The 57,671-nt window shown below is 58.2% G+C and carries 49 protein-coding genes and 5 pseudogenes (1 of these 54 running past the window's edge); 21 read left to right on the top strand and 33 right to left on the bottom strand.

The genetic code is table 11. From position 1 onward, the window contains the following. A protein-coding gene (locus C6558_RS11845) for a LysR family transcriptional regulator (RefSeq protein WP_107027281.1) crosses the window boundary here: on the top strand, positions 1-403 show its 3' end. It extends 494 nt beyond the left edge of the window; 403 of the gene's 897 nt are visible here — the last part of the coding sequence; its start codon lies beyond the left edge, outside the window; the stop codon is at positions 401-403. 94 nt (positions 404-497) lie between these two features. On the opposite strand, the gene C6558_RS11840 is transcribed toward C6558_RS11845, so the two are convergent. The 3 genes from C6558_RS11840 to C6558_RS11830 form a co-directional block, all read right to left on the bottom strand. Further along, entirely contained in the window at positions 498-1,259 is a 762-nt protein-coding gene (locus C6558_RS11840) for an SDR family oxidoreductase (protein ID WP_057209115.1), read from the bottom strand. A gap of 67 nt (positions 1,260-1,326) precedes the next feature. After that, entirely contained in the window at positions 1,327-1,806 is a 480-nt protein-coding gene (locus C6558_RS11835; protein ID WP_057209118.1) for a carboxymuconolactone decarboxylase family protein, read from the bottom strand. A 126-nt stretch (positions 1,807-1,932) separates the two neighbouring features. Continuing rightward, a complete protein-coding gene (locus C6558_RS11830; protein ID WP_057209121.1) occupies positions 1,933-2,571 on the bottom strand; it encodes a response regulator transcription factor in 639 nt (212 codons plus the stop codon). Positions 2,572-2,932: 361 nt separating this feature from the next. Here C6558_RS11830 and C6558_RS11825 point away from each other — a divergent pair, with 361 nt between their 5' ends. Then, the gene (locus tag C6558_RS11825) at positions 2,933-3,685 is read left to right on the top strand and encodes an SDR family oxidoreductase (RefSeq protein ID WP_057209195.1); all 753 of its coding nucleotides are present in this window, start codon (positions 2,933-2,935) and stop codon (positions 3,683-3,685) included. Between the two features lie 84 nt (positions 3,686-3,769). On the opposite strand, the gene C6558_RS11820 is transcribed toward C6558_RS11825, so the two are convergent. The 5 genes from C6558_RS11820 to C6558_RS11800 form a co-directional block, all read right to left on the bottom strand. After that, the gene (locus tag C6558_RS11820; RefSeq protein ID WP_057209124.1) at positions 3,770-4,210 is read right to left on the bottom strand and encodes a hypothetical protein; all 441 of its coding nucleotides are present in this window, start codon (positions 4,208-4,210) and stop codon (positions 3,770-3,772) included. A 225-nt stretch (positions 4,211-4,435) separates the two neighbouring features. Then, positions 4,436-5,164 carry an alpha/beta fold hydrolase gene (locus C6558_RS11815; protein ID WP_244494742.1) on the bottom strand — a complete coding sequence of 243 codons (729 nt, stop codon included), beginning with the start codon at positions 5,162-5,164 and terminating at the stop codon, positions 4,436-4,438. A gap of 523 nt (positions 5,165-5,687) precedes the next feature. Then, positions 5,688-6,434 carry an SDR family oxidoreductase gene (locus tag C6558_RS11810; RefSeq protein ID WP_057209130.1) on the bottom strand — a complete coding sequence of 249 codons (747 nt, stop codon included), beginning with the start codon at positions 6,432-6,434 and terminating at the stop codon, positions 5,688-5,690. A gap of 676 nt (positions 6,435-7,110) precedes the next feature. Continuing rightward, positions 7,111-8,028, bottom strand: coding sequence for an MBL fold metallo-hydrolase (locus C6558_RS11805; RefSeq protein WP_057209133.1), 918 nt, complete (start codon positions 8,026-8,028; stop codon positions 7,111-7,113). A 353-nt stretch (positions 8,029-8,381) separates the two neighbouring features. Further along, entirely contained in the window at positions 8,382-8,831 is a 450-nt protein-coding gene (locus C6558_RS11800) for an Rrf2 family transcriptional regulator (protein WP_057209136.1), read from the bottom strand. 71 nt (positions 8,832-8,902) lie between these two features. Here C6558_RS11800 and C6558_RS11795 point away from each other — a divergent pair, with 71 nt between their 5' ends. Beyond that, complete coding sequence (locus C6558_RS11795; RefSeq protein WP_057218634.1) at positions 8,903-9,601, top strand: DUF1971 domain-containing protein; 699 nt, start codon at positions 8,903-8,905, stop codon at positions 9,599-9,601. Between the two features lie 24 nt (positions 9,602-9,625). Then, positions 9,626-10,840 carry an NO-inducible flavohemoprotein gene (hmpA, locus tag C6558_RS11790; RefSeq protein ID WP_057209141.1) on the top strand — a complete coding sequence of 405 codons (1,215 nt, stop codon included), beginning with the start codon at positions 9,626-9,628 and terminating at the stop codon, positions 10,838-10,840. 31 nt (positions 10,841-10,871) lie between these two features. On the opposite strand, the gene C6558_RS11785 is transcribed toward hmpA, so the two are convergent. Beyond that, on the bottom strand, positions 10,872-13,769 hold the full coding sequence (locus C6558_RS11785) for an MASE1 domain-containing protein (RefSeq protein WP_107027280.1): 2,898 nt from the start codon (positions 13,767-13,769) through the stop codon (positions 10,872-10,874). A 327-nt stretch (positions 13,770-14,096) separates the two neighbouring features. On the opposite strand from C6558_RS11785, the gene C6558_RS11780 reads away from it, so the two are divergent. Further along, the gene (locus C6558_RS11780) at positions 14,097-14,324 is read left to right on the top strand and encodes a hypothetical protein (RefSeq protein ID WP_057209144.1); all 228 of its coding nucleotides are present in this window, start codon (positions 14,097-14,099) and stop codon (positions 14,322-14,324) included. A gap of 603 nt (positions 14,325-14,927) precedes the next feature. Here C6558_RS11780 and C6558_RS11775 read toward each other — a convergent pair. From C6558_RS11775 to C6558_RS11765, 4 genes and pseudogenes are all read right to left on the bottom strand, one after another. After that, a complete protein-coding gene (locus C6558_RS11775; protein WP_057209147.1) occupies positions 14,928-15,632 on the bottom strand; it encodes a response regulator transcription factor in 705 nt (234 codons plus the stop codon). Beyond that, a complete protein-coding gene (locus tag C6558_RS40655) occupies positions 15,622-16,044 on the bottom strand; it encodes a response regulator (RefSeq protein ID WP_371412266.1) in 423 nt (140 codons plus the stop codon). The genes C6558_RS11775 and C6558_RS40655 overlap by 11 nt, the downstream gene beginning before the upstream one ends. Then, positions 16,021-16,653: pseudogene (locus C6558_RS40650) on the bottom strand (response regulator transcription factor); the annotation flags it as partial. The gene C6558_RS40655 and the pseudogene C6558_RS40650, both read right to left, overlap by 24 nt. Beyond that, the gene (locus C6558_RS11765) at positions 16,650-19,676 is read right to left on the bottom strand and encodes a PAS domain-containing protein (protein WP_057209151.1); all 3,027 of its coding nucleotides are present in this window, start codon (positions 19,674-19,676) and stop codon (positions 16,650-16,652) included. The gene C6558_RS11765 and the pseudogene C6558_RS40650, both read right to left, overlap by 4 nt. Before the next feature lie 619 nt (positions 19,677-20,295). Here C6558_RS11765 and C6558_RS11760 point away from each other — a divergent pair. Continuing rightward, entirely contained in the window at positions 20,296-23,895 is a 3,600-nt protein-coding gene (locus C6558_RS11760) for a PAS domain-containing protein (RefSeq protein WP_057209154.1), read from the top strand. A 68-nt stretch (positions 23,896-23,963) separates the two neighbouring features. Here the strand turns inward: C6558_RS11760 and C6558_RS11755 are convergent, their stop codons facing one another. Further along, positions 23,964-24,371, bottom strand: a complete 408-nt coding sequence (locus C6558_RS11755) for a cupin domain-containing protein (RefSeq protein ID WP_057209199.1) — start codon at positions 24,369-24,371, stop codon at positions 23,964-23,966. Positions 24,372-24,777: 406 nt separating this feature from the next. Here C6558_RS11755 and C6558_RS11750 point away from each other — a divergent pair, with 406 nt between their 5' ends. Together C6558_RS11750 and C6558_RS11745 are read left to right on the top strand one after the other, a co-directional pair. Then, the gene (locus C6558_RS11750; RefSeq protein ID WP_107027279.1) at positions 24,778-27,078 is read left to right on the top strand and encodes a mechanosensitive ion channel family protein; all 2,301 of its coding nucleotides are present in this window, start codon (positions 24,778-24,780) and stop codon (positions 27,076-27,078) included. A gap of 111 nt (positions 27,079-27,189) precedes the next feature. Further along, the gene (locus C6558_RS11745) at positions 27,190-28,554 is read left to right on the top strand and encodes an alpha/beta hydrolase (RefSeq protein WP_057209160.1); all 1,365 of its coding nucleotides are present in this window, start codon (positions 27,190-27,192) and stop codon (positions 28,552-28,554) included. A gap of 304 nt (positions 28,555-28,858) precedes the next feature. On the opposite strand, the pseudogene C6558_RS11740 reads toward C6558_RS11745, so the two are convergent. The 4 genes and pseudogenes from C6558_RS11740 to C6558_RS11725 all read right to left on the bottom strand — a co-directional run. Beyond that, positions 28,859-29,069 (bottom strand): annotated as a pseudogene (locus tag C6558_RS11740) (LysR family transcriptional regulator); the annotation flags it as partial. 146 nt (positions 29,070-29,215) lie between these two features. Next, positions 29,216-29,674 carry a hypothetical protein gene (locus C6558_RS40295; protein ID WP_063963334.1) on the bottom strand — a complete coding sequence of 153 codons (459 nt, stop codon included), beginning with the start codon at positions 29,672-29,674 and terminating at the stop codon, positions 29,216-29,218. A 144-nt stretch (positions 29,675-29,818) separates the two neighbouring features. After that, positions 29,819-30,106 carry a hypothetical protein gene (locus C6558_RS11730; protein ID WP_057223509.1) on the bottom strand — a complete coding sequence of 96 codons (288 nt, stop codon included), beginning with the start codon at positions 30,104-30,106 and terminating at the stop codon, positions 29,819-29,821. A gap of 2 nt (positions 30,107-30,108) precedes the next feature. After that, a complete protein-coding gene (locus C6558_RS11725) occupies positions 30,109-31,902 on the bottom strand; it encodes a chloride channel protein (RefSeq protein WP_107027277.1) in 1,794 nt (597 codons plus the stop codon). A gap of 155 nt (positions 31,903-32,057) precedes the next feature. Here C6558_RS11725 and C6558_RS11720 point away from each other — a divergent pair, with 155 nt between their 5' ends. After that, positions 32,058-32,477 carry a MarR family winged helix-turn-helix transcriptional regulator gene (locus tag C6558_RS11720; RefSeq protein ID WP_244494682.1) on the top strand — a complete coding sequence of 140 codons (420 nt, stop codon included), beginning with the start codon at positions 32,058-32,060 and terminating at the stop codon, positions 32,475-32,477. 233 nt (positions 32,478-32,710) lie between these two features. On the opposite strand, the gene C6558_RS11715 is transcribed toward C6558_RS11720, so the two are convergent. Both C6558_RS11715 and C6558_RS11710 read right to left on the bottom strand, forming a co-directional pair. Further along, positions 32,711-33,832: an HPP family protein gene (locus C6558_RS11715; protein WP_107027276.1), complete on the bottom strand. Its 1,122-nt coding sequence runs from the start codon at positions 33,830-33,832 to the stop codon at positions 32,711-32,713. A gap of 62 nt (positions 33,833-33,894) precedes the next feature. Then, positions 33,895-34,776 carry a LysR family transcriptional regulator gene (locus tag C6558_RS11710; RefSeq protein WP_057209172.1) on the bottom strand — a complete coding sequence of 294 codons (882 nt, stop codon included), beginning with the start codon at positions 34,774-34,776 and terminating at the stop codon, positions 33,895-33,897. Between the two features lie 48 nt (positions 34,777-34,824). On the opposite strand from C6558_RS11710, the gene C6558_RS11705 reads away from it, so the two are divergent. After that, positions 34,825-35,565, top strand: coding sequence for a 5-formyltetrahydrofolate cyclo-ligase (locus C6558_RS11705; protein WP_347369215.1), 741 nt, complete (start codon positions 34,825-34,827; stop codon positions 35,563-35,565). Between the two features lie 39 nt (positions 35,566-35,604). Here C6558_RS11705 and C6558_RS11700 read toward each other — a convergent pair whose 3' ends face one another. Next, positions 35,605-35,856 carry a hypothetical protein gene (locus tag C6558_RS11700; protein WP_146160879.1) on the bottom strand — a complete coding sequence of 84 codons (252 nt, stop codon included), beginning with the start codon at positions 35,854-35,856 and terminating at the stop codon, positions 35,605-35,607. A gap of 763 nt (positions 35,857-36,619) precedes the next feature. Continuing rightward, positions 36,620-37,594, bottom strand: a complete 975-nt coding sequence (locus C6558_RS11695; RefSeq protein WP_057209177.1) for an MBL fold metallo-hydrolase — start codon at positions 37,592-37,594, stop codon at positions 36,620-36,622. A gap of 101 nt (positions 37,595-37,695) precedes the next feature. Between C6558_RS11695 and C6558_RS11690 the strand changes: the two genes are divergently transcribed. Continuing rightward, complete coding sequence (locus C6558_RS11690; RefSeq protein WP_057209208.1) at positions 37,696-38,667, top strand: LysR family transcriptional regulator; 972 nt, start codon at positions 37,696-37,698, stop codon at positions 38,665-38,667. 125 nt (positions 38,668-38,792) lie between these two features. Here C6558_RS11690 and C6558_RS11685 read toward each other — a convergent pair whose 3' ends face one another. After that, positions 38,793-39,230, bottom strand: coding sequence for a VOC family protein (locus C6558_RS11685; RefSeq protein WP_057209180.1), 438 nt, complete (start codon positions 39,228-39,230; stop codon positions 38,793-38,795). Between the two features lie 451 nt (positions 39,231-39,681). Continuing rightward, positions 39,682-40,551, bottom strand: a complete 870-nt coding sequence (locus C6558_RS11680; RefSeq protein ID WP_057209210.1) for a LysR family transcriptional regulator — start codon at positions 40,549-40,551, stop codon at positions 39,682-39,684. Positions 40,552-40,660: 109 nt separating this feature from the next. Here C6558_RS11680 and C6558_RS11675 point away from each other — a divergent pair, with 109 nt between their 5' ends. Further along, positions 40,661-41,650 carry a zinc-dependent alcohol dehydrogenase family protein gene (locus C6558_RS11675; protein WP_199196999.1) on the top strand — a complete coding sequence of 330 codons (990 nt, stop codon included), beginning with the start codon at positions 40,661-40,663 and terminating at the stop codon, positions 41,648-41,650. Between the two features lie 239 nt (positions 41,651-41,889). Here the strand turns inward: C6558_RS11675 and C6558_RS11670 are convergent. From C6558_RS11670 to C6558_RS11660, 3 genes and pseudogenes are all read right to left on the bottom strand, one after another. Next, a pseudogene (locus C6558_RS11670) lies at positions 41,890-42,272 on the bottom strand (DUF983 domain-containing protein). Positions 42,273-42,320: 48 nt separating this feature from the next. Beyond that, entirely contained in the window at positions 42,321-42,629 is a 309-nt protein-coding gene (locus tag C6558_RS11665) for a 4-oxalocrotonate tautomerase family protein (RefSeq protein ID WP_025431004.1), read from the bottom strand. Positions 42,630-42,683: 54 nt separating this feature from the next. Next, a complete protein-coding gene (locus tag C6558_RS11660) occupies positions 42,684-43,673 on the bottom strand; it encodes a zinc-dependent alcohol dehydrogenase family protein (RefSeq protein WP_057209184.1) in 990 nt (329 codons plus the stop codon). Positions 43,674-43,922: 249 nt separating this feature from the next. Between C6558_RS11660 and C6558_RS11655 the strand changes: the two genes are divergently transcribed. Together C6558_RS11655 and C6558_RS11650 are read left to right on the top strand one after the other, a co-directional pair. Next, positions 43,923-44,639 carry a hypothetical protein gene (locus tag C6558_RS11655; RefSeq protein ID WP_057209216.1) on the top strand — a complete coding sequence of 239 codons (717 nt, stop codon included), beginning with the start codon at positions 43,923-43,925 and terminating at the stop codon, positions 44,637-44,639. 82 nt (positions 44,640-44,721) lie between these two features. Further along, positions 44,722-45,884, top strand: a pseudogene (locus C6558_RS11650) (PLP-dependent aspartate aminotransferase family protein). 242 nt (positions 45,885-46,126) lie between these two features. Here C6558_RS11650 and C6558_RS11645 read toward each other — a convergent pair. The 3 genes from C6558_RS11645 to C6558_RS11635 all read right to left on the bottom strand — a co-directional run bounded on the left by C6558_RS11645 (position 46,127) and on the right by C6558_RS11635 (position 48,365). Beyond that, a complete protein-coding gene (locus tag C6558_RS11645; RefSeq protein WP_025431008.1) occupies positions 46,127-46,471 on the bottom strand; it encodes a carboxymuconolactone decarboxylase family protein in 345 nt (114 codons plus the stop codon). Positions 46,472-46,495: 24 nt separating this feature from the next. After that, the gene (locus tag C6558_RS11640) at positions 46,496-47,461 is read right to left on the bottom strand and encodes an MBL fold metallo-hydrolase (protein ID WP_371412257.1); all 966 of its coding nucleotides are present in this window, start codon (positions 47,459-47,461) and stop codon (positions 46,496-46,498) included. Between the two features lie 79 nt (positions 47,462-47,540). Continuing rightward, positions 47,541-48,365, bottom strand: a complete 825-nt coding sequence (locus C6558_RS11635; protein WP_057210962.1) for an alpha/beta fold hydrolase — start codon at positions 48,363-48,365, stop codon at positions 47,541-47,543. A gap of 510 nt (positions 48,366-48,875) precedes the next feature. Here C6558_RS11635 and C6558_RS11630 point away from each other — a divergent pair. The 3 genes from C6558_RS11630 to C6558_RS11620 are packed head-to-tail and all read left to right on the top strand — an operon-like array spanning position 48,876 to position 51,947. Further along, positions 48,876-50,924 carry a PAS domain-containing protein gene (locus C6558_RS11630; protein ID WP_057210981.1) on the top strand — a complete coding sequence of 683 codons (2,049 nt, stop codon included), beginning with the start codon at positions 48,876-48,878 and terminating at the stop codon, positions 50,922-50,924. Between the two features lie 3 nt (positions 50,925-50,927). Beyond that, positions 50,928-51,563 (top strand): response regulator transcription factor, encoded by a 636-nt coding sequence (locus tag C6558_RS11625; protein ID WP_057210964.1) that lies wholly within the window; start codon positions 50,928-50,930, stop codon positions 51,561-51,563. A 3-nt stretch (positions 51,564-51,566) separates the two neighbouring features. Beyond that, positions 51,567-51,947 (top strand): response regulator transcription factor, encoded by a 381-nt coding sequence (locus C6558_RS11620; RefSeq protein ID WP_057210966.1) that lies wholly within the window; start codon positions 51,567-51,569, stop codon positions 51,945-51,947. Here C6558_RS11620 and C6558_RS11615 read toward each other — a convergent pair. Next, complete coding sequence (locus C6558_RS11615) at positions 51,919-52,884, bottom strand: AraC family transcriptional regulator (RefSeq protein ID WP_082523787.1); 966 nt, start codon at positions 52,882-52,884, stop codon at positions 51,919-51,921. The two genes, C6558_RS11620 and C6558_RS11615, sit on opposite strands and share 29 nt — an antisense overlap. A 103-nt stretch (positions 52,885-52,987) precedes the next feature. Here C6558_RS11615 and C6558_RS11610 point away from each other — a divergent pair, with 103 nt between their 5' ends. The 4 genes from C6558_RS11610 (at position 52,988) to C6558_RS11595 (ending at position 56,236) form a co-directional block, all read left to right on the top strand. Then, positions 52,988-53,440 carry a nuclear transport factor 2 family protein gene (locus tag C6558_RS11610; RefSeq protein ID WP_082523788.1) on the top strand — a complete coding sequence of 151 codons (453 nt, stop codon included), beginning with the start codon at positions 52,988-52,990 and terminating at the stop codon, positions 53,438-53,440. Continuing rightward, positions 53,437-54,528 carry a Gfo/Idh/MocA family protein gene (locus tag C6558_RS11605; RefSeq protein ID WP_057210967.1) on the top strand — a complete coding sequence of 364 codons (1,092 nt, stop codon included), beginning with the start codon at positions 53,437-53,439 and terminating at the stop codon, positions 54,526-54,528. The genes C6558_RS11610 and C6558_RS11605 overlap by 4 nt, the downstream gene beginning before the upstream one ends. Beyond that, positions 54,521-55,555, top strand: a complete 1,035-nt coding sequence (locus tag C6558_RS11600) for a zinc-binding dehydrogenase (protein WP_057223497.1) — start codon at positions 54,521-54,523, stop codon at positions 55,553-55,555. Before C6558_RS11605 ends, C6558_RS11600 begins: the two co-directional genes overlap by 8 nt. Positions 55,556-55,795: 240 nt before the next feature. Beyond that, entirely contained in the window at positions 55,796-56,236 is a 441-nt protein-coding gene (locus C6558_RS11595; protein ID WP_057210971.1) for a DsrE family protein, read from the top strand. A gap of 106 nt (positions 56,237-56,342) precedes the next feature. On the opposite strand, the pseudogene C6558_RS11590 reads toward C6558_RS11595, so the two are convergent. Together C6558_RS11590 and C6558_RS11585 are read right to left on the bottom strand one after the other, a co-directional pair. Next, positions 56,343-57,051 (bottom strand): annotated as a pseudogene (locus C6558_RS11590) (ABC transporter ATP-binding protein); the annotation flags it as partial. A gap of 75 nt (positions 57,052-57,126) precedes the next feature. Then, positions 57,127-57,671 (bottom strand): LysR substrate-binding domain-containing protein (locus tag C6558_RS11585; RefSeq protein WP_245449154.1); only part of this gene is annotated, 545 nt, incomplete at its 5' end.

The following is a 57,671-nucleotide window of genomic DNA, read 5'->3' as shown; positions in this document are numbered from 1 at the left end:
CATGACGCTCGTCGCATCGCCTTCCTTTCTCCGCAAGCATGGAGATATCGAGAGCCTTGGCCAACTGAAGAACATACCATTCGCCCGATATGTCGCAGATGGCAAACCCTATCCCATCGGCTTCGTTGACGGCGGCAGCATCTTGCCGTCAGGCCGGATCGACCTGGATTCAGCCACGGCCATCCGCGATGCGGCGCTGAGCGGCGTCGGTGCAGCACATCTGATAAAGCGGACGGTCCAGGACGATATTGATCCGGGTCTTCTTATCGAGCTCCTTCCGCACGTGAAATTGCAAACCGTTCCGTTCCAGGCTGTGCATGCATCAGGCAGATTGCCGAGCTTCCGACTGCAGCTGTTTACCGACTTCGTCGCAACGTTGATGCGATCCTCGGCAAGGGAATAGCCTGACCGTGATAGCTGCCAATAGCGAGCAGAACTGTACGAGCGCTCGCGCATGAGAGGGAAAACCGGAGCCTTTATCGGCTCCGACAAAGGCGTTAGCGCGCCGGCGGCGGAGTGGCCGTCTTTACCCACTCCGAAAAGCCAACTGCGCCGAGCCGCACACCGGCGGCAGGCATCAGGGTCGTGTCGTCTAGAAGAGCGCCGAAGTATCGCGTCTTGTTGTCAACGACGATCTCCCGGTTGTCTCCGATCTGCCGGAGGTATTTCGTGACGGCATCTGCGATCTTGATGGGCTCCGGGCCTGCAATTTCAACGATGGCATTGCGAGGTTGGCCAAGCACCAGATCGGCGAGAGCGTCAGCCACGTCATCCGACAAGATCGGCTGCATCATGGCGGGCGAGAGATGAACTTTTTCACCCTCGGTCCCAGATTGGGCGATGCCGAACATGAACTCGAAAAATTGCGTCGAGTGAACCAGCGTGTAAGGAATTTTCGCTTCCTTGATAATCTTTTCCTGGGCCAGTTTCGCCCGAAAATAGCCGCTCGCCTGAAGACGTTCGGTTCCAACGACCGAAAGCGCGACGTGATGCTTCACGCCGGCGACTTCTTCAGCGGCCATCAGGTTGCGGCCGGATGTCTGGAAGAATTCCATGACCGCGTTGTCTTCAAAGGACGGTGAGTTTGCAACGTCCACCACGACTTGCGCTCCGGCCAATGTCTTCTCCAGCCCCTCGCCGGTGATTGTATTCACTCCGGATGCTGGCGATGCGGCAATGACTTCATGCCCCTTCCCCTGAAGGCGCTTGACCAATTTCGAGCCGATGAGGCCGGTTCCACCGATAACGACGATCTTCATAGTTCGCTCCTTGAGTATGAGAATTCCAGCTGGAAAGCGCACCAGTCGATCCGGTGCGCCGCGTTAATTACTTCAGGTCTGCTTTGTCGAGGCCGAGCATGGCATCGGACGAGCCCGGTACTGACTTGAACGCGGCATTTACGCGGGTCCACGCGTTCGCCGACATGACAGCAAAAGTGAGATCGGAGATTTCCTTCTCGCTGAGATGCGAACGAACGCGTTCATAGATTTCGTCGGGAACGCCGAGATCCGGCAGTTTCGTCACGATTTCCGCCCATGCGAGGGCTGCGCGCTCCCGTGGTGCAAAAAGCGTGGATTCACGCCAAGATGCCACGTGGTAGAGGCGCAGTTCACGCTCGCCCTGGATCTTCGCCTGCTTGATGTGCATGTCGAGGCAATAGGTGCAGTTGTTGAGCTGCGCGATGCGAACGTTGACCAGGTTGCGAATGGATTCCTCGACGGAGTTTTCCTTGGTCGCCGTCACGAATTCCATGAACTTCTTCATGAGATTGGGCGATTCCTTCGCGAAATTAATGCGCCGTGTCATTGTGTAGTTCCTATATTTGATCCGTCGGTCCACTGGTGTGACTGTCGGCAGATGCAAATCTAGGGAATTACGATTGGGCTCATAGCTAACCATAGGTTTGGGGGGCGTGTGCGGCTTGTCGGCTTCTCAGTTCCGTCGAACTTGCTCGACCTTCCGAACGAGATCCGCGAGCGAGCGAGCCTGCATCTTGCGCATGAGGCTCATGCGATGGAGCTTCACGGTCATTTCGCTGATACCGAGCTGATACGCGACCTGTTTGTTCATCAGCCCGCTGACGACCGCAAACATCACCTCCAATTCGCGGGGCGTGAGGGTGTCGACCAATGCTTGGATTCGATTCCGTTCCGCGTCCACCTTGCGTCGTTCGGAATCGAGCTTGATGGCTCGATCCACCGCATCAAGGAGATCCTGATCGGCGAAAGGTTTGATGATGAAATCCATCGCCCCCGCCTTCATTGCCTTTACACTCGTCAGGATGTCCGCATGACCTGTCAGAAAGATCACGGGAAGACGACTACCGGCCTTCGACAGACGTTCTTGAAGATCCAGGCCAGTTCCTCCCGGCATTCGGAAATCGAGTACGAGGCAACCTGGCGCACAGATATCAGCCGTTTCCAAAAACTCGGGACCGTTGGAAAATGCCGTCGCCCGCTTGTTGGTCACCATGAACAGATCAAGCAACGCTTCTCGCATCGCCTCGTCGTCGTCAACGACGTACACAATCGGCTCGGCAGCGTCTTCCATCTTGGGTTGAGTGTGTTGCATCAGATTGCCCTCAACTTTTATCGCGCAACGGCCCGTATACACTTGAGATATGCGTTGTCCGACCGACGGTTCAAACCCGCACGCACAGCGAAGGTTATGACGGCTTGTCTTGCCGTTGAAGCAATATTTAACACGGATGAGGGAGCTCGTGACCGTACACCTTGGTCTATGCGGTCCTATACCCTGCGGCATGTTCTTCACTGTCACGTGGGTCGTGGAAACCGGACCTTGAGCTAATGGATAAAGTACAGGGATTGGAGGCTAGATTGCAACAATCGGGGGTCAACCCATAACTTCGTTTAGTCGAACGCCCGGGCCAAAGGCCTATCATCCACTCGTCATGCATCGGATGGAGTTCGAGATGAAAGTAGCGGTAATCGGCGCGAGCGGCGCCATGGGTTCCAGGATCGTCGGCAGACTGCAAGAGGACGGACACGATGTCGTGGCTGCATCGAAGAAAACAGGGGTCGATGCCTTGACCGGTGAGGGTCTGGAAAAGGCACTGGAAGGTGCCGATGTGGTGATCGACGTTACAAATTCCGGCTCGTTCGGAGATGGCGATGCCCTGACGTTCTTCAGGCAATCGGGGAAGAACCTGCTCGCTGCAGCCAAGACGTCCGGGGTCCGGCATTATCTGGCGCTCTCCGTCGTTGGAACGGACCGTATGGTTGAGAATGATTACTTCCGCGCCAAACTCGTCCAGGAAAACCTGATCCGGTCCTCCGGATTGCCTTACACGATCGTCCGTTCCACCCAATTCTTCGAGTTCTTCAGCGGTATCGTGAACGCTGCGGCGGTCAACGGAGATTTACGCCTGCCGGCGATCGCCGTACGTCCGGTCTCAGCAGACGAAGCGGCAAACTGGATCACCAAGCTGGCGGTGGCCGTGCCGCAAAACACCGTCGTCGAACTTGGTGGACCGCAATCCATCGAACTCGCCGATCTGGCCCGCGAATTGCTCACTGCCACCGCGGACAATCGCCCGGTCAGTCTCGACAAGGACGCACTATACTTCGGTGTAGCATTATCTCCTGACGGGCTTTTGCCCATGAAGCAAACCATCTCTGGCAAGTTGTCTTTCCACGAGTGGCTTACCAAGAGCATTGCCGGTTAGAGAGTAACCGCAGCTTCCGTTCGGTTAGATGATGTAAAGGGCGGTGCAAATTGCATCGTCCTTTCCATCATCGATTTCGTGATTTCAGGAGACGATCCCTTTTGCCTTTGGTAGAGGAGCCAATCGTTGACCGCGAGCGCAGGCCCAGCCAGTTGCGGCAATGCCGAAAAGTGCCGGCAAGCTCACGGCAGGAAAATCGCGCAGGATGACAGAGGCCGAACATATCCCGACCGCAACTTCCCAGAGATGAAAGATGGCGTGTGCGATCAGCCAGAGAGTTGCAGCTCCCCAAAGCTCGATTCGACGGCCCGGCTTGAACCAGCCGATTGCGAAGGCCAGAGCGATGAAACCCTGAATGATGCCGATATCTCGAATGAAATGCTGATTGTAGAGGCCCGTATTGGTTACGCCAGGGACGAAATAATACCATCCTTCCGGATCATAGAGCATGTATACCGAGAGCCAGGCGGCGAGCAGTATGTTAAACCATATCATGGCAAGGACGGGGTATCTGAGGGGTTCCATTCTTCTCTCCTGCTTTCGACAGTCATCAGGGTAACACCGAGAGTTAGGCGAGGCTTCCCAAACCAAGGTTTAGGAGATCCGACCCGGATTGGCCGGAGCGTCGCCCGGCCACCTTTAACCAGGGAGAGGCGGCGCGCGCGCCGAAGTCACGCCACGCGATATGGAAGATCGTTTGGGAAACCGCCGGCGTCGGGTGTCCGACACCGGCCCCCCTGCTACAAAGAATTACTTCTCCGAAGCGGCTTGCTCGATGAGCTTTGCGACTTCGCCGGGATGAGAGATCATGACGACATGTGACCCACCTTTAACGACAACTGTTTTCCTGGAGTTTGCGCGATCGGCCATCCACTGCAGCGCATGTGGCGGAATATTCCTATCGGCATCTCCGTGGATGAACCAGGATGGTATTACCTTCCATGCCGCTTTCGGAGCGGGCTCAGCCAATGCCGCATCGGTGATAGGCCGCTGGGTCGCAGCCATGAGCTTCGCCTCCGCCAACGGAACGTCGGCTGCAAATTGCGCCGGGAATTTCCGTTGATCAATATAAAGGTCCTTGCCCTCCCCGTCGGCGAGCGTGACCGCCTCACCCAGAGCCGAGGCGAGTGTGCTGCCCGGGAATTTACCCGAGAGGTCCGCCGCCGATTCCCCGATTTCCGGAGCGAATGCGGCCACGAAAACCAGTGCTTGAACGTTTTCCATGCCGGCGGCGGCATCACTGATTACAGAGCCGCCGTAGGAATGCCCGACAAGGACAATTGGCGCCTTGATGTCCTTCACGGCTCGCCGGACATAATCCCCGTCGCGCTTGACGCCACGGAGCGGGTTGGCCACCGCTAGGACCGGATATCCATGCTTTTCCAAATGCGAAATGACCTGGTTCCAGCTCGACGAATCGGCGAACGCCCCGTGAACCAGGACGATCGTCGGTTTGTTCGATTGTGTGAAGCCCGGCATTGCCGACGTGGTGTAGAGCGCCACCGCCAAAGCCAGTTTTGCGATCTTGTGCATTCCCTTGTCCTTCTAATTTTGCCGGAGGATGTGTTTTCGCCGCTCGAGTTGCCCACATTCTAATGCGGCGGTGGCCATCAGGCGCATTCCCTGAGGCTAGGCGTGATTTGGGTTGGTTTTTCCGGATGCTTCAACCCAAACCTAGGTATGGGCGCCCCCCGCTGACGGCAGGTGTGGACAGAGCAACAGCGCGCGCGGGAGGGGCGAACGCTGTCCAGGGACCGCACATTCATCCGGAAATGACCCGTCCAGTCACCAGCGTTGCTCGACCGGGCTGCTTAGGAAGACGCGCCTTCCACAACCCCTGATTGGCAAGAGGCGCCGACCCGCATTCGATGGAATTCGGCACCACGGCTTCAAACCTGAAGCCTTTGAAGTGAAGCCGAGCGGCACCGATCAATGACTGCTTACCACTTTGTGCGGAGGCGGTCGGTTGCCGAGAAGGGTTCAGCAACCGACCTCGGTGTCATCAGGTGAGCGACATTCCACCATCCACGTGCAGTTCGATGCCGTTCACAAACGTTCCAGTGGCCGCCAGGAATAGGGCTGCACGCGCCAGTTCCTCAGGACGCCCCAGCCTGCCCGCTGGGATAAGCTCCGACATCTGTTGCTCGAACGCGGGACGTTCAGCCTCACCTATGCCAAGTTTGCCAAGAATCTCCGTCTCGACTGGGCCAGGGCTCAGGATGTTCACCCGGATCTTGCGATCCTTGAATTCAAGCGCCCAATTGCGTGCGAAGGCCGCAAGCGCGGCCTTCGATCCCGCGTATACTGTGTGCTGCGGCAGGATTTTCGTCGCTGCGAGCGAGCTCGTGACGATGATGTTTCCGCCTTCGCGGATGAGAGGAGCCAACGTCTGGACTCCAAAGAAGACGCCACGCGTATTGGTGGCGAAATGGCGGTCATATTCTTCTTCCGTCACCATGGAAGAAGGCAGGAGGTTTATCACGCCGGCATTTGCCATATAAATGTCGATTGCGCCGAACTGGTCGCGAACTCTTGCGGCGAGGCGCCGGTGATCGGCGATGTCGGCAGCATCGCCACAAAAACCGGTGGCACCGTTGCCGATCTCATCGACAGCCGCGTCCACAACGTTTTGCCGCCTGCCGGTAATCACGACTTTGGCCCCTTCACTGGCGAACAGCCGAGCGGTTTCCTTGCCGATACCACTGTTACCGCCGGTGATGATGGCTACCTTGTCTTGAAGCATTTTCATTTTTTGATCTCCGTGTTTGCGTGCCAGAGATAGATCTTGTCTGGGCCCGCGATTAGCGGCCCCCTGGGAACAAGATGTGTTCCCGGCAACGGGTAATGCGCATTGTCTGGCAGGTGCGCGCATCCCCGGCGCCTGTCGGCTCGTGGCAACAGCGCCGGTCAAAGCACTGAGCCTCGCCATCTCGGTGTCGACGTTGTCGCCCACAAGCGAGCCGGCGGTCGTCGTTGGTTGCTCTCATCCGCCGCGGCACCGCATTCAGGTCGCGCGGCTGCTGACCCGGAAGAGACGATGCCATGGGCGTTCTGGAGCGCATATTCGTTTGTTCGGGCATTCAGGTTCGCGGAATGGACGCTCTGCTCGCAAAGCTGACCTGGAGTAGCGCTTGCCGCGAACCGATACGAAAGCCCAATGGCTGTCATGAGCGTTGCACGGACGCACTGAAGGGCAATTGCCGCCGAAAAGGAAAGCTTCCTCTAAGCATCGCGTATGACGCTTCCGTTGCAAGGCCGGATTGGGTTGGGTTAGGGCCAACCGTCATATATAGCGCGATTGCGAGCCGATTAGTCTGCTCGCAATCGCAAGGCGCACGCCGGCACATAGGCTGGCGTCGCACCTGGCAGCGTTCGATTGGGTTCAAACGCGGTGGTCATTTCTGTAAGCGTCAGCTCAGCAACTGTCAGTAATCCCAGAAAATCGGCACCCAACGGAAGGCGTCCCCGTCAACCGCCACGCGGCCAACGGACGGGAACGGCAGGTGCGTGGCCACCAGCTGTTCGCCGGTCTCCGCCAACTCCGTCAACAGACGGACCCGGACGCGGGCCGCCTCCTCGGGGTCGTGTTCGAAACCGTTGTGCCAGTCCGGATGGTCGAACCCGACCGCGAACACAGCATCGCCGGCGAACGTCAGTCGGTCGCCGCCAGACGCCAGGCGGACTACGCTGTGCCCGGGGGTGTGGCCACCGGTGCGAATGGCAACCACCCCCGGCGCCACCTCATGTTGCTCGTCGAACAGCCGCAGCTGTTTACGGTACTCATTCGCGAACTTTTTCGCAGCCGCTCGAAGCGCGTCCGGGAACCCCGGCGGCATGGAGACCTGGGTGAAGTCGGGCGATTCCCAGAATTTGACCTCGGCAGCGGCCACGTGGATGCGCAGGTCCGGACGTAGCCGGTCTTTCACCCCGTCGACGAGCAACCCGCCAACGTGGTCCATGTGCATGTGGGTGAGTACCACGTCGGTAACGGATGCAAGATCGATGCCGGCCGCCTCCAACCGTTTGACCAGTTGGCCGGCCCGTGGGAGGTTCAAGTCGGGGTCCAAGCCCAACCCAGCGTCGATGAGTATGGTTTGACTGCCGCTGCGTACTACGACCACATTCAGTGACCAGTCGAAAGCGTCCTGCGGAAGAAACATGTCGTCCAGCCAGGCCGCCCGCACCGCCGGGTCAGCGTTGTGTCCCAACATCTTGGTTGGAAGCGGCAGCACCCCATCGCTGACCACCAGCACTTCAATCTCGCCGATCCGCAGCGCATAGCGCGATGGAACCAGCTCTTCGGGAACCGGCCTGCCGGTATTAACGGTGTTGTCCAAGCTCATTTTTGTCTCCTTTGACCAATCGTACGGAGTGCGGCTTCTGCCTGCGACATGGTGCACTCCTGTTTTGAGTGACCGAGACGGGTCGATCACGAGCCACGACATCGACGCTATGTTGAAGCGTGTTGGCGGTCGAGCCAAACCAATGGATAGGGTAGCCGTGCTCTCAATGGGCGTCGGCGAGGCATGGCTATATCCCCCGCACTCTCAAACATACATGTCAAAACAGCGGGTTAGCACTTGAGTGGCGGCGGTTTGCAGCTGCAGGCGACAAGCCGCAGAAACGACAGTTGCAACGCCATTTCCTGCTTCCATCCCGCGGCAACACATGGCGCGCCAGCGGCACCAGCTCGCTCTTAAGAAACGGAAGCGTTCTGGAGGTCTGCGGGCTTGAAGCCTAGAAGCGTGCCGAGCGCCGAGCGTCTCTCGACGAGATCCGCCAGCGTATACTTGTCGAAAACCGCCACAAAGGCCGCAGTGGCTTCCGAAAGAACGATCGGCAAGGTGCAGGCCGGTGCGATACGACAGCCTTCGCAATCGATTAGGTCCGTCAAGCCCTCGGTGTGGCGAAGCAGAGCTCCCAGATTGATTTCGTTTGCAGGGCGGGCAAGCCTTATGCCCCCGTTGCGGCCGCGCACGGACACCAGGAAGTGTGCGTTTGCAAGGTCCTGAACCACCTTCATCATGTGGTTTTGTGAGACCGAGAATGTATCCGATATTTCGCGGATCGAGCTAAGCCCCGATGACCGTGAGCCCAGATAGATCATCAATCGCATGGCGTAGTCGGTGTATTTCGTGAGCTTCATCGGGGGTCTGCGTCAAAAAGTCCAATCCAAAAACATGCATTTCGTTAGCATCTTTTCTCTCGAGCGAATAGATGCATTTCAGATACATCTTTAAGGCAAAAGCGATGAGTACCGACGCGATAACCGAAGCAGACATCCGGATGGTCGTGGAACGCTTTTACGGAGAAGTTCGGGTTGATCAGCTCCTCAACGAAGCATTCACCGCCATAACCGAATGGGACGATCATCTCGAACGCATGACGGCGTTCTGGAGTTCGATGATGCTGTCGACAGGGCGTTACAAGGGAAGCCCAGTTGCAATGCATCTGATCCACCTGAAACACATTCGGCCGGAAATGTTCGAGCGCTGGTTGGCACTTTGGGAGAAGGTCACGTCAGACGCACTCAAGCCCGAAGTAGCGACAGAGATCCAGCGAAGGGCCGCTAGAATAGCCGCGCGTTTGTCGGCTGCCTTGTTTGGAGCAGAGCGCCCAGATTGTAAGACCTTGGCCCCCCAGATCTCCTGCCGACCGTATAGAAGCACGCCGGTCTTCAACGAGGCCACAATCCCCGGACCACTGCTGAAATGCCATCAGCTTCGATCCGGGACCTGGGTCAAGCTCAGCGTGATCGAGGGCAGTCTGATCTATCACCGTGATACGCAGCCGGCGATCAACGCAGGCGCTGACGCCACAATCATTATCCCGCCGGACGTTGCTCATCATCTGCAGATCGTGGGCCCGGTAAAATGCCAGCTGCACTTCTACGATCACCAGCCCAGCCCCCTGTGACACATCGTACCGAAAGGAAAGACCATGCCGAAACCCCTCTCATCCCAGACAGTCCAAATTGTAAAGGCGAGCGTCCCGGCGCTCGCCGCGCACGGCACGAACATTACAAAAAGCATGTATGCCCGCATGTTCCGAGACGATCATATTCGGGAGCTGTTCAATCACGCCAACCAGGGTGAAGGTGGCTCGCAAGTCAACGCGCTCGCCGCGGCCATTCTGGCCTATGCGCAGAACATCGATAACCTTGGCGTGCTCGGCCCTGTGGTTGAGCGCATTGCTCACAAGCATATTGGCTATCATATCCTGCCGGACCACTACCCCTATGTCGCAAAGGCACTGCTTGCCGCCATCGAGGACGTGCTCGGAAGCGCGGCAACACCTGAACTCCTGGATGCCTGGGGCGAGGCCTACTGGTTCCTGGCGGATGTTCTTCAGGAACGCGAGGCTGAAATACGCGATGAGCTTGTGAAGAAATCCGGCGGCTGGAACGGCTGGAGAGATTTCGTCATCACCTCAAAAGTTCGCGAAAGTGAGGTTGTCACATCATTCGTCTTGGAGCCCAAGGACGGCGGTCGCATCTTGAGGCACAAACCCGGCCAATACCTCACATTGCGCTTCAAGCTTCAGAGTGGCCTGGAGATCAAGCGGAACTATTCAATCTCCAGCGGCCCGAGCGACAGTTCCTACCGGATTTCTGTCAAGCGGGAAGCGGATGGACAAGGTGGATCGCGCCATCTTCACGATACGGCGACGGTCGGTACGGTCTTGAGCGTCACGCCTCCGGCGGGTGACTTCTATCTTCCGGAAATCCCTCGGGCACCGGTCGTCTTGTTGTCGGGCGGCGTCGGGCTGACACCCATGGTCAGCATTCTGGAGACAATCGTCGAAGAGCATCCGAACCTCGAAGCTCACTTCGTCCACGGCGCGTTGAACAGCACTACTCACGCCATGGATCAGCATGTCCGCAAGCTCGCCAACGCTCACGGCAACATCAAAATCAGCAGTTTCTATAGTGATCCCCGCAGCGAAGATGCGGCCGGCTTGTCTCACGACTTTGATGGCTTCATCACGGCGGAATGGCTTCGGGAGAACACACCTGTTCACGAGGCCGAATACTACCTCTGTGGACCCAAACCGTTCCTTCGTGCCCTCGTCCCGGCTCTTGTCAGGGAAGGCGTTTCAAGCGAGCGGGTGCACTACGAGTTCTTCGGGCCATCGGACGAACTTCTTGCCGCCTGAGCGGCCGAAGGTAATCTCTCAGAAAAGTGCCTCATGGTACTCCTTCTGATAGCTTTTCCACGATGGAGTGGCTCTCGTTAGAGCCGGCGCCAGAGCCTGCTGCGGCCATTGCCGCGGCTGGCAGCGTGAAAATGAACCTCGCGCCGCGGGGTTCATTTTGCTCCGCCCATAGCTTTCCGCCATGGGCTTCCACGATGGAGCGACAGATAGCCAAACCCATGCCCATCCCTCTTTCCTTTGTCGTGAAAAACGGGTCGAATATCCGCTCCGGAAACTCAATACCTCCACCTCGATCAATAACCTCGGTGAAGACCTCATCGTCCTTGCGATAGACCCGAATTTCAAGCAGCCTGTCATCCGGCGCCGACACCATTGCATCCAAGCCGTTTTGAACAAGGTTCATCAGGACCTGCTGGATCTGCACGCGATCGAATGCCACCAGTTGCTGGCTGCTCTCGATCTCAACCTGAACGCGGATACGCTGCCTGGAGGCTTCAGCCGCCACAAGATCGGCCACCTCGTCAATGATGCCCTCCAGCGAGGTAGCGTCGCGAACATCCATGGAATGCTGGAAAAGGGCGCGGATCCGTCGCACGACCTCCGCGGCTGAATTCGCGCTGCGAATGATGCGCTCGGCCGATTTTCTTGCTCGCTCCACGTTTGGTGGGTCCGCGTCAAGCCAGCGCACGCAAGCATCCGTCGAGTTGACGATGGCCGAGAGCGGCTGGCTGACTTCGTGTGCGATGGACGCTGACAACTCGGCCAGACTGGCCGCCTGGGCCGCGCGTGCCAGTCCCTCTTGTGCCATGCGCAGATTCTCTTGGGCCTTAACCTCCCCGTCTATATCCAGGTAGATGACATTCCATTGGATGATCGCGCCCGAGGCATCGCGCATTGGAGCTGCTCGGGTCTCTACCCAACGGTATTCACCGTCGAACCGGCGAAGACGATGTCGGCGCGCGTAAGGTTCGCCCGATGCGAGGCAACGCGCATATTGCTGCTTGACGCCCTCGACGTCATCGGGATGAACCCCGGCATCCAGTGTCCCCTCAAGCCGGGATTTTCCGGAACCATCAAGCGCCTGCAATTCGTAGCCGAGGAACTCTCTCAGGCCTTGCCCGCGGAATATTGGCTCCCCATCGGGGGCGGCGCAGTCGATCATGAGCGGCAGGGTTTCTACCAATTGCCAGAGAAAGCGCTCCCTCTCCCTCAAGGCTGCCTCGGCCTGCACCTGGTCGTCGATATCCAGAAGCACACCGTACCATTGCAGAATGGAGCCGTCCTCATCGCGGAAAGGCTCCGAACGGCCCTCCACCCATCGGTACGTCCCGTCAGCGCGTCGCATTCGGTACCGCATAACGAACGCCTGACCGGTGCGCCGACACTTGGCCAAATGATCACGGACAGCCACCAGATCGTCGGGATGGACCTGTTGCCGACGCGCGACCTCCCCTCTTGGCTCATCCGGGGAATCGAAGTCCTCGAGATCAAAGCCAATGAAATCCCTTAGCCTCTTGTTGACGTAGGTTGGATCTCCCTCGGTGTTCGAACACCAGATCTGCGCAGGTACCGCATCGACCAGGCGCCGAAGCTGCCGCTCACTGTCGCGCATTGCCTCCTGTGCGCGCACCTCGTCGTCGATATCGAGCGAGATGACGAGCCATTGCACGATCTTTCCGTCGTCATCGCGCAACGCCTCCGCACGCCCATCAACCCAACGATAAGCTCCATCCGCCCGCCGCATGCGATACTTCATGGAATATGGCTCGCCGGTCACCAGCGAGTTTCTGACGGCATCAAACAGGCGCGTTGCGTCCTCGGGATGCACGAGAGAGTGAATCGCCGCGCTCAGACGACTTATGCCCGGCCGGTCCAGTTGATTTACGTCACTCAAACCAAAGAAATCGAGTAGTCGGCGGTTAAAGAAAATCGGCTGACCCTCTGGGGTCAGTCGCCTGATCTGCACGGGCACAAGGTCGACCAACTGCGAAAGTTCACGTTCGCGTTCCCGCAAAGTCTCAACACTCCGACGCAATGTGACAAGTGCCAGTTGGTGCTGCCTAGAGATCGCTGCCACGACCAACGCAGAAAACGCAGAGATGCCCAGAAACAGCTGCAGCATGATTTGTTTGTGTTGTTGAGATTCGGCGTCGCCCGCAAACTGGCTTGTGCCGGAAATCGTGAAGGCCGCAGTGATGAGCGCGAGGAAAGACAGGGCGAGAACTGTACCCTTGAATTCGAAACGGACCGCGACCCAGAGAAGCGGCGGCATGATGATGTATGCGTAGGGCAGAAAGCCGCTCAAGGAAAGAGCGGCGATTCCAAGAAACACCAGCGCCAGAGCGCAGACCTCGGTCCAGCGCGCCGCGAGAAATTCACTCTTTCCACGCCAATTCTGGAACACCACAAGAGCCAGGGGTGCGATGATGGCAACCCCGGTGGCATCGCCGATCCACCATAGCGGCCAAGCTGTGGCAAAGGCTTGGATGTCAAACCAAGCAAGCGTCGCGCTACCTACCGTTGCACTCAAGATTGGTGCGACACTGGCACCCAGTACAAGCAGCGCCAGTACCTCGCGCAAAGTCTCTAGCCGAACCGGTTCGCCGCAAAATCGCTTTAAAAGCCATGCGCCGAACGCAGCTTCGCAAGCGTTTCCAACGTAGATCAGGGTCGCGACGGTAATGGAATTGTGAAACCAGGCGAGATTTCCAAGAAGTTCGCCTGCGAGCCCCACCAGTATCCACCAGGGCCAACTGCGTTGCGAGGCAAGGACAAGGGTCGCAAGGAACAAGCCGCTCGGCGGCCAGATTGATATTCCTGTCCCAGGAATGATTGCAAGAAGGTGGGCAAACCCGCTGCCCGCAACGTAGGCCGCGACAAACAGCCCCGCGTGGAGCGCTTGGGGGCGATGTGATCGGACGCTCATCAAGACCTGTTCCTGTCGAAGTCGAACCGGATTATGCATTCAACGGCATCAACGCTGCGGTGCGAGCGCGTTTTGGCATACCCCGGCGATCCCCTGCTTGGCCGCGGCATCGGTCTTCTTTCCCGAGCCGGTCCGCTCAACACCTATCGGGCATATCTACACGGAAGCCAATGATAAAAAGCCGGCTGCAGGCACGACAGGTCTTCTTCGCCTGGGCCCAGGCGCGTTTCTTCCGGAAGACTTGCTCCGCATCGGCGCAGACTGGACGACACCGCAAAGCCTCCGGCGGGCTATGAGAAAGCGGCGATCGCTGCGGATATCGAGAAGCTCGTGAAAGTGCTCAAACTCGGCCCGCCCATCAATCTGGCCGGCCACGGCATGGGCGCATACGCCTACGCGGCTCAGTATCGCGAGGAAGTGACGACGCTGACGATCCTCGACGTACCTCTGCCCGGCATAGAGCGATGGAGCGCGCTGTTAGAGAGGACTCGCTGCCCTCTAGCTTTCGAACGCGTTGATCTCGCGATGACGAGCAAATTCGCAATCGACGCGTTTTGACAGGTCGCCCTTTGTAATCGGAGCGACGCCGCCGGCACGCAGAATGGGGGAGAAGGCCGTCCGCAAGGGGCGGCTGGGACGGCCTTCTGGCGGACAACGTCCGCTTTGCGGCGCGGAGGGGAACGCCGCCGCAGGCCTCGTCCGGCAACACGCTTGAGATGTTGCCGAAGCCGAGTGCACCTTGATTATGCTGGCGGTCGTCCAGGAATGAAACCTATACCGACGTTTCACGCTTGACGATGCTGACTACTTCTCCTTGATCGTGGCTCCGGGGAAGTGTCCCTGTAGACGCAGGTATAGTTACCTTATTTCCAAAGATTGGATACGCAGAGTGACCGGACAGCCGACTGCCAAGCGGCCCGATCATTTCCAGATCACTGATCGGTCACGCCTTGTTGTGGCATGACGCAAAGCCAATTTGAGACATGCATGCACTGCCAAGACACCATCGCCTCGAACGGGAGGCCCGTTGAATGCGCGAAGAGGACAAAGCGCTTTCACCGGAGCAGCATTGCTATGAGGACGGTGACCGCCACTCTCGTATTCAACCAGACGGAACGTTCGCAGGCTTGGCTCCGGCTGCCGGCGTCGGACGAGAACGTTTCAAAATGCTTCAGTCGCTCTCTTGGATAGCCCTGCATCGCGCATCGATCCAGGAAGGCTATCCCAGGCGCGGATAAGTTCACTCAGGGACGCGACTTCCATCTTGCGCATGACGTTGCCCCGATGAAGCTTCACCGTCACTTCGCTGATGCCGAGGTCAAAAGCGATCTGCTTGTTAAGCCGTCCATGCGCCACCTCCTGCAAGACTTCGCGCTCTCGTGGCGTCAGTGTCTCGTGCCGCTCCATGTTGCGTTTGACGAGCATCGTCTCCATCCGCCGCGCCGAATCCAAGTCGATCGCGGTCGTGATTGCATCCAGCAGTGTCTGGTCTCGTACCGGCTTTATCAGGAAATCGACGGCGCCAGCCTTCATCGCCTGCACGGTCATCGGAATATCCCCGTGTCCCGTGAGGAAAATCACCGGTTTCGGGTTTCCAGTTTGCGTCAGGTGACGCTGCAAATCGAGACCGCTCGCTCCCGGCATGCGAACATCCAGGATCAGGCAGCCGGGGCTATGCAGCGTGTCGGAAGCGAGCAATTCTCGGGTCGAGGCGAAGCAGGCTGATTGGAACCCCGCTGATGCAATCAACTCGGACAGTGCCTCACGGACAGAGGCGTCATCATCGACAATGATGACGAGCGGCTGTTCGCCGTCACTCCGGTGCCACGAACCTGCCTTTCGCTGTAGTGACTGGTCAGATTTCATCATTACCCTCCATTTCTGGATCACGCAGGGCGTTGGCGAGCGTAGCAAGCAGAACCTGCGCGTCGAACGGTTTTCGGAAGCAACCACCAATGTCCTGGCCGCTATGCTGTTCGGCAAGCTCGTGACGTCCGGTTATCAGGAAGACGGGCAGATCGGGACGCACTTTCCTCACGAAATCTCGTAGTTCAAACCCGTCCATACCGGGCATGCCAATATCCGTGATAACTGCATCCACGCCAGACAGACCGCTGGCAAGAAACGAGCCTGCCGATGAGAAGCTGCGAGCCAGATAGCCAGCGGACTCCAAAAGATCCTCCAGCGACTCCAGTAGTCTCAGATCATCATCGACAATTGCCACCACCCGCCGATGCTTGGTCATTCTAGGCTTCCCCACCCTGCGAGAGTGCGTGATCGGTATTTCCAGGCGTTCTGCGATACGCACGAGGTCGGCAAGCGAGGCCGCCTCCATCTTCTGCATCACATTGCGTCGGTGAATCTGCAGCGTCACTTCACTGATGCCGAGCGCGGCGGCCGCCTGCTTGTTGAGAAGACCGCTCACCACCAGAGGCAGAACCTCGCGTTCGCGCGGCGTCAGGTCAAGATAGCGACGCTTCAATTTCCCTGACTCGGCACGCTCTGCCCTCTTTTCCTTATCCAGTGCAATTGCCGCGTTTATGGCGTTCATCAGATCCGCGTCGGTAAACGGCTTGGTCAGGAAGTCTACCGCGCCGTCCTTTATCGCGCGCACGGAGGATCGGATATCACCGTGGCCGGTTATGAACACAATCGGTGGATGCTCCCCTTCAGCAATCTCACTTTGGAGGTCGAGACCGTTGATGTCGGGCAGTTCGATATCGAGGATCAGACAAGCGGGTGCATCCGGCTTTTCAAAGTTGACATAGTCCCCGGCGGATCCGAACGCCATCGCGCGAATGCCGTGCGAGGCCAGGAGCTCGCAGAGCGCCTCACGAATTCGGCTGTCGTCATCGACAATGAACACAATATGCTCGTCTCTCATCATACCGAAGCATCCACTTTGATCGGCAGCGTAAACGCAAACGTGGCACCCTCAGACTCGTTGTTCTGCGCCCACAACCGCCCTCCGTGCGACTCGATGATCGAACGACAAATTGCCAGGCCCATGCCCATTCCGTTCACTTTCGTGGTAAAGAAGGCTTCAAAGATCCGTTCCGGATACTCGACGCCCGTGCCGTGGTCGCTGACTTCGGTTTGAATCATCCCCGCGACGCGACGTGTGCGCACCTTCACCACCCGATCGGTCGCAACTTCGTCCATCGCGTCCATTCCGTTGCGGATAAGGTTCACCAGAACCTGCTGAATATGCACCCGATCCAGAGCGATCTGTGGAAGGTCGAGCGCGATATCAACGTCGACGCGAACACGACGTCGTAATGCCTCCTCTGCAATGAGATTGATTGCTTCACCAATTACGCTTGCCAGGTTGGTATTGCTCCTCGCTTCGACGGGATGTTTGAACAGTGCGCGGATCCGACTGACGACGTCCGCGGCGGAGTTTGCGTCACGGATGATGCGCTCGGCGGTGATCTTGGCCCGCTCCAGATTCGCAGGCTTGGCCGATAACCAGCGATGGCAAGCGTTGGAATTGGCAACGATTGCGGCCAGCGGCTGATTGACCTCATGCGCGATCGACGCCGACAGTTCGGCAAGGCTTGCCGCCTGGGCAGCGCGAGAGAGCCGTTCTTGCGCTAGCCGCAACTCTTCCTGCACCTGAACCTCGCCATGAATGTCCAGGCAAATGACGTTCCACTGAATGATCCTGTCCTCCGAGTCCCGCATCGCGGCGGCTCTTGTTTCAACCCATCGGTATTCACCATCATAGCGCCGCAGGCGATGCTTGCGCGCGTAGGGCTCGCCGGTTGCAAGAGAATGCGCATATTTCTCCTTCACGCCGGCAACGTCATCGGGGTGCACTCCGGCATCAAGCGTACCGTTCAATCGGGACTTTCCAACGCCGTCCAATTCCTCCAGGTTGTATCCGAGAAACTCTCGGAGCTGCTGGCTGCGATAGACTGGTTCACCATTCGGCATGGCGCAGTCGATCATCGCCGGAAGGGTTTCCACCAGCTGCCACAGCGACCGCTCCCGTTCACGTAGCGCCTCCTCGATCCGCAACTGATCGTCGATGTCATGCGACAGGCCGTACCATTGCAGGATATCTCCATTCTCATCGCGCAGCGGTTCAGCGTTGCTCTCGACCCAACGGTAGACGCCGTCCGCCCGGCGCAGGCGAAACCTCTTGGTGAAGTTCCCGCCGGTTGCGACAGATAATTTAAGCGCTTCCTCGAGGCCGGTCGCATCGTCGGGGTGGACCGCTGCCTTCAGAGTTGTTGCCAGCCGGTCAATGTCTGGCTGCCGTGTATCCGCGGCATTCAAACCAAGAAAAGCCATCATGCGTTTGTTGAAAAAGGTCGGTTCGCCTTGTCGGTTCAATCGCCAAAGCAGGCTTGGGACCATATCGACCAGTTGCGAAAGTTCTCGCTCCCGATCGCGAAGGGCCTCCTGCGCTCGCATCTCGTCATCGATGTCGATCGAGATCGCGTACCAATGCGCGATCGCTCCATTTGGATCGACCAGGGGCTCTGCGCGGCCGTCGACCCAACGATAGGCGCCATCGGCTCGGCGCAAGCGATACTTCATGGAATAAGGCTCACCTGTTACCACTGAATGGCGGACGGCTTTCAGAAGGCGCACGGCATCGTCAGGGTGAACGAGCTTTTCCATCGCGCGGGCCAATCGGCTCTCGCCTTGCCTTTCCAGCTGCGCAAGATCGGTCCAGCCAAAGAAATCGAGCAGGCGCTTGTTGAAGAAGGTCGGTTCGCCCTCGGGTGTAAGACGCCTGATCTGCACCGGTACCATGTCAACAAGCTGCGAAAGCTCGCGCTCCCGGCCGCGCAACGCCTCAACGGTTTTCTTGTAGACATCGATGTCGAGCGCTATGCCGAACCACCCGACGACACGGCCCTGTTTGTCGCGCGCGGGCCGTGCGGCGGTTCTGGCCCAGACATAGCTTCCACTGACACGACGAAAGCGAAACTCGACATTGAAGTCGTCGCCAGTTTCCAGACAACGACGCCATCTCGCCGCGACGTGATCATAGTCATCGGGATGTAACAGTTGCTTCCAGGCGGTATCGCCCTGATCCAGCGAGGTGTTCAGCTGCTCCGGCGTCACACCCAGCGAGCTTTGGGCGAAAGGATGCAGGTAGATCCAACGTCCGGCGGCATCGAATGCCCACCCGTTGCCGAATATGCTCTCGACGGCCCTGGCCGACCGCATCGGCTCGATATCATCCACCGCCGACAGGTCGGAAACCGCCGCTATATGCGGCTCTCTTTCCGTTACCAGATCGTCGATGTCGATGCTGACACTGTATCCTGGCTCTGCGCGGGTCTCCGTCCATCGATACTTGCCGTTTGTCTGGAGTTGGCGGTGCCTGGTGACCTGGGGAACGCCCGTCCAGAAGGCGCGGGCGGCCGCATGAGCGGCCGTCGTCCGGTCGGCTGGATGAATACGGCTCAACGAATGCGGCTGTTCTTGCGTGACCTTCCTCTCCAAAGCCGCGGTTGCGACATCGCCAAACCGCTCGCTGGCAACGGAGGTATCTCCATCAATGAACGTGCCGTACCAACCGAGCACACGGCCTTGACCATCGCGCAAGGGCTGGGCCGAACTCCTGCTCCATCCGTAAGCACCACTTTCACGCAACAAGCGATGCTCGACGTTGAAATGCTCACCCGTTTCAAGGCACCTGCTCCATTGAGAAGTAACGAGCCCGTAATCGTCCGGGTGAATCATGCGCCTCCAACCAAGCAAGCCACCATCTGCCGGCGAACTGAACTCTTCGAGCGTAATCGCCAGGTGCGACAGAACCGCAGCGCTCACGTAAATGATCTTGCCGGACGCATCGGCGGCCCAAGCGTTGCCGACCACGCTCTCGATGAACCGCACAGCTTGCAATACATCGGGCGCGATTTTGCCAGGTTGGTTGAACGCCTTCGTCATTGCCTTCTCCTGCCGGACGAGGAAAGCCTTTGTCAGCGCTCTGCATAGCACTTGTCTTGAGATCAGGACCGGGTGAACTCGTCACTTATCCTATTCCCGCTGCGCCTCGTGTGCACCCTATGGAAATCTATGACAACCGGGTGGTGCAATCTAACCTGTACTTCAGGATAGCTTGGTCTGGATCGTTGCGACGGGGTGGGAGCCGCCGGACAACGAGTTGACCTCCGTTACGTGTCGGCGTCCAGGGTGGCTTCGCGCTCTACCTCACGTTGATCATCGTTCTGGACTCACAAGCGATACCGAGCCAAGGCGCCGTTTATCGCCCACAAATATCGACGGCCGACCAAGCTAGGCTAGTGGTTTTTGCTGCCTCTGAGCGTAGATTTCGATAGATTGAAACTTTGGCATGAGGGGTAGAGCGGTGGCTAATAAAGCCCAGGCTTTCTCTGTCCGGTTGGAGAAGCCAATGAAATCAACGTTTCGCCCAGTTAGCAAAACCAATTCAGAAGCAGCGCGTACACAAACGCAACACCGAGATGGATCCGAACCAGGATCAAGTGGGGAAGCAGTCGTTGTGCCGCCAGTTGAAAGAGAATCGGCCCGGCGCGATTTTCCAGCAATGCGCCGATGGCGTGGGGTCGGGCTGCACCGCCCGCGGTTCGCGTATCTCGCGCTATTTTTCGCAGCCTATGTGTTGGGATGCGGATTCGCAAATGTGCTGGCGATCGTGCCTGGCATAACTGTTTCGATTTGGCCTCCTGGCGGGGTCTTCGTCGCTACCCTGATCCTAACATCTCCATACAGTTGGCCCTGGTGGATATTGGGGGGCTGCCTGGCTGAGATGTTCGCGCAGATCGTGTGGTTTCACAGTCCGCTGCCTGCCGGCTTTTTGATCTACGTGGGCAATGCCCTGTGTGCTATTGCCGGCGCTGCTCTCGTCAGCCGGGCGACCGGCAAGCCGGTCAAGTTGGAGACCTTGCAGCAGGTCCTTGCATTCGTCGTTTTTGGAGCGGGAATTGCGCCGCTCATAAGTGCGACGGTGGGAAGTGCGACGCTTGCTTGGTTCGGTGTAAAAGCGCAGACTTTCACAGGCGTGTGGCCGCTATTTTGGATTGGAGATGCTACCGGCATCCTGCTCGTTGCGCCACTTGTATTGGTTTTGGTCCAATACTGGCGCAGCAAGTCCAAACTATCTGCCGCGCAGTTGGCAGAAGCCGGAGTGCTCGGTCTGATTTTTTTGGGAGTCGCCGCTCTCTCCCTGAGTGATAACTATCTTCCGTCTCCCTACATCATCCTGCCATTGCTTCTTTGGGCCTCAGCGCGTTTCGAGTTCCGGGGAGCCGCAGTCGCGCTGACACTCCTCGGCTTAATGACGTTGGCACTTACAATATCTGGTGACAGTCAGTTTGTCGGCGAGTCCCAAAGGCAAAGGCAGGTAATGCTGCAGCTTTTCCTGGCGATATCAGCGTTTTCAGCGCTGATTGTCGCCGCCATCTCGCGACAATATCAACTGGCGTTGCTGACTGTGCGCGAAAGCGAGCGCCGCCTTCAGCAATTGATCGATGCAGTCCCAGCGCTCATATGGTGCACAACTCCAGAAGGTATACCCAGCTACCTCAACAAACAGGCCACGGACATCACAGGCATGACTCTCAAGCAGGTGATCGCGCCCGACGGGTCAAGGTCTCTGACAGACATTCATCCAGACGACCGGCAATCAACAGATGAGGCACTTAAGCGCTCGTTCGAGACGGGCGCGTCATTTGTGGGTAGGTATCGCCAATGCCGAGCGGACGGACCCCACAGATGGGTTGAGGCGCGCGCCGAACCATTGCGCGACGAATCCGGCACGATCATTCAGTGGTATGGCGTGTCTGTTGACATTGAAGACATGGTGAGGGCGCAGGAGGCCCTGAGTGAACGAGAGGAGGAGCTCTCCCAGCTTGTCAATATGGTTCCAAGCCACGTTTGGCGTCTGACCCCTTCGGGCGAACCAGCATTCTTCAACAAACGCATGATCGACTTCCTTGGCTTGAATGTTTCAGATACGCTCAAACCGGGTATGACGCGGTTAGCCGCCTTGGTGGAGGCATCCGTTCATCCGGAAGACGCGGTTCCGTTCAACGATTTGCTTTCCCGCGCGCTCGCCACCGGGGAAGTCTTTGCCATGCGATACCGTCTGCGCCGGGCGGACGGCGTTTACCGCTGGATGTCCAGCCGCGCCGAACCGCGTCGGGATCAGTCCGGGCTTATCGTCCAATGGTACGGCATTTGTCATGACATTGACGATCAAATGCGTGCCCAAGACGCGTTGCGCGAACGGGAACGCGAGCTATCGCTGCTTGTGGACATGGTGCCGGCTTTCATCGCACGTCAGGCTTCAGACGGAGCGTTGACGTTCTTTAACAAGCGGTTGGTAGACTTCCTCGGGCTAGACGTTGCGCATGCGGACAAGTTGGGGATGAGGCGCGTGACCGCCATGATCCAAGCTGTCGTCCATCCCGACGATGTTTCCCTGGTGAGGGAGAACGCCACACGCGGCTTCTCGACAGGCGAACCCTTCTCGAATCGATATCGTATGCTTCGCGCCGACGGTGAGTATCGCTGGATGGACGGGCGCGCCGAGCCGTTGCGTGATGAGCGCGGGACGATAATGCAGTGGTATGCGGTCGCCATCGACGTCGATGATGAAGTGCGCGCGCAGCAAAGGTTGTACGATCGGGAGCGAGAGCTTTCGCAACTGGTGGATATGGTACCCAGCCCGCTCTGGCGGTTGACCCCAGAAGGGGAGCCGGTCTTCTTCAACAAAAGCTTGATTGAATTCCTGGGCCATGATGTTGGAGATGGGCGGCGCAAAGCATTGGCCGCTGCTCTTGTGTCTGCGATCCACCCAGATGACATGACAGCGCTTGAAGCATCACTGAACAAGGCACTTGCCACTGGCGAGAGCTTCTCCGTGAACTATCGCATGCGCCGCGCCGACGGCCTGTATCGCTGGATGTCTGGCCGCGGAGCGCCTCTGCGGGACACCGGCGGGCGCATCCTGCAATGGTTCGGCATTTGTCACGACATCGACGATCAACTTCGCGTCGAACAGGTCCTGCGCGAGAGGGAGCGCTCGCTGCGCCAACTTATTGAAACCTTGCCCGCAATGGTCGAATGCACGGGGCCAGACGGCCATCCGGTCTATCGAAGTGAGCAGCTTTGCGATTTCCTAGGATACAAACTTGAAGCGCCGGTCGGATCGGGAGAGCCGCGGCCGTCCGCAACGCTCAGTGCCGCTGTCCATCGTGAGGATATGCCCCTCGTCCGCGAGAACCATGAGCGCGCATTGGAAAACGGCACCCCTTATGCGCAGAAGCATCGTCTGCGGCGTTCGGATGGTGAGTACCGCTGGGTGGAAACCCGAGCTGCACCCATGCGAGACACCGACTCTTCGATTATTCAATGGAATGTTATCTGCCTGGACATCGATAGCGAGGTCAGGACGCAAGAGGAATTGCGTTTGACGCGAGAGGGCCTGGCGCGAGCATTTCAGGCGGCAAGCCTTGCCGAACTTTCCGCTTCGATCGCCCATGAGGTGAACCAGCCGCTGGCAGCGATCGTGGCAAACTCGCACGCATGTCAACGCTGGCTCACAGCCGACCCTCCAAATCTTGAGCGAGCGCAAAAGACGATCGGACGCATTACGCGCGATGCAAACGCTGCGGCTGATGTTGTGAGCCGTATCCGCGCATTGTTCAAGCGATCCCTGGAGACCGAAGCGAGCGCCACCCCCCACGAGGTCATCGCGGAGGCCCAGAGCCTGATGGCCGACGAGGCTGCACGACGTCGTGTCCGGATCGAGGTGAACATTGCGAACGAACTTCCGTTTGTTCCTATGGATCGCGTTCAGGTCCAGCAGGTGCTGGTCAATCTGATGAGAAATGGCATCGAAGCCATGACATCCTCGGATGCGCCCAGGGTTCTAGGTCTAAGCGTGTATCCGATGGACAACGCGGTACAGATCGCGGTGAGCGATCTGGGCACAGGCGTGGAGTTCCCGGACAGGATCTTCGAGCCATTCTTTACAACGAAGCACGACGGCATGGGCATGGGGCTGGCGATCTGCCGTTCGATAGTCGAATCACACGGTGGGCGGCTTTGGGCGGAGAAAAACGAGCCGCAGGGCACCATCTTTTTCTTCACATTGCCGACTGAGCCAATAACAGTCGCTTGAGGCGCGACTTACATGGAGTTATATCGCCGGTCTAGAGGAGCCGCACCTCGGCCCCGGCCGTTAGCGGCCTACTTTGCCGGTGTTACGAGCTCCGTTTCGGCAGTATCAAGAACGAAGACAGCCAGGATCTTTGCTGGCTCGCTATCGCTGGCGTTCGCGCTTACGCGGTGATGGTCGCCGGGAACTTCGACCCAGTTTTCGCCAGTCTTGTATACCTTGATTTCGCCGTCGTTGATCTGGCTCTTGATGCTGCCTTCGATTACCGTGGCATAGATAAAGGCGCTCCTGGGATGCGTGTGTGAAGGGTTGTGACCACCAGGGCCATATTCGACCAGAACACCGCGCATGCTCTTTCCTGGCACGTTGGGAAGCGCTTGGTCGAACACCACTGAGACCTTGGCATTATAGGGCTGGTCCGAGGCTGCTGCAGGTGTAATCAGCGCCGCAAACATCAAGCCAGTCGCCAACTTTCGCATGAATATCTCCTCCTGCTTCATATTCGATTAATCTCGGGTGCGATCGTATGCCCGGCGCTCCGAAAGGAGGAGCTATACGTAGGTTGGTGGTGTTATGCATACGTGCCCGCCCCTGCGGCCGGGCGTAATCAAACATTGCACGTTGTTGCTCGACCAGCCGGGATTGGGCAGCATCAATGGTTTCGGCAGCTGGCATGAGCCTTTGTTGCCGGCGCGACAATGCCAGACCTCAAACTCGACGCCACGCACGCCGCGTCGCCCTATACCAACAGACAATTGGAATTTTAACACGTTGTGTCAGCTTACGTCAGACTGGCGCAGCGCGGCTCGAGACAATTCGGAAAAAGCGCGCGGCGCCTCTTCCGAAACTGCGTCCGTTCAGTTGGCTTTCGAGGGTTAGATTTTCATGTCAGATAGCCCGCTCAGCCGCTGTTGGTTGCTGGCAAGCCTCGCGCTCCTCTTCGCCCTTGGCAGTGCCCATTTGACGCTGGCCCAGATGCCACCGTCCTCGATCACCGTCATTCTCACACCTGATCAGAGTGCCATCGAGATCGAACAAACGCTGGGCGCCGCCTTAAAAGTCGGCGGGTCGGTGACTGTCGAATGGCGCGACGAGTCAAATGAAAATGCAGGCTCCGGCAATGCGACAATACCCGGCACTGGAACGAGCGAGACAACGCCCCACATTGCACCTTCCGCCGACACGGACGAAAATGAGATATCGGCCAGGACGCTGCCAGCTTTTCAAGCCGCGGATTCAGTGGAATCCTTCGACAGCGTTTCCGGCCACCTTCTCAATGGGCTGCAAATCGGTTTTGCCGGCATCTACGGTATCGGTGGGGCGATGGCAGACGTCGTGGCGGGGATCCATGCCGAGGGATGGTCGGTGATTTCTGTTGCCACAACTGCCCTCTGCGCCATCACGGCTGGCCTCGCCGCAGCACTGGCCAGCCGCCTCCTCATGAACCGGCTTTTCGGTGCATCGGTTGAGGTTGTCGACGGGCTGCACCGTGTGCGGGCCTCGATGATCAGACTCTGCTTCGATATCGCCTATCTCGCGCTCCTTGCAACCGTCGCACACGGCGTCATCAGGGTCTTCCTAGGGCGGGGGACCGCTTCGGCTGAATTGGCTCACGCTGTCGTCACCATCGCGCTGATATCGGCGGCCTATATTGCGGGCGCCCATTTCCTCTTCGCCCCGACACGCCCTGCAATCCGTCTGCTCGATATCGCCCATCCCCGCTTTCACGCCAACATGCTGTCAGCTTATGGCGCGATGGTCGCCGTCGTCAGCGCCAGCGTGCGCTTTGCCCACCAGCGCGCACTAGACCCGGTCGCCATCGACGGCTGCTTGCTGACCGGCGTCACGGCGCTGACATTCGTGAAGCTCTACTGGTTCATCGCCGGCGCCCGCGATATCCGCACGCTGTTTGCCGGCTCGAATCCCGGAAATTTGCGCCGCGCCATCGCCTTCGGTGTGCCGGAATTCTATGCGCTGAGCGCAATGGTACTGTGGCTAATGACCGCCATCGTCGCCGGCAGTCCGCACAGCGCCGCCTGGAGCTTTGCCGGCGGCGCCACACAGATCATCCTGCTCGCCCTACCGATCCTGGCCTTCGGGATCCATTCGTTAGCCGGAGCCGCCGCCGCGCGCCGCCGCACGCTGACCTCCTCGCCGCTTCATGCGGCGATCTCGGGCAGCGTGCAGACGGCGCTTGCCGGCGCTATCTGGCTGATCGGCCTGCATGCCATCATCGGCCTGTGGCGGCCGGTAATGGACGGGCACGAGACCTCTGGCGCCGTCGGCTGGATCGCCGTCCTCGAGCGCATCAGTCTTGCGATCGTGGCTGCCTGGGTCATCTGCAGCTTCCTGTGGAAGAGTTTCGAGGCTTTCTCACCCTCCGTCCGCGTCGCGATACCCGGCGACCAGGAGGACGACACGGATGCCCACCAGCGAAGCCGGCTCGCGACGATCCTGCCGCTCATCCGCAACCTCATTTTCGGTGGCATCTTGGCCGTCACCAGCCTCGTCATTCTCTCCGCCCTCGGCATAAACATCGCGCCGCTGCTCGCAGGCTTCGGCGTGCTCGGTCTAGCCCTTTCCTTCGGTTCACAAACGCTGGTAAAGGATGTCGTCTCCGGCATTTTCTTCATCGCCGACGACGCCTTCCGCGTCGGCGAATATGTCGAAAGCGGCAAGCTCAAGGGGACGGTCGAGCGGATCTCGCTCCGTTCCCTGAGGCTCCGCCACCAGAACGGTCAAGTGCACACCGTCCCCTATGGCCAGCTTCAAGCGGTGACCAACTACAGCCGCGACTGGAGTACGGTGAAGTTCGAACTCAAATTCGAGCACGACGCCGATCCCGAAAAGATCCGCAAGACCATCAAGAAGGTCGGACTGGCCATGCTCGAAGACCCGGAAACCGGCGGCGAGTTCCTCGTGCCCTTGAAGATGCAGGGTATCCAGGACGTGACCGAAAACTCTCTCGTCGTCCGCCTCAAGTTCACCGCGCGGCCCGGCAACCCAAGCATACTCCAGCGTGAGGCGATGAAACGCCTTCTTCCTGCATTGCGCGAAGCCGGCCTCGACCTTGCCTCGAACGCTGTCACCGTTCGCTCTCGTGCCGCCGGTATTGTTGAAGCGGAGGCTGCGGCGGCAAACATGACGCTGGCCAGGAAGCCGGTAGAAATCGAGGCGGCTGTGTGAGGCATGTGTCGCCGTGCCGACCTGGTCGCCGCAGTTCACGAAGCTACGATCACCTAAGCGCGCCGGAGCGGATTTACGCAGACACCGTAAATGAATCGAAGGGGAAAACATTTGGCAAACTGCTATCGCGTTGCTGAACGTGGGCTTGGCCGCAAGTTGACCAGCTCTTCCGAACAGCTCGGGTTGATTTTTTGGCGGGCCATGGCAGTGTTCGTCTTCCTTTTCTGCCTCGCTGGTTGTTTAACGCAGCGCGTGGAGCTTGCAACGCTGCCCAAAACTGTGTCTCCCACCTCGCAAAGCCCTCAGACCGTTCACGCAAGTTCCGAAACCTTCGACCTCCTCTACGTTACCGATCGCGCACGTGTAGCCGCTTCGGAAAGTGCACTGGCTTATGGTGCCGAAAGGGCCAGTTTCTTGAGCTTTGGCTCGGTGTCGATCACCCCGACACGTAGCTCTCTCAGCAGCAAAAAGCGGTTACGTGCCAGCGCGTTTTCCGAGACCGGACGGTTTCCGGCGACACCCTACGGCGTCGAGGCGACCGCAAACGGGCTACGCCGCCCTCCGGCGGCACTAGCGGCCCACGACCAGGCCGCCGCATCCCTACAGGCTGAAGTCGCTCGTCGTCTCGCAACAGCCGATCGTAAAGAAGTCGTGGTCTTTATTCACGGATACGGTAACAGTTTCGACGACGCCGCGCTCGCGACTGGCGAGATTTGCAGGTCGCTGCAGAACCAGTTTGTTTGCGTTGTCCTGACGTGGCCCGCGGGAGGCTCCGGCGGCTTATTTTTCGGTTACAATATCGACCGCGAGTCGAGCGAATTTTCAGTCGCGGACCTCAAGAAAGCCATCCGGATCATCGCAGAAACACAGGGTGTCGAGCGACTTCACCTCATGGCCCATAGCCGCGGAACCGATGTCCTCGCCAGCGTGATCCAGCAACTCGGCATTGAGGCTTATGTTGGCCGATCCTCGATATGGCAGCGTTTCAAAATCGCGAATGTGGTATTTTTCGCTCCCGATATCGATCTCGACGTGGCTTCCTCCAAGATGTTCGCGTGGGTATCGGATCCAGACCTGGCCTTCGGCAGCATATCAAGGCCAAGCGAGATCCCGCCTCAGGGCCCTCTGCATCTTACGGTCTATTCGTCTCCAGGTGACAAAGCGTTGGGGGCATCAACACTACTCTTTGGCAGCGCCTTGCGGCTGGGGCAGCTGGCTGTTGATAGGCTGCCCAAGGACAGGAGCGAGGCGGCGAACAGGTGGGCGGGGTCGCAGATGGGCGGTTTGGTCGATTTCATCGAGTTTTCGGGCGGCGGGTTGATTGGCCATAGTTATTTCTTGTCTGATCCGGCTGTTAAGGCGGACTTCGTTGCGCTCATCCGCGATAGAGTGAAGGCTGGCGATCCAGGTCGGCAAATCGTCGAGATCAAACGCCCTTTCTGGCGAGTAACTGATGTCCAGCAGGCCTTGCGATGATCGCTTTTCCGAACTTCGAAGCGATCTGCGGTAGGGCAGCGTCGTGCGGGGCGCCGGCTAACGAATCTCTTCTTTTGAGCGGAGTAGAACGACGGGCCATCGCTGACAGCCCAGGCCGGAAATGAGCGGATCGAGCGGCGGCAGCAGCGTAAGCCAGAGCCCGTTCGCGCGCGATTTGACCGGATAAAAGCCTCGTCTCGGAGGATCAGCATTGCAACGGCGGGGATCCGGGAAGCCCGGTCAAGCCGATCCGTTTGATTGAGGGACCCGAGACAACGAGGTTTTCGCCACCTCGCCTATCACTTCCCGCTCTGTCCAGAGCTCGTGCTATATCGATAATGTCGTCTCTGGCGGCAGTCGGTTCATTATTGGACCAGGCGACCCAAGCCCGATCCTGAATTCGCCCCCCTCACCTTTCTCAGTTCGAAATTGCCGTTGGGAAGATCAAGCGTCCATTCCGGGGCAAAGCCGATACCAAGAACGGCCGAGACGAGTGACACCAGCGAGAAGGTGTTGCACCAGGTATGGACGACGCTCTCGACCGCCGTTTCCATCGGTCGGTAGAACCGCGTCAACTTCGCGGTGGGCCGCTACAAGGTCGGCCAGCGTCTCGTCCGCGTCACGGATGATGACACACCCTGTCTTTGTACAAAGTTCGAAGTCAGGGATTTCGCGTTTGATTATCTCTATTTGGTCGTATGCCTGTCGCCTTTTCGCTTGCCTTCATCATTCGCGCTAACCGGTCCTGCACCGCTTGCGGCTCGTTGAAAATGTAAAGTCCCTCAAGGGCCTGGCGGAGTGTATCGTTAAAGGGCATGTAGGCTTCAAGGTGATCGAGCAACCAGTGGCTCATCATATCTTCGAAAGGGCCGACACCGAGTTGGCGAATGGCTTTATCATGTTCCGGTAGGCGGGCTTGCTCCAGGATGGCCATCACACGTCTGAGTTTGATCTCCGGCGGGCCATCATAGGTAGACCAGTGCCACTCCGTAGGGTCTGCGAGATAGCCTTCTGTATAAACTTGGGGATCCAACGCCTCGCCGCTACGCGCATCGCTCCTATAATCGACAGGTACCCAAGATAGGTCATTGGTAAGGTCAAAGCGGGTCGAGCGATTCATGAGACCTCCAAGGGATTGCGTGTTGATTGCAATGTCGAATCAGGCGTTATTCCGAACGGTTTCTAGTTAATCGCTCAACCAGCGTCACCCAGATCCGGTGAGAGGCTGAATCCGATTAACTGGCGTGTCAATGATGATCCGCCATCACATCCCGCTCGTTCGGACGCCAATCCTCAACAGATCTCGCGCTTCGATCATCTTACCCTTCAGATCCTCGATGCCGATCTCGTCCCAGGTAAAAGCAGTCCCGCTGTTCGCGTGATCGAGACCTGAGCGAGCCGATGTTTCCGCCCCGACGGAGAAGCCAAGATTGGCGTTCTCCAGGTCGCGGAAGATGTCGAGGTCGAACTGCTCATGATAAGCAGCTCGGTCCGGGCCACGGTGTCTGGCGAGAATGCGTCTGCACAACGCGATTGCTGGCTGTCTCCGCACAATCACGTCCTTCCGATGTATGGTCGTCGCTCCAGTTCAGCAGATTTCTGGGTCTGCCTCAGCCGGAGAAGATCTTTTCGCGCGATGAGACCGACCAGGCTTCTGGAAGTCGGATCGATAACGGGTATTCGGGCGACGTCGCTCGCAATCATGATATCCGCGATGTGGCCAACGGTATCATCGGGGTGCCCGATCGGAATCGATGTGTCCGATATCTTGTCTTTCAACAGTTCGACGCCGACGTCAGGCTCCCGCTGCCACCGCAGCGCGTCGGACCGGGACACGACGCCGATGAGCGCGCCATCGCCATCCACGACCGGATAGGTCCGGTGCGCTTCGTCCGTTAAGGCGAAATGCATGCAGACGTCCTCTATGGACATGGTTGCTGCTAAGGTGTCGACGGTGTTGACCATGATGTCGCGGGCGCGCGTGGACTCGAAGGGATCAACACCGTATTCGCGGGTAATGTGCTGTCCCCTGCGGGCAATTTTTTCCGTCAGTATGGAACGCCGCAACAAGAGCACGGTGACTGCATAAGCAGCGATCGTCGCGGACAACAAAGGAATAAGCGATTCAAGGTCGCCCGTAATCTCGATCGCGAAAAACGTTCCGGTGAGTGGGGCACGCATTGTCCCACCCATCATCGCTGCCATACCTAGGAGCGCCCAGAACCCCGGATCTCCTGGCAGTGCCAGGCCGAGCAGCCATCCCAGCGCGCCTCCCAGGATCAAAAGCGGTGCAAGCACGCCACCTGACGTACCGGATGAGAGCGCGATCAGCCAGATAAAAGCCTTGACTAGGAGAATGGCGACCACCGTCGAGGTCGGGATGTTGTTATGCAGCAATCCTTCGATGACATCGTAGCCGACGCCCAGCGCACGAGGTTCCACCAGTCCGCCAAGTCCAACGGCAAGACCGCCAAGCGCCGGCCACCACATCCAGTGGATCGGTAGCCGTTCGAAAAGATCCTCGACCTTGTAAAGCAAGGTCGTGAGGAGACCCGATTGAAGACCGGAGGCAACACCCACCCCCGCACAAACGAGAATACCCCACCAGGGAAGGCTCGTCTGGAAATGCGTTGGAAACAGCGGACCGTTGCCGAACAACAGCGGACGCCAGGTTATGGCGACACAGACCGAAACTACGACGGGAATGAAGCTACGGGGTTTCCATTCAAACAAAAGCAGCTCTACCGCAAGCATGACGGCGGCAACCGGTGAGCCGAAAATCGCCGTCATACCCGCTGCCGCGCCAGCAACCAGTAACGTTTTGCGCTCCGCTGCACTCAAGTGGAAAAACTGCGCAAACAGCGAACCGATCGCGCCACCGGTCATGATGATCGGCCCTTCGGCCCCGAACGGCCCTCCCGTGCCAATCGAAAGTGCCGACGACAGTGGCTTCAAGACGGCAACCTTCGCCGACATGCGGCTGCCGCCAATAAGGATCGCCTCTATCGCTTCGGGTATGCCGTGTCCTCGGATCTTCTCCGAGCCGAAGCGTGCCATCAGGCCGATGACAAGCCCGCCGATGACAGGGATCAAAACCATCCAGGGCGAGAAGACGACCTCGGCAATGCGAACCTCCTCGGTGCTCACCCGCCCGAACCAGATGATATTGGTCACTAGGGCTATCAGGTTGACGAGGAGCCAGGCCGCAAGGGCGCCCCCAGTACCGATAATCAGGGCCAGGCCGATCAGCAGAAGCACGCGCCGGTCCGTTGTGAAATCGCCAGCTTCGCGGCGAGCAATGCCACCCATAAAATCGTGTCCGTGCGGGTGGGAGAGTTTTGATGGCATCGAGAGACCTGTTGAGACGCAGAATGGAGGGCGACAGCGCTATTATATCGCACTACGATATAAATCAAGTCGAAGTTGGCAGGCTGTTCCTGGGCGTGTATGGACGAGGCCAGCGGAACACTTTGGTGCGAACGGTGAAAAAAAAGAGAGATGAAATCACTGACGCCGACTACGAGGCCCTTGCCAATCTGCGCTACATCTTGCGCCGGTTTTCGGAGTTTTCGACGTCAGCTGCTCACCAGGAAGGGCTTCCCAGTCAGCAGCATCAGGCCCTGTTGGCCATAAAAGGCGATCGTGGGGACACACCCATGACCGTCGGGCTCCTGGCGGAGCGCCTCCTTATCGCACCGCACACCGCATCCGAACTTGTCGAGCGACTGGTCTTAGCCGGCTATGTCACGCGTGCGCCCGATCCTGCCGACAAACGCCGGCAGACACTCGCGCTTACCACCCGGGCTGCGGACGTCTTGAAGCGACTGAGTACCGTTCACCTGATAGAGATCCGTGATATGGCGCCGCGCCTGATAGAGCTGCTCAGCGATCTCCAGGCCGAAGATCCTTTTCCCGAATCCTGACCATGGCGTGACTGGTGCCTCGCATGCAGAACGCTTGGGAAGAAATGATTCAAGGACAGGCGTCTCCGCCGGCCGGCAGGCAGCCATGTTTTCTTGATTTGCTCGGATCCGCACTTCCGCTCACCAATGTGCTTCGAATTTAATGAAACCTGCGGGCTGGGTCCACGGCTGGTTTGCCGTATAACTGCATGACCTGAAAAATAGAGGAGAGAGACTTGCCGTCGGCAATGGCGTTACACTGCCACTCGGCCCGCAATTTCGCGGTCGGGGATTGCCTTCGCTGCGGCTGCAAGCAGGTCGGTTTGCGAAATCAGCCCCAGAACACGACTATGATTGTCAACGATGATGACGGCGTGAATTGTGCCACTGGTCAAGGCGGGCAGCAGGCTCATCGCCCGATCATCGGGGCCGGCGATTACGGGAACAGCGAGATGGTCCGACAGCAGGACGTCAGGGTCTGAAAGCTCCCTGAGCCCAACGGTGCCGACGAGCCGGTTGTCGATGTCCTTGACTGGCAGGACGCGAACATTGTGCTTGAGCAAGAGCGAGCGCGCCAACGCGCTGTCGTCACTGTCCCGGACGCTGATGACGTCGCGCGACATGATATCCCTGCACAGAATATTCGACGTCGCGCGGATCGCAGCCTGCAATTCGACCTGCCTCAACAACCGTTCGAGATCGTCCCGGGTGATATCGAATGTTTCCCCCAGCGCTTCGAGTGCAGCGTCGACGTCTGCGCCCGTGAAACCACCGCGCCGATCCGAAGGCGGATCAACCGTCTGATGCGCGTTTGCAACGGGCACCGGAACATGTGGATAGTTGCGTCTCGCCACTTTGTGGAACAGCACGCCAAGCCCGACCAGCAGGCAGGAGTTCAGCGCGACGGGCACCAGCGGGAACAAAAGCCCCCAACTTGCAACGACCGGCCCACCAAGCACCGCGGTCAGGGCCGCTGCACCGCCTGGCGGATGGAGGCAGCGGGCAAACGACATCACAGCGATCGCGAGCGCGACGCCGATACCCGTCGCGATCAGCGGATCGGGCACCAGCATCGCCGACAGGACGCCGATAAAGGCCGAGATCGTATTGCCCCCGATAATCGACCAGGGTTGAGCAAGCGGGCTGGCCGGCACGGCGAACAGGAGAACGGCGGATGCACCCATGGGCGCCACGATCAGAGGAAGACTGGCACCGCCACCAAAGACGCTGCCGCTGATCATGCCGGTCAGCAGAATACCAACGAGCGCCCCGAGGCAGCCAACAAGGCGCTCGCGCAGTGTCGCCCCGGCGAGAATTGGCACAAAGAAACGGCGGGGCGGCTTTGAAGGAGGCACGATGTTGGGTGAAGCGTCCATGGAAGTTTCCGTTTTTGGCAGTGCATGTAAGAATCGGTCCAGCCGGCTGCCAGCCGAGAAGGTCAGTGTGCGTATGAGCCGAGATTGGCCAGCATCGCTTGATGCAGGATCTCGACCGCCGGAGAGCGTCTGTCCTTGCGGCTCACAAGCAACGTCTCAACATCGCGCAACGGGTATATCCTGACCGCCCCCCAGTCCATGAGATCAAATACGGATCTCGGCACCACGCCGATCGCGTCGCCGGACGCGACGCTCGCCAAAATCGCATGATATGAAGAGACTTCCGTGGTTGTAATCGATCCGGCTGACCTGGTCCATTTCTCCGCCATGCGCCGGTAGGTGCAGCCGGGCTCAAGCGCCGCAAGGGAAGCAACGCGCACGTCCGCAACCGTCGCGATCGGCGGGTGGGACGCCGGCAGCACGATGAGAACTTCTTCCCGGTATATCGGCTCAGCGTCAAGATCACCGGGCAGGTCTGACGGCGCATCGACAATGTCGATCGGCATCCGTGCGATCAACGCGCAGTCGATTTCCTCGGCGAGGACGGCCCGGGTCAATTCCTCTGACGATCCCATTGTCAACCGCACGGAGATATCCGGGTGAGCCAGGTTGAACGCCTGCAGCACCAGGGGCAGGCGCGCGGCAGCCGTGCTTTCCATAGTGCCTAGACGGAGCGTATTTGGCATGCGCGTCGGGTTCAACGCACTGCGTGCCTCCTTCCCAAGCGCAATCAGACGGCAGGCATATGAGCGAAACAGGCGGCCATCCCGCGTGAGGGTCATCTTCTTGCCTTCGCGACTGAAGAGTTCAACGCCCAGCTCTTCCTCAAGTGCGCGAATGCGGTTCGTCACGTTGGAAGGCGCGCGTTCGGCCGCGACGGCAGCGCGCGTCACGCTGGCATGCTCGGCGACAGCGAGAAAGATTTCAAGGCTCGTGAAGTCCATTTTAGCCTGCAAGAAGAATGAAACTGCCCTATTGTTCTTGAAATCGGAATGATAATCAAGGCGACCGCAGGAACTGAATTTCGAAACTTCGCGAGATCAGGAGAAAGGCAGACGATCATGAACCGGAACAATGAGGACGACATTCCGCCGACCTATTCGTCTCCCCCATGTCTCATGAGCGAGGTAGATGCTGCATATATGGGACTCGAGCAGGCAAACCCAGCTTCGACCTATGTTTGGCGCCACCAACAGCGTCAAGTGCTCATCAATGCAAGACAAACACGATCTGCCGCGGAACGCGCCACGTGGACGCAGGCTATCCAAGCAACGATTGATGCACTCTTGCCCGACGTTGAAGGCAAGGCGATCGCTCTTTACTGGCCGTTTCGGGGCGAACCGGATCTACGTCCCTGGATGAACGCGCTTGTTGCCCGTGGCGCCAACTGCCTGTTGCCGGTGGTTGCCGCAAAAGCGCAGCCATTAAGCTTTCGATCGTGGCGACAGGGTGAACCGCTGGAAAGGGGCGTGTGGGGCATACCGATACCGGCCGCCGGGCAGGATATCAAACCCTCGATCGTGATCGCACCTGTGGTGGGTTTCGACGAAGGCGGTTTCCGTCTGGGCTATGGCGGCGGTTATTATGACCGTACACTCGCCGGTCTCACACCAAAGCCCCTTGTGATCGGGGTGGGGTTCGAATTGCAGAAGATGGAGAGTATCCGTCCGCAATGGCACGACATTGCCATGAACGCGGTCGTGACCGAGGTGAGGACGCGGTTGCGAACATGAGGTCAGTGCTCGAAGTCGCGCCGGTTCTCCGGCCGGCGGTCAAACGGTTAAAACTAACGGGCCCGCCAGGTGAAGGTAGGAGCAGAGAGCCACAGTCGAGATGACGAGCGAGACCGTCTGCGAAACCAGTCGGGCGGCCACGAGCGAAAGCCCGATCCCAAACAACACCGCCGCGACGCCAAGCCAGAGGCCTTGATAGCTGAACACCAGGCCGAGCGCAGTCAGGCCGACGGATGTGTGGACCGTTGTCCGCACCGCGTTACCGCGCGCCTCCTCAACCTGTTCGTTCAATCCGGAAGTCGCTCCCTTGACACTGAACCCTATCGAAACGCTCAGCAACAGCGATAGCAACAATCCATTCCACATCGTCTGCCCAATCCTTGAGTTCGTGCTTCAGAAGGAGGAAAGCAAAAGCCGGGCCAGGCGGCAACATCCTGGCTGCGGCGCGCTCGAACCCTATGCCAGGAGACCGGATTGCCGGAAAATCCGGCACGTGAGCAGAGAGCTTGTCCATTCGATGTGCAGATTAAGTAATCGCATACAAGGCTTCGGCGTGATCGCCTCGATGAGTTCAAAGGCGGCAGAGCATGGGGTAGCCTGGCACGCTGGTCCAGAAACCTGGGGCGGTTCAAAACCGCCGAGGCTCTAGTCGCAGCTGGATGAAGATTCAGCGGCAGGTCCTTGACGAGCGAGCATTCTTGGATTGCCCCTCGTTTCACTAGTCCGCCCATGACATTCTCAATGCTGACATGAAGTATTTGGTTTCATGAGCCGGGAAAGAAATTCACCCCTCAGGGATCACAAGGCAGGTCATGTGCCGATAACTGCGGGAACTCCGGGGTAAGCGGTAGAACGTTGCTCTCGAACCATTGCCCATTTCTCCAACGATCCACCCGTCACAATTAGACTTCGAACCGAATGATGCCGACAAAAGCCCAAACAGACCACTGTGGGACTGGGCTCTGCAGCTAACGAAACACCATCCACAACTTTCGTTGTGAATGGCGGTCTGTTTTTCGATAAAGCCGTGCCCACCTGGCAGGGTCTGACAGCGTTAGTACTGGGCACGATAGACCAGCGGTACCCAGTCATAATTGCTCTCATCCCGACGAACGTGGCCGATCCCAGGAAACGCATGATGGGCACCGGCGACCAAATACCGCTGATCAGCGGCTTCGGCGAACGCGGCTGCCCGGGTCGATGCTGCTGCGCTCTGATCCACGTCGAATTCGACAGTCACTTCCGGATGATCATACTGGAGAACATCGCCATGGGCGATATCACCCCAGAACACGATCTTTTCGCTATTGCTCTCCACGACGATACCGCTGTGACCAGGTGTATGACCGGCCAGCAGGATTGTTCCAAAACCGGCAACAGGCGTACCATTGTCATCGAAGGTTTCAAATTTGCCGGCGTCGACATAGGGGCCGACACATTTCTCAGCCTGAGCGATCTGCGGGCCGAGCACCTTGTCTGTTTTAGCCTTGGGATCTGCGTTTAGCCAAAACTTGGCCTCTCGCTGGTTGACATGTAGGACGGCGTTTTCATACACGCGGCTGCCGTTGGCAACGAGCCCGCCTGAGTGGTCGGCGTGGATGTGGGTCAGAATGACGTCGTCGATGTCGGAAACGTTGTAACCCGCTGCACGGATATTGGTCGCAAGCTTGCCCAACGCCGGGCCCATCAGGTCGCCCGTGCCGGTATCGATGAGAACCAGGCGCCCGCCCATGTTGACAAGGTAGGCATTGACAGAAGTTTCGCTAGAGCTCGATTGAAACCGGTCAGTCAGGTAAGTGCCGATCTCCTTTTCATCCATGTTTCTGTAGATTTTGGACATCGGCAGCTTCACCGTGCCGTCGGAGAGGGCGGTAATCTCGTAGTCGCCGAGCTTTATCCGATAAAAGCCAGCGGCTTGCGTGCCGACGATGGGCGCCTTGGCAAAGACGCCAGCCGGAAACGCTGCCACGGTCCCGGCGGCGACCGCAAATCCAGCTGTGTTGATGAGAAGCGAACGGCGTGTGTGCATTAAAAAACTCCAGATGCTGTCAGGTTTCCAGAACTCAGGCCTTGAACTGACCTGGAGAGCAAATATGTTCCGGGGCATCAGCACGCAAATCGATGCAGGTCATGACAACTATCGATCATTTCAATCTTCGCTCCTTCGATCTCAATCTCCTCGTCGCTTTCGATGCGTTGATGGCTGAAGGAAATGTTACGAAAGCCGCGCGACGCTTGAAAATCCAACAGCCAGCGATGAGCCATTCGCTTTCGACGTTGCGCGTGCTGTTACAGGACGAGTTATTCATACGCGTCGGACAGGTTATGCAACCTACCGCGCGAGCCCGGAGCCTCGCCGTGCCCGTGCGCAAGGCGTTGCGGCAAGCCCAATTGGCGCTGACAGGCGGCGAGGAGTTCGATCCGGCTACAGAGGAACGAATTTTTCGCATTGCAATGTCTCCGGAAATCGAACTCTTGCTTATTCCGGATTTGACGGCGCGTTTGCGACGGCTCGCTCCCGGCATCAAGATACTCGCGCGCGTCTTCCCGTACGAGGCGATGGAGCCTTCCCTTGAGGACGGGTCGATAGATCTTGCCGTTGGCTGCACCTATACCCTGACAAGCCGCCGATCGTTTGAGAAGCTTTACGAGACGGGAGTGGCTTGTTGCTTCAATCCAGACCTTATCGCACTGTCTAATCCCGTCGGACTTGACGAATATCTGTCCGCTGAACATTCGACTATATCCCAGAATGAAACCTTGCATGGGTGCATCAAAGATGCGCTGGAGATTGCGGGGGTGGATCTCAACGTTGTTGCAGCGGCACCAGGCTACATGTCCGTTCTGTCCGCGGCGCAGCTCAGCCCCGTCATAGCCACAGTGCCTGCGCGGATTGCCGAACGATACGGGCCGCTATTGGGATTGGAGGTCAGCCCGTTGCCAGTATCATTGACCTTCCCGCCCGTGAACATGGTTTGGGCAAAACACTCCGACAGCGACGCCGCAAATTACTGGGTTCGACAGCAGATCCGCGACAGTCTCGCGAGCAACGGCGTTGCCGATAGGTTTGAACGGCCTGTTGCCCCGATCTCCAACCCTTGAGCCGGCGGGAGCGCTGGGCGCGAGGCAGTTGACGGTGACCTTGGTGGGCGAGCCGGCCCGAACAGGCCCGCCTCGGACGCACTCGCAGACATTGGTGACTTCTGGCTGTTCGTCGTCTCTTGCGCTCAGTTGAGCTCTTGGGCGAGCCCGATGAGAAGTCCTTCAGGCCCACGGACGTAGCAGAGGCGGTAAGCGTCTCTATACTGGACTACTTCGCCTACGAGCTGCGCGCCGCGGGTGCGGAGCCTTTCAAGCGTCTCGTCAATGTCGTCCACGGTGAACATGACGCGCAGGTAGCCTAGGGCGTTAACCGGAGCGTTCCGGTGATCTGCAATCACAGGCGGGGAGAGGAAGCGGGAGAGCTCTAGCCGACTATGGCCGTCTGGCGTGCGCATCATGGCAATCTCGACATGCTGATCGCCCAGCCCAGTGACACGTCCAGCCCATTCCCCTTCGATCGTGGTCCGCCCTTCGAGCTCGAGGCCGAGTTCGCGAAAGAAATCAATCGACCCTGCCAGATCTTCGACGACGATTCCTACGTTGTCCATCCGCCTGAGCGCCATGTGTCCAATCTCCAATGTGTTGCTCCAGACTACAAGGTGTCGCTCGGTCCAACAACGGACGCTTGAATTGCCTCGTTTCCGGCGGCCATCGGACCTATTTTCGCTGCTGCCCAGATCAGAAGCTCGGATCACGGGCCGTCCGCCGAATTGTCTTTTAGAAGCGAGCTCGAATCCACCGCGCGCAGATGTCCGACGTCGAGCGCATCCTGTTTTCGCAGCAGTCCTCATAAGCCACGAGCGGGCGATTCGCGGGCTCGTCATGAACACTGGCTTCAAAGTCTGTCGCCGGAGAGGCGCGCAGCATGACCTACGACGCGCAATTTCTTCCGCCCGGACTACGAGAGTCGACCTGCTGGACGAGGCCAGTCAGATCTAGCCTTGGACGCCTTGGATGCGGGTAGGCCGCGGTCTGACAAGCGTTCAAATACGCCCGCTGCGCGCAGAGGCGGCATTAGCGATATAGGCGCTGTATTATTTGCGCTTGCTCACCAACAAACTGAATAAGCGCTCGAAGCCGTGGAAGTCGTCGAAGATCCTGATGATACCCGAACCAAGTATCCCTTCCAGGGGGAGCCTCCGACACGTCGACACGCTTCAACCCCTCCATCGAGTCCCCCAGCGGCCTCGGAAGAACGGCCATACCTGCACCATCTGCGCATAACCGTGCCTGAACATCGCGATTATTGCTTCGCATGGAAACGTCCGCATTCGGGAATCGACTCTTAATCCAACCGACGTCGGGCATGCTTCCAAATGCCTCGTCCATAATGATCACACTAAATCCTGCTCCGGAGCCGGGCGAAGGGTCGTCCGATCCTTTGGCGACATACAGGCCATAGGGAATATGCAGTAGCTTGCGTGAAATGACTTCCGGCTCGGTGAAGGACCGTATCCGGAAAACCAGATCGGCTTCGCGACGCGCCAGGTTCAAAAGCCTGGCGTCAGTGAGAATCTCGATGATTACATTGGGATGCACACGTCTGAAGTCGGCAAGGATGGGGGCGAGAACATGGACGCCGAACCAGTCAGAGCAGGATATCCGCAAGGTGCCGGACAACGTGTTCTCGGTACCCGCAAGTTGGCGCTGGAGTGCGATCGCCTCCTCCTCCATCCGTTCGGCGTGCCCCATTACGACGGTGCCCTCATCTGTCAGGACAAACCCGTCCGGTGTGCGCTGGAACAGCGAGTGGCCGACCGCGGCCTCAAGGGTTTTTAGCCGTCTTCCCATAGTCGGCTGCGTCAGGCCCAACTTTCTCGCGGCCGCACCCAGCGTTCCTTCCCTCGCGATCGCAAGGAAAAGACGAATGTCGCTCCATTCCATCATCACTTACGACCCATTCAAAAATGCATGATCAACATACAATCTATATGATGTCCATTCGGAAGCTTCCAGAGCAAAGTGCTGACATCAAGTGAAAGGGATCAATCCTATGGGCACGATGAAAGCATTAGTTCTTGAAAATCACGGTACCGAATTCCGCGTCGCGCAGATTGCACCACCGGTTTCGGACGAAGGTCAGGTGCTCGTCCGCGTAAAGGCGAGTGGCGTAAATCCATTGGACACGAAAATCCGCGCTGGTGCAGCCGCTCACGCCCGTCATCCGCTTCCCGCAATCCTGGGTATCGACCTTGCTGGGATTGTTGAAGAAGTCGGTGTAGGCGTGACTGGGTTTCGCCGCGGAGATGAAGTCTACGGCATGACAGGCGGTGTAGCCGGCGTTCAAGGTTCGCTGGCAGAATTTGCGGCCGTCGATGCGCGGCTGCTGGCCATTAAGCCATCTCACCTTTCCATGCGTGAAGCGGCTGCGCTACCGCTCATCTTCATCACGGCGTGGGAAGGCCTCGTGGACCGTGTGGGCGTCCGGGCTGGCCAGAAGGTGCTCGTCCTCGGTGGCGGTGGCGGGGTCGGACACGTAGCAGTTCAGATTGCCAAATCGTTTGGCGCGGATGTCTATGCAGTCGATGTAGCGCGCAAGGCTGACTACATCAAGAGCCTCGATGCGACGCCGATCGACTATGCCACAGAAACAGTGGAAGAATACTCAGTCAAGTATACGCAAGGACAAGGATTCGATGTCGTCTACGACACCCTTGGCGGCGCTGGCCTGGACACTGCGTTCAAGGCAGTCGCCCGCTTTGGGCATGTGGTTAGCTGCCTCGGCTGGGGCTCGCACGCCCTCGCCCCGCTTTCATTCAAGGCGGCGACATACTCCGGCGTGTTCACACTGCTTCCGCTACTCACTGGCGAAGGTCGTGAGCATCACGGGGACATCATGCGGGAAGCAACGCGCCTTGCAGAAAGTGGTCAGTTGATGCCGCGTCTCGACGATCGGTCCTTCACACTTGAGAATGTGATGGCGGCCCACGAGCTGATTGAAGCCGGCAAGGTTGACGGAAAGCTCGTCATAGACATCGCTTAAAGGCCAGGGTCCCGCGTCATCATGGCCGGGACCCGTTTGCCTTGCAATCCCATCGAGTTCTGCATACACCCAGACGCGAGGATGTCCTTCTCTTTGTCTCGCTCGCAAAAGATCATGCGGGACGGCTTGGTGGAACAGATCTGGTGTGTCTGGTTTAGCAGCAAAGGACCTTTCGTTCGAACGGACCGTGATCCCGACGGCGAACAAGACTGCCTCCGCGCCGACGCGAGGTCTTCCATTCAACTTCGCCAGTCCCGATCGATGTGGCCTTCTTCGGCTTTATGAAAGTATTGGGAGCATACCAGCCAGCCTTTCAAAGGCCTCAACAGCACGACACATGCTGCCGTGGTTAAAGGTAGAGTTGAAAGATGTACCCAGAGCGAGGGCTCGAATGTCAGTTGGAGCCACAGAGCGAAAGCAAGCGCGGGAACGGCCACGATACTCATGGCGAAAAATGCGGGCCGTCCGCAGGGTCAGCGAACGCATAGTCCAGACCACTGACCTCACAAGACGGCGCCAATGACAGGAGCCCGTTAAACAGGTGTCCCCGTTGACAACGCGGACAACGCCCCTTGAATCCGGTGAGCTCAGGATTGGTAGTCTCGTTGTAGTCGATGGTCATGTATCCGTTCCCTCACCATCGAAATCGAGATGGATGTGCTGTTGACGGCTAGCTGGCCTCGGCCTTGGGTGGCAACGCCGCTGCAAACTCGTCACGAGACGTCGGGTTCCCGTCAATCATCTCGTAGACGGCCTTAGAGCGGCCAAGGGTTTCCATTAGCGAGGATGGCCCGGCGAAGGGTTGCCCGCCAATGTGCCAGCCATCGGTGTGAAGCTCCTCTATCAGAACCCAGGTAACGGAACGGAACGCCTCGGAGCCTTCGAACTTGACCATCACATCGGTGATCGCCTTCGCCAGCGCGTGTTTTTGGGTGCTTGTAAACACACCATCCACGAGTTTGATGTTCACAAAGGGCATCGTATTCTCCTCAAGGTTCTTTGGTTGGGGGAAAGGCGACAGGGCCGACCCCCATTAATCGAGGTCAACAACAAGTTTGCCATTGGCCTTTCGGGTCTCGATTAGCTCGTGGGCGCTGGCAGCGGTCTCGAGCGTAAATGTCCTCGGGTCGAGGCGTGGCGACACCTTCCCTGCCTCCACCAGTTTCGTAGCCTCCCGCATGATATCGCCATGGTGCTCACGCCCATCACCGGTCAGCAGTGGGATCAGAGTGAAGACACCAGAGTAGGTAGCAGACTTGAATGAGAGGGGAGCCAGGGCATGAGTTCCCCAACCAAGGCAACTCACCACATGTCCGAATCGGGCGACGGCCTTGAATGCGACGTCCAATCCCGCGCCGCCGACGGTGTCGTAAACGACATCGAATCCTTTGCCGCCTGAGTGCTTTGCAACGTAGGTCTCAACGTCATCGGAGGAATAGTCGATCGGCGTTGCTCCCAGGCTGCGGAGGTAGTCTCCCTTGCTCCCCGAATCGACGGCACACACGTTAGCTCCCAACGCCACTGCGATCTGGACAGCGATATGCCCGACGCCCCCGCCAGCACCAATTACGAGAACTGATTGTCCAGCCTGAACGTTCACTCGGTCGACGAGCCCCTCCCATGCAGTGATGAAGATCAGTGGCAGTGCCGCCGCTTCGCGCATTGAGATGTTCGATGGCTTGATTGCCAGAAGGCGCTCGTCAACCGCCGCGTACTGCGCAAGTGATCCTTGATTACCACCCACACCTCCGGCCATCCCGTAGACCTCGTCACCGGGAGAAAGCCTCGTCACACCCTCACCAACCTCCTTCACGACCCCGGCAAGATCGATTCCAAGTATCGCAGGCAATTCATGTCGGGCATGCGCCGCGGCTCCGGCACGGATTTTAGTATCCAGGGGATTCACACCGCTAGCCCAGATGCGAACCAACACCTCGCCAGACTTGGGTACCGGATGCTCCAATTCAGAAATCCGGAAAGGACCATTCGCGGCTTCGACCACCGCTGCTCGCATCGTCGGCATCTCGCGTCTCCTTGTAGCGTTCGTCGGGGGAGACTGTGCGCCAACTTCCTGGTGGCCGAAATCATATATACCTTTAGATGCGCGCTTTCGGCGAAGTGGCAACCGAGCCCGGCGGTTGCAATTTCAGGTTAGAGCTCTCGCCCTAATGGAAGATATGATTTCGGATTTTCAGCAGAGGTGTACCTTATAGGAAGAGCTGATCAGACATGATCGAGCGGGTCGTTGTCACTTGGTATCGGGAGCGAAAGTTTGAACAAGCTGCTCGACAAAGCCATCGTTGCTCATGGGGGGCTGACAAACTGGGGCGCACATAATGTTGCGAAGGCAACGGCTTTACTGGGTGGCGATTTATGTGTGAATTTTGGCAACCTGGCGCCTCGACAGATAACTGTCTTCCCGCAGCTGCAACGAGCGGTCATTGAACCCCTTGGATGCGTCAATTGCCGAAGCGACCTCGAACGCAACCGCTTGTCCATCCTGGGTGACGACGGCTCCCTTGTTACCGGAGTCGAGGACGTGCGTTCCGCGCAATTGCAATACGACTTCAAACTGCCAGTCGATGCATTGGTCGGAGTTTTGCTGGCATGCTCCACTGTTAGATCGTTTTTGACCGCTCCATTCCATTTAATGCTGGAAGGTGTCGAGGTATGTGAGCTTGTTCCCTGGAACGAAGGTGGAAACCAATGGCGGGTTCTCAGGGCCCAGTTGCCGCCGGACCTTGCAACCGCTGCCCGCGTACACGACTACTTCTTTGACGGCAACTTCCTCTTGCGCAGGCATGACTACCATGTCGATGGCGACGCGGGCATAACCATCACGGAATTGCTTTCTCACTACGAAGAGTGTCATGGGGTCAACATACCAACGAAGCTACGTGGGTACCCTCGCCTAGCAGACCTCACGCCCGATTTGTCTCGCTTGATGATATCCATCGATGTAAGCGGTCTGGAATTTTCGGTCGCCTAGAGTTCGCACCCACCCACGCAGTTGCAGGGGGCGGATATGGTGGACACTGGTGATTTCCGCCTCGGTCAAAAGGAAGAATGCGATGAAGGACCTCACGCGCTGTGTCGTGACACCCCACGTAAATGCCGAAGGCTTCGCAACGTTCGGGGTTGGAGTGCATCGTGCTTCAACGATCGTCTTCGACACCGCCGAGGATTACGCAAACCGCGGACAACGCGGACCTGACGGCTACAGTTACGGTCTTTACGGGACACCGACCACCAGAACGCTCGAGGCAAAACTGACAGCTCTCGAGAACGGTGCCAGAACATTCCTCGTGCCCTCGGGCCAGGCGGCCAACGCGATTGCGATGCTTCCATTTCTCAAGGCGGGTGACGGCATCCTCATAGCCGATTCCGTGTACCCCCGGTGCGCGATTTCGCCAATACGGAACTCGCGCGCTTCGGTATCGAGGTTGCCTACTACGATCCCGTCGATCCATCCGATCTCGTCGCTAAAATCAACGCCAGAACCAAGATAGTCTGGTGCGAATCTCCTGGGTCGACGACAATGGAAGTCCAAGATCTTCCCATTATTGCGGACATAGCCCATCGGCACGGGGCACTGGTTGGCTGCGACAATACCTGGGCGACACCTCTGAACTACAAACCCCTGACGCTCGGAGCAGACATCGTCACAGAGGGGCTGACCAAGTACATTTCGGGGCATTCAGACGTACTGCTGGGATCGTTGACGGTCCGCGACGAACAACTAACCGCTCCGATACGGTCAACGCTCGGACGAATGGGGATCTGCGTGTCACCGGATGACGCCTCTTTGGTCTTAAGAGGACTAGAAACGCTCGGCGTTCGCATGAGACATGCAAGTCAAGGTGCCCTGCAGTTGATCGAAAGGATACAGGCAGCGGAAATCGTGGAACGTGTTATCCATCCAGCATTGCCGACCGATCCTGGCCATTCGATCTGGAAGAGGGACTTTCTTGGGGCGTCAGGTGTCTTTGGCGTCGTTTTCAAAAGAGGCCTGTCCGATCGCGTCTCGCCTTCTCTCAATGTGCTCAAGACATTTGCGATAGGGGCATCCTGGGGCGGAATGCGCAGTCTCATTGCGCCCATGCCTGTCAAGGCCTACCGCACGGTGCGGAGGTGGGACGCAGATGATCTCGTCTTGCGCATAAGTGTTGGCCTTGAAGATCATCAGGACCTTGTCGATGATATCGAAGCGCTTCTCGCCGAGATTTCCAGATGATGACAGCACGGACACTTGGGCCTCCTGGCTCAGGCGATCTGGCTCTGGTCTGCCGGCTTAGCCGAGTCCTGTTTTCACATCGAGGCGGGCCTTCGTCGCCCACTATGGCCTCAGGCAGCTTTCGGGAGTGCCTGAGCATGAACCGAATCTTCCTTTTCTCAACCGAACCTCCGTTCACCCAATTGCGGGTTTCCCTGACAGGCCCGACCTGGGCTGAGCCTCAATGTAAACCGCTGAGGTTGTCATGAAGCCTTTGATTTGACGGCATCCATCACTCGCGTGGAATAAACGAGTCCTGCTCCAGCGTTGACGCCAATAGCCGTCCCGAGCGCCTCGGCGATCTCTTCGCGCGTCGCACCCGCTTTAAGCGCGGCGTCGGTGTGAACAACGATGCAGCCATCGCAGCGCAGCGAGACCGCAGCCGCTAGAGCGATCAGTTCGTTGACCTTGCTACCCAGCAGATTGGTCTTACGGGCCGCTCCGCCGATTGCCTGGTAGCCTCTGATCACGTCCGGACTCAGTGCGGCGATTTCGCCGACCCCCGCAAGCACCTGCTGATGATAGGCATTCCAATCGATCATAGACATCACATACCCTCGTGATTTCGCAACTCAGACGCCATGATAGACAAGGCGCGTGAAGAACTCGGGACTGATGACGAACTGCCCCCACTTTGCGTCGAAGTCGGCAGTCGGTTTCGCGGCAATGATCTCGTCGATGGGCTTTCCCTTGGACTTCAGCTTTGCCACATTTCCGCGGATGTCGACGAGCATCGTACGGTAGTCACTTAATTCGGACTTTTTGCTGAGAGGCTGACCGTGCCCCGGAATGACAACTGTCTCTTCGGTGATGTTAGAGAGAATGTCTTCAACCGCCTTGATCTTGCCGTCGATCCCTCCACCAGTCGAATAGTCGATGAATGGGTAAATGCCGTTCCAGTACAGGTCTCCGGTGTGAACGATGTTTGCCTCGCTGAAGGTGACCGAGATGTCGCCGTCGGTATGCGCGTTCGGATGGTGCTTCAGCATCAACGTTTCCTTGTTGAGCTCCAGCGACATCTCGTCGCCGACCGTCTCCGACGGCACCGCGGCGAGCGGCGGGCGTGGAAACTCGAAGTCCCAGTCGTCCACCCTTTGAACGGTCATCAGATGTTTCCTGGTGTTCTCGTGCGCGCGGATCGCGGCCCCTTCGGCGTTGAGCCACTCATTTCCATCCGTGTGATCGAAATGCCAGTGTGTGTTGATCAGGTGCTTGATCGGCTGTTTTCCGAGGCCGGATAAGGCATCGAGTATGCGAGGACGGGACGCGGTTATGCCTCCATCGATCAGGACCTTTCCGTCGCCCCCGGTCAGCACTGCTATGTTCCCGCCTGAACCTTCAAGGATCGAAACGCCCGCCTTAGTTTTGTGAACCTTGATCGGCGCTTTTGCCGCTTCATCGCGGATCATGTCCACGATACCTTGGGCTTTCGCGAAAACCTGCCGGGGACTTAGCCAGCCTCCGGACGCCGCGAACGTGGAGGCTGCCATGCAGCATAGACAAAACCCGCGGCGAGAAAATTTGAAGTCTTGGGTCATCACAGATCCTTTCGGAAACGGGCGGGGCGGCTCCAGGGGGCTTGGGGTATCACCTGAAGCCGCCTTTCCCGCCGGGCGATCATGCCTGGAAAAACGCCAGCAGATCGGGATTGATAATATCGGGATGTGTGCTGCACATACCGTGCGGCAGCCCCTTGTAGACCTTCAGCGTACCGTGCTTCAGTAGCTTGACCGACAGGAGGGCAGCGTCGGCGATCGGAACGATCTGGTCATCGTCGCCGTGCATTACCAGAACCGGAACATCGATCTTCTTCAGGTCTTCAGTGAAGTTTGTCTCCGAGAAGACCTTGATGCATTCATAGTGCGCGATCGCTCCGCCGATCATTCCCTGCCGCCACCAATTCTGGATCAGCCCCGGGAACACCTTGGCGTCCTTCCTGTTGAAGCCGTAGAAAGGACCCGTGGGAACGTCGAGGTAGAATTGCGCGCGGTTAGCTGCGAGTTGGGCGCGGAGATCGTCAAACACTCCGATGGGCAAGCCACCCGGATTGTCGTCGGACTTCAACATCACCGGCGGAATAGCAGAGATGATCACCGCCTTGGCCACCCTGTCATTTCCGTGTTGGGCAACGTAGCGAGTGACCTCGCCGCCTCCCGTCGAATGCCCCACATGGATTGCATCACGCAGGTCGAGCGCCTTTGCAAGCTCCGCAACGTCGGCCGCGTAGGTATCCATGTCATTGCCCGTCGCGGTCTGCGTCGAACGGCCATGTCCGCGCCTGTCGTGGGCAATTACCCGATAGCCCTTGCTGAGGAAGAAGAGCATCTGGTTGTCCCAGTCATCGGCGCTAAGCGGCCAACCGTGATGGAAGACTATAGGCTGGCCCTTTCCCCAGTCCTTGTAGAAAATCTGCGTTCCGTCCTTAGTCGTGATCGTGCCCATTGTCTTTTCCTCGGCTGATCGTTGCTGTGTCGTCTGTCCACTCGCGGTCAATACCGGAGCAATTGCTGGAAACCCTAGAAGGGAGGCTCCGACGGCTCCTGCAGCGCTGCCCAAGACGGCACGCCGTGAGATCGGAGGAAGCTCTGTTTTTCGCTCTGCCATGAACCTTCATCCTTCAGTGGGCTGTCGCTCGGACGGCGGCTGGGACAGCGAGCTTGACGGGATTTCATTCGCGTGCGTGGGTCGCTTGCGGTGCTTTCGATGTTAGACAGGAGGCTCAGATCGGCCAATCATATGTTTCCGTTAGTCCTGGAAGCGCAGCTAGCCTGATCATACTGATCAAAGTATAGTTTCGCCGAACCTTGAGGGGTGCCAACCAGGGAGACTGTCGTGAGGGGCCCTGAAATACGGCAATACGCACCTGCACTTGCGACGGGATGCGCCGGAACTGCTCTGGGGATATTCGAACAGGAGCCGTACGGTGTGCTGTTCTTAGCCCTTGCGGCACTCATGCTTGTCAAACGCAGGCAGGTCGCTGTGGCAATTGCGTTGCTCTTGATTGTCGTCGGCGCTCTGATCGTTTTCCTATCGTCCGATGGGTTCGCCTCCATAGCCCGACCGACGGCGTTTCTGTTGTGTGCTCTGGGCGCCTTCTGGCTTGCGAGCATTTGGCGAGCGCGTGCTGATGTCGACCAACACCTGCAAGACGCGAAGTTGATCGTGGAAAGCATGCCGGGGTTAGGCTGGGCCACTGACGCTAAGGGAAACTTCGTCTACGTGAACCCAAGCGTCGTCGAGTACGTCGGCAAGCGTACCGACGAATTCAACGCGACAGGGCGAACCGGGCTGGAGGCCGTTCACCCCGACGAGGCCGAACGCGTAACCGAGGCTTGGCTTACGAGCATGAGGACCGGAACCTCCTTCGAGTCAGTTCATCGCATAAGACGGGCAGACGGCGACTATCGCTGGTTCCACGCCTACGGCCGCCCCCATCTCGATAAAGAGGGCAACATTCTCGGGTGGTTCGGAACAACAATCGACATCGATGAGAAGAAGCGCGCTGAGCAGCGGCTGGAGGATAGCGAAAGGCAGCTTCAAACACTGATCGATACGATGCCGGTGATGATATGGTGCGCCTCCCCGTCGGGCGTGCCGATCTACCAGAATCCCAAGACCCTGGAGTACCTTGGGGCGACATTCGAGGAGATCAGATCGAACAATTTCGGTGTCGTTCATCCGGATGATGCTGAAGGTTTTCAGTCGGCGTGGGCGGCCTGCGTCGAACGAAAGGCATCACTCTCCCTGGTCTGCCGATTGCGATATAAGGACGGCACCTACCGTTGGAACAGGATCGACGCCGCCCCGCTCCTCAGCGAGGAGGGTGAAATCATCGAGTGGTATGGGACCAACATCGATATAGAGGAGCTTCATCGGACGCAGGAGGAACTCCGGGCGAACGCAGACCGGCTGAGATTGATGCTCGACACGCTTCCCGCCTTTGTGTGGTGCGCGAGCCCGGAAGGTCAGCCAACCTATTTCAACGAGCCTTTGATGGAGTATTCCGGGGTGACGCTCGAGGAGCTTCGTGGGGTAAATGGTTCAGGCTTCGCGCCGATGATCAGCAGTCTCGTTCACCCGGCGGACGCGCCTTTGTTGCGACATCGCTTTGAGCAATCCTTCAAGTCCGGAGAACCCATTGCTCTGAAATACCGCCATCGTTTGGCCGACGGCCATTATCACCTTGTCGACTGCAGGGCACGTGTCCTGCGCGACTGCCAAAGCAGGCTGTTTCAGTGGTATGGCGTTATTGTCGATGTCGAGGAGGAAACGCAGGCACAGGCACAGCTTCAGAAGGCCCAGCATCAGCTTGAACTCGCGACGCGTGCCGCCAGTTTATCTGAGTTATCCGCTTCGATTGCCCACGAATTGAACCAACCATTGGTGGCCGTCGTCACCAATAGCAGCGCCACCGAAAGCTGGCTCAGTGCGACACCACCAAATATCGAAAGGGCGAAGATCAGTGCCCGAAAGGCGGCAGATGCCGCGAACGACGCAGGCGAAGTGATCAGCAGAATAAAGGCTCTCTTCAGGCAATCGGGCGGGGCGAAAAGCCCGGGAAACATCAACGAAGTCATCGAGGAGGCCTGCACGCTGCTGCGCGAAAGGATTTCGGGTTCGAAATGCGATCTGCGAACTCGCCTGGAGCCGGACCTGCCGACGGCGAACTTCGACAGGGGCCTCATCCTCCAGGTGCTTGTCAATCTCATTCAGAACGCGATGGATGCGATGGCGACATTGAACGGGGCAATACGATTACTGGAAATCCGCTCGCGGTTCGATGACGGGACAATCCTCGTGGATGTGCGGGACAGCGGGGTCGGGCTACACGACAACGAGAAGATATTCGAACCATTCTACACCACGAAGCATAACGGCATGGGGATCGGGTTGTCGATCTGCCGAAGCATCGTCGGCGCACACGCCGGAAAGCTATGGGCTTCGCCCGCGGAGCCCACCGGCACGGTATTCAGCTTTGCACTCCCCTTGTCCGGAGAATAACCGATGTACAGTGAGGATCATGCAGTCTTCGTGATAGACGACGACAAGCGCGTCCGGGACGGACTTTCCGAGCTCCTGGAATCGTGGCAGGTCAACGTTACGACGTTCGCAACGGCGCAGGAATATCTGGATGCCCCAAAGCCCCAGAACCCTTCATGTCTCGTACTCGACATACGGCTGCCAGATATCGACGGTTTCGAGCTCCAAGCGCGGTTGGCGGATGAACCGCATCCTCCGATCATTTTCATAACGGGCCACGGGGACATACCGATGACGGTCCGCGCGATGAAGCTGGGCGCAGTCGATTTCCTTGCGAAACCGTTCAGGGAGCACGACCTGCGCGCTGCGATCGAATTGGCACTCGCGCGCGACCGCGAGGCGCGACACGATCGAGCCGCACTCAGTGAACTACAATCTCGGCTGGAATGCCTTTCCGCCCGGGAACGCGATGTCCTCCCACTCGTTGTAAGTGGGTTAATGAACAAACAAGGTGCCGCCGAGCTTGGAATAAGCGAGATCACCTTCCAAATCCATCGAGGCAACATGATGCGCAAGATGCATGCCGACTCCTTGGCCGACTTGGTGCGGATCGCCTCCAAACTCAGCATACCGATTACGCACTCCCGACATGGAAACTGACGAATGATAGCGCAGGCGATCCATACCTTTGCAATTGTGGATGACGATAAGCGGGTTCTTGAGGGGCTGCGTGAGCTTCTTGAGTCCGTAGGTTATCTGGCCCGTACCTACAGGTCGCCGACGGCTTTTCTCTCGAGTGGAGACCTCTCCGCGTGTGACTGCGTAATCACGGATATCAGCATGGGCTCGATGGACGGGTTCGAGTTGGAGCAGGCGGTCAGAGGCCGGGAACCTGAAATGCCGATGATACTGATGACGGGTCGCAGCGATATCGATGATCGTGGTTTCGCAGGAGCCGATGACCGCAGGGTCTTTATGCGAAAACCACTGAACAGCAAAGTGCTTCTCCAGGCGATTACGCGGCTTCTTGCATTTCGGCAATGATCGGGGCCGCCCGGCCCACCTTAGCCTCGGCAAGGCTTTTCCTGTAGTGGCTGGGCGCGGTCCCCATCACCTTTCTGAAGGCCTTGGTGAAGGCCGCCTCGGACTGGTAACCCACGCTCCGCGAGATGACAGAAAGCTTGTTTGCATTCCCCTCAATCAGTCTGGCAGCCTGGAAAATTCGCCATTCTGTCAGATACGACAGCGGAGCTTGTCCGACTAGATCCTTGAAGCGGGCGGCGAAAGCTGAGCGCGACATTCCAGCCCTACTTGCGAGTTGACCCACCGTCCACGGCACTTGTGGCTCCGCATGCATGGCTTCGACCGCCAAGACCAGATTCTTATCGGAGACGGCCGCCAGCCATCCAGTCTTTGGCGTCGACCATTGTTGCGCAAACGCGCGGATCGCATGAACGAAAAGCAGTTCGAACAGGCGTCGCACGACGGCATCCGAACCCAGCCCAGGAGCATCGGCTTCTGCCGCGAGCAACTCAAGCACCGACTGGAACTGTTGGCTCCGGCTCTGCTCCGATTTCAGGTGAAGCAATCTTGGTAGCACATTCAGCAAGGGCTGGGCGTCAAGCTTTTCGATCTCGAAAAAGCCGCTGATGAAAGTCGTCGTGGCGCCACCTCCTCCGAACTGAATGCGGTTGCCCACCCGAAGGGTCTCGACATCAAGACAGTCCGCCGTGCGCGAGTCTGCATGATCGTAGACCTGGTAAGGTTCGTTCCCGAACATGATGAAGACGTCGCCTGCGCGCAACGATACCGCATCGGGGTTTTCCCGTGTGGTCAGGACTCCTGATCCGCGGACCACGAGAACGAATTTGATCGCCGGATCACCGTGCGAGGCAACGCCCCAGGGCGCAGTCGCCTCCAGCGTCGTGAACTTCGCTTTCCTAATTCGCATCGAAGAGAAGATGTCGGTCAAAGGGTCCAACTAAATGTTCCTATTATGGACGATCGAGCCAAAACTTGGGACGATCGAGACTGAAGGCTCTTGCTGTTCGTCGCTATATGGTGACCCGAAAAGGAGATTCCAATTGCAAAACCATCTCGCTCTGGTCGAAACCATACGCACATTGAAAGCACGTTATTGCCGATACGTGGATACGCAGAACTGGCCGGAATTCGCTGCGTTATTCGCACCTCAACCGTCGATACGCTTTATCGGCGAGGACGGTGTCACAGTCGCCGCGTTTGACTCCATTGATGAGTTCCTGGCCGTCACCAAGAACTACCTCGCTGGGGCCCGGACAATCCATCAGGTCCACAATGACGAGATCGACGTCGTTTCGGAAACGGAAGTCCGCGCCATCTGGTCCATGGAAGACTACCTGATTTTTCCCGATGTCAATGATGGCCGTCCCGCCTCGATGCACGGGTACGGCCACTATCACGAAACATGGCGGCTCGAAGGCGGACAGTGGCGCTTGGCGCACCTGGAGCTTCGCCGCACGATCCTAAAAATCAAGCCGAAGGAGAATGCGGCATGACCACCAATCCCATCAACGTCGGCATCATCGGCGTCCATCCGGACAAGGGCTGGGCCAACACAGCCCATATCCCCGCCCTGAAAGCGTTGCCTGAGTTTCGCATCGCGGCTGTAAGCCACAACAGGCCGGAAATAGCTCGCGCGTCTGCCGAGAAGTTTGGCGCGGATAACAGCTATGGAACGACGGATGAACTGGTGAATGACCCGAACGTCGACCTGGTTGTCGTGACCGTCAAGGTTCCACATCACCTTGAACTCGTCACCCTGGCCCTGGAAGCAGGGAAAGCGGTTTTCTCGGAGTGGCCGCTGGGCATGAACCTGCCCGACGCCGAAAAAATGCTAGCACTGGCGAAGAGCAGGAATGCATTTACGGCGATCGGGCTTCAAACGCGTTCGGTTCCGGCCATCAACTTCATCAAGGATCTGATCAAGGACGGCTATGTCGGCGAGGTCCTGTCTGTTTCCATGATCGGTTCTGGCATCATCTGGGGTGAGGAGATCAACGAGAGCTACCTGTACACCCTGGATATGGCAAATGGAGCCTCGATGTTCCACGTGCCGTTCGCGCACACGCTCGACGCGACCCTCTACGCGCTCGGGTCGAGACTGAAGTCCATCAGCGGCGCGCTGTCGAACAGCCGAGCGATGACGCGAATAGCGGAGACGGGGAAAGAAGTTCCGTTGACAGCGCCAGATCAAATCATTGCCGCTGGCTTGCTCACGAACGGCGCAGCCCTCAGCGCACATTTCCGCGGTGGCCTCTCGCGCGGCACGAACTTCCATATCGAGATCAACGGTACCAAAGGCGACCTCATTCTGACCAGCCCCGTCGGCTATGTCGGGCTGGGCGGCTTCACTGTTAAAGGCGCACAGGGGGACGGGCAGATGCAGGAATTGCCTGTGCCGCCTCTCTACGAGACCCTCGGCTTCGAGGATGGGTTCAGCCAAAGCGTCGGGGTCGCCTATTCCCGCATCGCGTCTGATATGAGAAATCACACCAAACTGTCTCCCACCTTCGAAGACGCTGTGAACCTGCATCGCGTTCTGGATGCCATCGCCTCTGGCAACGGGGAACGGCGCGATGTCTGAGAAAATGCAGGCCCTCGTTGTCACTAGACCCGGCGGACCCGAAGTGCTTGAGGTGCGCGAAGTCGACTGCCCTCGGCTAAGGGACGAGCTTGATGTTTTGGTCCAAGTGAAGGCAGCCGGGATCAATCCCGCTGACTGGCAGAACAGGAAGAACGGAGCTGTTTACGACAGCGATGGGAGGTCCCAGAAAGAACCTACGATCCTCGGAATTGACGGCGTCGGCGTGGTGGTGGAAGCCGGACGAGAGGTAGTGAACGCCCGAGTAGGTGACGAGGTCTGGTACGTGGACGGCGGCTACGCCGGAAACCCGGGAAGCTATGCCGAATACAAGGTCGTCCGTTCAGACTATGTCACCGCGAAGCCGGAAAAGCTGACCTTTGTGGAAGCCGCTGCCCTGCCAGTGGTGGCCCTCACCGCATGGGAGGCCGTGTTCGAGAAGGCGACGGTAAGCCCAGGTGATCATGTCCTGGTCCACGGCGGCGCGGGCGGGCTCGGGCATATCGCAATCCAATATCTCGCTTCCCTCGGAGCCAGGATCGCCACGACCGTCTCGAACGAGGCAAAGGCGGAATTGGTGAGAGTGCTCGGTGCCGAACTCGTAATCAATTACCGGACGGAAAGCGTTGAGGAGGCCCTTGAGGCGTGGCGGGGCGAACCGGGAGCTAACATCGTGTTCGACTTTGTAGGACATGGCAACTTCTCGGAGAGCTTCAGGCATACGGCTGCGTATGGGAGGCTGATCAACACAGTAGTGTCGGATTGGCCCGCCGAGGGAAACGGGCAGGCCGAGTGGAAAAACCTGGACATCAGCTTCGTCAACATCGGTCTGCCGCAGATAGGCCGCCACCATGCACATCGCCTTCGCCAAACCGCCGCGCTCGCCCAGATCGCCGAACTCGTCGATCGGGGTGGCTTGCGGGCGCACATTGACAGGGTGGTACCCTTCACGGGTGTCGGTGAAGCGCAAAGGGCACTCGAAGCAGGCGAAACTCTGGGCCGCCCGGTCCTTTTGATCTCAGGTGGATAAAGCCATGAAACGATGGGAATATCGGCCGCGGGAGAGCGGTTTCGCGCTATGTGATGTCCCGATCCTCAGTGGGGCATTAAAGGCCCTGATGGCTTGGAGGCACGGTCCGTCGGTTGCAGCTCTCGGAACCTAATATGAACCCATAATTGGCGGGATCTGCCCAGTGTGTAGGTTGTTCGGGCGGGGCACCAATGAAATTGCAAAATCCCTCGCCTTAACCGCCAACAAGGGAGCCATGACATGTCAACCGCCAATCACGCAATCACTATCGATGTGCCGGTTAGGCTGAAGTCGGTAAAATCCGTTCACAGCATCGGCTCGCTTCAATTTGAGGGGGATTTGCCTGCCGCCATCTTCCACCTTCAACTGATTACGAACGATATTGCGGACTGGGGCGCTGAGGCCGAAGTGATAGTGGTATTCCACACAAACGCGGGACACCTCACTTTGCATGACGAGGCGTACAACGGCTCACGGAAGATCGCAGCGGGGAATCCCAACAAGAACTTGATCGCCGATTTGGTGAAGCGGGGTGTCAAGATAGAGCTCTGTGGGGCCACCGCGGAGGCGAACGGGTGGGGCAATGCAGACCTTCTTCCGAACATAAAAATTAACACGGATGCGATGGCGCGAACAATCCAGCTTGTTCAACAGGGATACGTGAAAATCACTGAGGCTTAGTCGCGGGGGCGCCGCCCCGGCGGAGCGGCGTACCGACCGCTCCGCCACATTTGTCAACATCAAACGAGAACGGCAGGCAATGTCCCTGCCCTGGTTAAAACACCAGTCAGCCGATCGACAACGCGCGGCCCGTCGTCGGGTCGAACAGATGCATCTGGTTCATGTTGAACGACAGCGGCATCGTGGATTTGGGCTTCGGATTGCTTTCGGGGTCGATACAGGCGCACATGCCTCGATCGCCGATGGAAAAATAGACCATAGTTTCAGGCCCGAGTGGCTCTACCAAATCGATCTTCGCCTGGATTTCGGCAAAGCCCGGGCGCTGCTGCCGCTCACTGATCGACTCTGGTCGAATGCCGAAAGTGACGGCCTTGCGACGTGGCGCCCATAGAGCTCCGTTCGCGCTGCTGGCACCGGCAACGAACTACCGTCCTCAAGCTGCACGAGCAGGCCCTTAGCGTCTGAAACGACGGTTGCAGGCATAAAGTTCATCGCCGGCGAGCCAATGAAACCTGCAACGAAGTGGCTGACCGGCCGATGATAAAGCTCTTGCGGCGGTCCAGCCTGTTCGACGCCGCCATTCATCACTACCACACGATCAGCCATCGTCATGGCTTCCACCTGATCGTGCGTCACATACCCGTCGTCGTCGGCAACAGCTGGTGCAGCCGTTTGATCTCGGTCCGCATCTGAACCCTGAGCTTTGCATCAAGGTTCGAGAGCGGTTCAGCAAAGAGGAAAACCTTTGGATTACGCACGATCGCCCTTCCCATTGCGACGCGTTGGCGCTGACCGCCGGACAACTGACCAGGGCGGCTGCACCTTGGATCAGATTGACGAAAGGCCCGCCTCGATGGGAGCTTGCGACGCGTTTGCCCAGGCTGCTCGATTCAACGTGCCATCTGCAAAGCGTCTTCTACTTCGGCAATATCGTTGGCGATGACGCTGCGCATCATGCGAGCAAAAGCGATGGCCAAGGGAGAGTGCTCGCTACGCGGATAAATGGCTGAAAAGTCGAAAGTCAGTTCCGGCGTAAAGCGGCGCATGACGATGTTCGTACGATCAGCGCCGAGCACTGAGAAGATATCGGTGACCCCAATGCCGAGGCCGCGCGCGACATAGCTGGGCACGGTGTTGGAAAAAAGCGTCTGTATGACTGTTCCGCCCCTGATGCCGGCGCTCTCCAGCGCCGCCTCGATCTGGAGCCGAAGCAGGCTACTAGTTCCGAGCGAAATCAGTTGCTCTTGATGAAGGTCAGTCACGGAAATCGACGCCTTCGCCGCGAGCCGATGGTGTCTGGGAACAAGACAGATTGCCGACGATGTGGGCATCGGCAAATGCTCAATGTCAGTACGCTCTGTCGGCACGCGCCCGAAACCTATATCGAACTCGTTCCTTTGGACCGCATCGATGATGTGATGCGAGGTGTCGGAGT

The organism is Ensifer sp. NM-2 (genome assembly GCF_003024455.1).
Lineage (GTDB): Bacteria > Pseudomonadota > Alphaproteobacteria > Rhizobiales > Rhizobiaceae > Ensifer > Ensifer canadensis.
Note: the sequence above shows the minus strand (reverse complement) of the source record. Positions and strands in the feature narration are given on the sequence as shown.

Excerpts from the sequence above, each read along its gene's own strand:
- C6558_RS11640 (WP_371412257.1), bottom strand. The coding sequence starts at position 47,461 with ATGACCCAAGACTTCAAATTTTCTCGCCGCGGGTTTTGTCTATGCTGC.
- C6558_RS11775 (WP_057209147.1), bottom strand. The coding sequence starts at position 15,632 with ATGAAATCTGACCAGTCACTACAGCGAAAGGCAGGTTCGTGGCACCGG.
- C6558_RS11595 (WP_057210971.1), top strand. The coding sequence starts at position 55,796 with ATGTCAACCGCCAATCACGCAATCACTATCGATGTGCCGGTTAGGCTG.
- C6558_RS11815 (WP_244494742.1), bottom strand. The coding sequence starts at position 5,164 with ATGCCGGGCTTCACACAATCGAACAAACCGACGATCGTCCTGGTTCAC.
- C6558_RS11665 (WP_025431004.1), bottom strand. The coding sequence starts at position 42,629 with ATGCCCTTTGTGAACATCAAACTCGTGGATGGTGTGTTTACAAGCACC.
- C6558_RS11680 (WP_057209210.1), bottom strand. The coding sequence starts at position 40,551 with ATGGAATGGAGCGACATTCGTCTTTTCCTTGCGATCGCGAGGGAAGGA.
- C6558_RS11620 (WP_057210966.1), top strand. The coding sequence starts at position 51,567 with ATGATAGCGCAGGCGATCCATACCTTTGCAATTGTGGATGACGATAAG.
- C6558_RS11820 (WP_057209124.1), bottom strand. The coding sequence starts at position 4,210 with ATGGAACCCCTCAGATACCCCGTCCTTGCCATGATATGGTTTAACATA.
- C6558_RS11675 (WP_199196999.1), top strand. The coding sequence starts at position 40,661 with ATGGGCACGATGAAAGCATTAGTTCTTGAAAATCACGGTACCGAATTC.
- C6558_RS11830 (WP_057209121.1), bottom strand. The coding sequence starts at position 2,571 with ATGCAACACACTCAACCCAAGATGGAAGACGCTGCCGAGCCGATTGTG.
- C6558_RS11715 (WP_107027276.1), bottom strand. The coding sequence starts at position 33,832 with ATGGACGCTTCACCCAACATCGTGCCTCCTTCAAAGCCGCCCCGCCGT.
- C6558_RS11690 (WP_057209208.1), top strand. The coding sequence starts at position 37,696 with ATGACAACTATCGATCATTTCAATCTTCGCTCCTTCGATCTCAATCTC.
- C6558_RS11805 (WP_057209133.1), bottom strand. The coding sequence starts at position 8,028 with ATGAGCTTGGACAACACCGTTAATACCGGCAGGCCGGTTCCCGAAGAG.
- C6558_RS11725 (WP_107027277.1), bottom strand. The coding sequence starts at position 31,902 with ATGCCATCAAAACTCTCCCACCCGCACGGACACGATTTTATGGGTGGC.
- C6558_RS11600 (WP_057223497.1), top strand. The coding sequence starts at position 54,521 with ATGTCTGAGAAAATGCAGGCCCTCGTTGTCACTAGACCCGGCGGACCC.
- C6558_RS11635 (WP_057210962.1), bottom strand. The coding sequence starts at position 48,365 with ATGGGCACGATCACGACTAAGGACGGAACGCAGATTTTCTACAAGGAC.
- C6558_RS11710 (WP_057209172.1), bottom strand. The coding sequence starts at position 34,776 with ATGGACTTCACGAGCCTTGAAATCTTTCTCGCTGTCGCCGAGCATGCC.
- C6558_RS11765 (WP_057209151.1), bottom strand. The coding sequence starts at position 19,676 with ATGACGAAGGCGTTCAACCAACCTGGCAAAATCGCGCCCGATGTATTG.
- C6558_RS11810 (WP_057209130.1), bottom strand. The coding sequence starts at position 6,434 with ATGAAAATGCTTCAAGACAAGGTAGCCATCATCACCGGCGGTAACAGT.
- C6558_RS11605 (WP_057210967.1), top strand. The coding sequence starts at position 53,437 with ATGACCACCAATCCCATCAACGTCGGCATCATCGGCGTCCATCCGGAC.
- C6558_RS11685 (WP_057209180.1), bottom strand. The coding sequence starts at position 39,230 with ATGGCGCTCAGGCGGATGGACAACGTAGGAATCGTCGTCGAAGATCTG.
- C6558_RS11760 (WP_057209154.1), top strand. The coding sequence starts at position 20,296 with ATGCGCCGATGGCGTGGGGTCGGGCTGCACCGCCCGCGGTTCGCGTAT.
- C6558_RS11825 (WP_057209195.1), top strand. The coding sequence starts at position 2,933 with ATGAAAGTAGCGGTAATCGGCGCGAGCGGCGCCATGGGTTCCAGGATC.
- C6558_RS11705 (WP_347369215.1), top strand. The coding sequence starts at position 34,825 with ATGATAATCAAGGCGACCGCAGGAACTGAATTTCGAAACTTCGCGAGA.
- C6558_RS11750 (WP_107027279.1), top strand. The coding sequence starts at position 24,778 with ATGTCAGATAGCCCGCTCAGCCGCTGTTGGTTGCTGGCAAGCCTCGCG.
- hmpA (WP_057209141.1), top strand. The coding sequence starts at position 9,626 with ATGCCGAAACCCCTCTCATCCCAGACAGTCCAAATTGTAAAGGCGAGC.
- C6558_RS11840 (WP_057209115.1), bottom strand. The coding sequence starts at position 1,259 with ATGAAGATCGTCGTTATCGGTGGAACCGGCCTCATCGGCTCGAAATTG.
- C6558_RS11795 (WP_057218634.1), top strand. The coding sequence starts at position 8,903 with ATGCATTTCAGATACATCTTTAAGGCAAAAGCGATGAGTACCGACGCG.
- C6558_RS11645 (WP_025431008.1), bottom strand. The coding sequence starts at position 46,471 with ATGTCTATGATCGATTGGAATGCCTATCATCAGCAGGTGCTTGCGGGG.
- C6558_RS11625 (WP_057210964.1), top strand. The coding sequence starts at position 50,928 with ATGTACAGTGAGGATCATGCAGTCTTCGTGATAGACGACGACAAGCGC.
- C6558_RS11835 (WP_057209118.1), bottom strand. The coding sequence starts at position 1,806 with ATGACACGGCGCATTAATTTCGCGAAGGAATCGCCCAATCTCATGAAG.
- C6558_RS11755 (WP_057209199.1), bottom strand. The coding sequence starts at position 24,371 with ATGCGAAAGTTGGCGACTGGCTTGATGTTTGCGGCGCTGATTACACCT.
- C6558_RS11695 (WP_057209177.1), bottom strand. The coding sequence starts at position 37,594 with ATGCACACACGCCGTTCGCTTCTCATCAACACAGCTGGATTTGCGGTC.
- C6558_RS40295 (WP_063963334.1), bottom strand. The coding sequence starts at position 29,674 with ATGAATCGCTCGACCCGCTTTGACCTTACCAATGACCTATCTTGGGTA.
- C6558_RS11630 (WP_057210981.1), top strand. The coding sequence starts at position 48,876 with ATGCTTGTCAAACGCAGGCAGGTCGCTGTGGCAATTGCGTTGCTCTTG.
- C6558_RS11660 (WP_057209184.1), bottom strand. The coding sequence starts at position 43,673 with ATGCCGACGATGCGAGCAGCGGTGGTCGAAGCCGCGAATGGTCCTTTC.
- C6558_RS11800 (WP_057209136.1), bottom strand. The coding sequence starts at position 8,831 with ATGAAGCTCACGAAATACACCGACTACGCCATGCGATTGATGATCTAT.